This window comes from Azospirillum sp. TSO5 (assembly GCF_003116065.1).
In the GTDB taxonomy this organism is placed as follows: Bacteria; Pseudomonadota; Alphaproteobacteria; order Azospirillales; family Azospirillaceae; genus Azospirillum.
The window spans coordinates 1-56,020 of record NZ_LGQY01000128.1 but is presented as its reverse complement, the minus strand read 5'-3'; the positions used below and the strand labels follow the sequence as shown (position 1 = coordinate 56,020).

Here is a 56,020-nt window from a genome sequence, read left to right as displayed (position 1 = left end):
GGCCTTGCTCTGGACCTTACAGAGCCAGCTCGGCGATCTGCACCGCGTTCAGAGCGGCGCCCTTCAGCAGCTGGTCGCCGCAGACGAACAGGTCGAGGCCATGATCGCCGAACACCAGGTTGGTGCGGATGCGGCCGACTTCGACGTCATACTGGCCGGTGGCGTTCAGCGGCATCGGGTAGGCACCGTTGGCCGGATCGTCCACCACCTTCACGCCGGCGGCATCGGCCAGGACGGCGCGGGCGGCGTCGGGCGTGACCGGCTGGATCGTCTCCAGCGTAATGGCCTCGGAATGGGCGCGGTAGGTCGGGATGCGGACGGCGGTGCAGCTGACCAGCAGGTCCGGGACCTCCATGATCTTCCGCGTCTCCCACGTAACCTTCATCTCCTCCTTCGTATAGCCGTTCTCCTGGAAGGCATCGATCTGGGGGATCAGGTTGAAGGGGATCGGGTGGCGGAACACGCTGTTGGTGACCGGCTTGCCGTCCAACTGGTTGCGCGTCTGCTCCTCCAGCTCGGCCATGCCTTCGGCACCGGCGCCGCTAGTGGCCTGATAGGTGGAGACGATGGCGCGCTTGATGCCGAAGGCCTTGTGCAGCGGCCCGAGGGCCACGACGGCGATGGCCGTGGTGCAGTTCGGGTTGGCGATCAGGCGCGAGCCGGCGGCATACGCCTCGCGGAAGACGTGGGCGTTGATTTCCGGAACGATCAGCGGGATGTCGGCGTCGTAGCGGAAGGCCGAGCTGTTGTCGATCACCAGCGCGCCGGCCGATGCCAGATCCTTGGCGTGCGCCTTGGCAAAGTCGCCCGAGACCGCCAGCAGGACAACGTCATAGCCCTTCACCACCGCGGCGTCGAAGGCCTGCAGGGTCAGGGCGCCATAGGGGGTCTCCTGCACCTTGCCGGCGGAACGCTCGGAGGCGAACAGGCCAAGTTCGGCGACCGGGAAGTTGCGGTCGTGCAGGACCTTGACCATCTCGCGGCCGACGGCGCCGGTGGCGCCGACCACGGCGACGCGGAGGGACTTGGAAGAAGCGGAGGCGTTGTTGCTGCTCATGGCGGGGTTCCGTCCTGTCTATCGCACTGTTGATCGGACCGGCCTATCGGTCGTTCGGACAGCGGACCCCGGATACGACGAGGCCCCGTCCGTTGTCCGGCGGGGCCTGCCTCGTGGAAGAAACGCTGGTCGATCCGATCAGCACACACCACGCCGCTGCCCGCCGAAGCGAGTCGCTTTTTTGGTCGTAGTGGTGGTGATGGCCGTGCGGTTCATGGGGCCTTCTTATCCGAATGCGCAGGCATTGTAAAGCGCCTGCGCATTCGCCCTTTCGGAAATTACCGGAACCCCTCGCCGTCATGGCTCGGGTGTACCGGGTGTACGTCCCAGATCTCCTGGGCGTACTCGTTGACCGTACGGTCGGACGAGAACCATCCCATGTTGGCAGTGTTCAGGATCGCCTTGCGGGTCCATTCCTCCGGATCGCGGTACAGCTCCATCGCCGCGTCCTGCGCCCGGCAATAGTCGGCGAAGTCCGCCGTCACCAGGAAATGGTCGCCGCCGTCGGTCAGCGCCTGGACGATCGGGTGGTAGCGGTTGCGGTCGTCCGGCGAGAAGGCACCGGTGGAGATCATGTCGAGCGCCCGCTTCAGGCTGGGGTTCGACGCGATCACATCGCGCGGGTTGAAGCCGCCGCTGGCGCGCAGGTCGTTCACCTCCTCCGCGGTCATGCCGAAGATGAAGATGTTGTCCGGCCCGACATGCTCGCGGATCTCGACGTTGGCGCCGTCCAGCGTGCCGATGGTCAGGGCGCCGTTCAGCGCCAGCTTCATATTGCCGGTGCCCGACGCCTCCATGCCGGCGGTTGAGATCTGCTCCGACAGGTCGGCGGCCGGGATGATGATCTCCGCCGCGGTGACGTTGTAGTTCGGCAGCAGCACGATCTTCAGGTTGTCGTGCACCGACGGGTCGTGGTTCACCACCTTGGCGACGTCGTTGATCAGTTTGATGATCAGCTTGGCCATGTGGTAGGACGGCGCCGCCTTGCCGGCGAACACCTTGGTCACCGGGACCCAGCTGACCGTCGGGTTGTCGCGCATCTCGTTGTAGAGCGCGATGGTGTGCAGCACGTTCAGAAGCTGGCGCTTGTACTCGTGCATGCGCTTGACCTGCACGTCGAAGATGCTGTCGACCAGCACCTCCTCGCCGGTCTGGCGGGCGATGTAGGCGGCCAGACGCTTCTTGTTCTTGCGCTTGGCCCGGCGGAATTCCTCGCGGAACACCACATCGTCGGCCTTCTCGCGCAGGGCCGCGATCTGCGACAGGTCGGAGACCCAGCCCTCGCCGATGCGGGTGGTGATCAGCTCCGACAGGGCCGGGTTGGCCTGCTTCAACCAGCGGCGCGGGGTGATGCCGTTGGTCTTGTTGTTGATGCGGTCCGGGAATTCCTCGTGGAAGTCGGCGAACACCGTCTGCTTCATCAACTCGGTGTGCAGCGCCGACACGCCGTTGACCTTGTGCGAGCCGAGAAAGGCGAGATTGCCCATGCGGACCCGGCGTTCGCCGCGCTCGTCGATCAGCGACAGGCGCGACAGCCTGGCGTTGTCGCCGTCTGCCTTGGCCTTGGTCCGGTTCAGGAACTTGGCGTTGATCTCGTAGATGATCTGCATGTGGCGCGGCAGCACCCGCTCGATCATCCGCACCGGCCAGGCTTCCAGCGCCTCGGGCAGCAGGGTGTGGTTGGTATAGGCGAAGGTGGCGCGGGTGATTTCCCACGCATCGTCCCAGCGCAGGGCGTGCTGATCGACCAGCAGGCGCATCAGTTCGGCGATGCCGATGGCCGGGTGGGTATCGTTCAGCTGGATCGCCGCCTTGTTGGGCAGATTGTCGAAGGTGGAGTGATGCTGCAGATAGCGGCGCAGGATGTCCTGCAGCGAGGCCGACGTGAAGAAATACTCCTGCTTCAGCCGCAGTTCCTTGCCGGTCTCCGTCGCGTCGTTGGGATATAGGACGCGGCTGAGGTTCTCCGACAGGATCTTCTGCTCGACCGCCTTCATATAGGCGCCGTCGTTGAAGTGGCCGAAGTTGAAGTCGCGGGTGGCGCGGGCCGACCACAGGCGCAGCGTGTTGATCGTCTCCCCGCCGAAGCCGACGACCGGCGTGTCATAGGCCATCGCCAGCACGCGGTCGGCATCGACCCAGCGATAGGCGCGCTCGCCGACGCTGTCGCGGAACTCCTCGACGCGGCCATAGAACTGGACCGGGTACAGCACCTCCGGACGGGCGAACTCCCACGGGTTGCCGAATTGCAGCCACTGCTCGGGATATTCGACCTGCCAGCCATTCTCGAAGCGCTGCTCGAACAGGCCGAACTCGTAGCGGATGCCGTAGCCGTAGCCGGGCAGCCCCTGCGAGGCCATGCTGTCGAGGAAGCAGGCGGCGAGACGGCCGAGGCCGCCGTTGCCCAGCGCCGCGTCGGGCTCGGCATCGACCACGTCGTCCATCGACAGGCCGAGGCGGTCGAGCGCCTGACGGCATTCGTCCATGATGCCCAGGTTCGACAGGCTGTTGGTCAGCAGCCGCCCGATCAGAAATTCCAGGGACAGGTAGTAAACGCGCTTGGCGTCTTCCTGGTAATAGCTGCGGGTCGTGTCCATCCAGCGGTCGACGACGCGGTCGCGAACTGCCAGCGCCACGGTGTGGAACCAGTCGCGGCGCGTGGCGGCGCGTGCATCCTTGCCGACCGAATAGACCAGCCATTCCAGGAACGACCGTTTGAGGCCATCGACATCAAGGCTGCGGCGTTCGATGTCGCGAGATTTAAACCGAGCGTCCATGTCCTGACTTTCTGCGTGAAAGGCCTATAGGAGCGGGCGGCTGGAAATACGGCGCTCCAATCATGGCGGAAGTGTCTGCCCTGTTGGTTAAGCAAAGCTTTCCCCAGATGGAACGCACCGTCGTTTCGCTGTGGTAAAAGGGAGTAGGCTGTCGTCCCCTCCCCTTTTTCCCGTCAACGATGCTTCACGAATCCGATCCTGTCCACTGCGATGCAGCATGCATCCGCATCCGCCACGCCGAATTGGCCGACATAGCCGCGCTGCTGGCGATCGAGGAGCGAAGCTTCCCGACCGACCGGATGACGCAGCGCAACTTCCGTTATGCGATCCGGAAGGCAAAAGGTGTGGTGCTGGTGGCATACCGCCAAGTGCCGAATATGGAGGGGCCGCCACTTGCCTATGGGGTGGTCGGCTTCCATGCCGGCACGCGCTTCGCCCGCCTGACCTCCTTCGCGGTGGCGCCGGGCAACCGGGGCCAGGGGATCGGCCGCCGCCTGCTGGCGGCGCTGGAAGAAGCCGCGGCCGCCCATGGCTGCGTCGGCATCAGGCTGGAGGTGCGGGCGGACAATGCCGCCGCCATCGCGCTCTATATCGCGGCCGGCTATCGGCGCTTCGCGGAATATCCCGATTACTACGAGGATGGAATGGCGGCGCTTCGCCTAGAAAAGCCTCTGTTTTCCAACGACTGAGTGTTGCAGCGGCGCACCGGCGGGCGCGTTCGATGGTGGTAAGCCCGGCAAGCGGAGACGGGACCGGAATCTCCGCGATCTGCCACCGATGTCACTCTTTCCGGATCCTGCGGTGGAACATCCGCGGCGGACGGCGCGTTTAGCTCCCGACACGATCAACGACGGGCAACAACGGGACCGCCTCAATGACGCCACCGCCGACCGGATCGTTCCGCAACACCCCCCAGGGACCGCCGACCCGCACCGGATGACGGGCCGGGCCGGAAGCGCTCTGGAGACGACCGCCAGGGCACACTGAGCGCTCAAGACCGCAAAGACACTGTCAGCCCTTCGAACCGGTGGCGCCGCCATTGCGCGCCGGAAAGCCCAATGCCGTCCCCGCCCTGCGCCCCGCCCATACCGCGAAGGGCGCTGCCGGTCACCCGGCCGGCGGGAGACGTACACAGACCGTGGAGGAAGGAAAGACCATGGCGTACTCGTTCGAAAACGAACTGATCCGCTGCATGCCGAACCTGCAGCGCTATGCCTGCAAGCTGACCCGTGACGCCAACGCCGCAGAGGACCTGCTGCAGGATTGCCTGGCCCGCGCCCTATCGCGCCAGCATCGTTTCGAACCCGGCACGAATATGCAGGCGTGGCTGACCACCATGCTGAAGAACCTGCATTTCAACAACCTGCAGCGTGACCGCCATGTGACGAAGGTGGAGCTGTGGGACGGCGCCATGTCGGTCGACGCGGCGCAGATGTCGCGTCTGGTCTTCCGCGATGTTGACCGCGCCTTTTCCTCCCTCACCCCCAGCCAGCGCAAGGTCGTGAAGCTGGTCGCCATCGAGGGGCGTCCCTATCAGGAAGCGGCCGAGACGTTGAACGTGTCGATCGGCACCATCCGTTCCCGCCTGTGCCGTGCGCGGGAGCGGCTGAACAACCTGATGACCGCCTGATTCGACTCCTTTCCTGATGGCCCGCCGGCCAGCTTCGAACACTCCACGAATGAAAAGCCCCCGTGCACTCTGCACGGGGGCTTTTCGCATGGGTCCGACCTTGTGCGGGCTGCCCTTCCGGTCAGCCAGTCCGCTCAGCCGTTCACCACCGTGCCGCCGTTCGGGTGCAGCACCTGCCCCGACATATAAGAAGAGTCATCGGATGCCAGGAACACATAGGACGGCGCCACCTCGTCCGGCTGGCCGGCCCGCTTCATCGGCACATTGCCGCCGAAGTTCTCGACCTTCTTCTCGTCGAAAGTGGAGGGGATCAGCGGGGTCCAGATCGGACCGGGAGCCACCGCGTTGACGCGGATGCCGCGGTCGCTCAGGGCCATCGACAGCGACCGGGTGAAGGCGACGATGGCGCCCTTGGTCGCCGAATAGTCCAGCAGTTCCGGACTGCCCTTGTAGGCGGTGACTGAGGTGGTGTTGATGATGCTGGCACCCTCGTGCATGTGCGGCAGGGCGGCCTTCACCATATAGAATTGTCCGAAGATGTTGGTGCGGAAAGTCCGCTCCAGCTGCTCGGCGGTGATGTCCTCAATCGACTTCTGCGGATGCTGTTCGGCTGCGTTGTTGATCAGGATGTCGAGGCGGCCATGCTCGCCGACGATGCGCTCCACCGCCTTTCTGCAGGTTTCCTCACTGCCGACGTCGCCGCTCAGGATGGTGCAGGGCTGGCCCTCGGCTTCCACCAGCCGGCGGGTCTCGCGGGCATCGTCGTCCTCGTTCAGGTACAGGATGCCGACCTTGGCGCCTTCGCGCGCGTACAGCACGGCGATGGCCCGGCCGATGCCGCTGTCGCCGCCGGTGATCAACGCCACCTTGTCGCGCAGCTTGCCGCTGCCGCGGTAGGAGGGACGCGTTTCCGACGGCTGCGGAGTCATGGGTGCCTGACGGCCCGGCTGCGTGTCCTGGTGCTGCGGCGGCTGCCTGCTCTCCTGTTGCGCCATAGGCATTCTCCTTCTTCGGCAACCCTGTCGGAACACTGTGGGGGTGAGTTGCACAATCACAACAGTCCCCATTGCGCGGCGTTCCGCACCAACGGAAACCGGAACAATCGGCTGCACCGCCCTGTTACTTGGCCGGGCGACGCGAAAGAGGATGGCAGTGCCGGTTTGCTCGCCTCGAAAGTGAGCAGTGATCGCGCCGTTTGTCGGACTGGTATGGCTGAGGATCATGCCCATAAGATGGGGTAGGCGTCCTTTAGGCCAAGCTTTCCGGGAACGGCGGGGCCACCGGACGTGTCACGGTTGATCGTGTCCCAGGGGAGAACCCCGGCGACCCATCCGGGAACGACAGAGATGAAGCGTGTGACGATGACCGATATCAACGCCTATCTGGACGGCGCCCTGGACGAGCGGGAGCGCGCAGAATTCGAAAGCGTGGTCGAGAGCGATCCCGACGCAAAGGCGCTGCTCGCCCAGCATCGCCAGCATGTGGAGGAGCTTCATCGCCTGTACGACCCGGTCCTGAACGAACAGGTGCCGCCCCGAATGCTGGAGCTGTTGCGCAAGCGGAACGGCTGACCGTACGTCTCGGAGCGCGATATTTTTTCGCCGTCCGGCGTCCCCTTGCGCTATTGCATGCGGCAGGCCCATCTTTGGGGGAAGGGCCGGTTCGGACGGATGAAGCATGGCGCCGAGACGAGCGGAACCGAGCATCCTGCTTGGTCCCATCCTGTATTTCCGTGGTGAGCAGCGCGACCGTTGGTGGCTGTCGGCGCTGTTCGTTCTGGATGGGGAGGTTGAGCCCGACGATCTGCGGGTGGACGGCGTCACCCTGCCCGTCCCGCCGCGCCACCTGACGCACTGGCGCCACCGCCAGCTCTGGCGATTCGATTTCGCCGTCCCCCGCGGCATGCGCGACACCGACGTCACCTACGGCTTTCCCGACGGCCCCCGCTGGACCGTAGTTGTTCCGGGTCGTCATTCACTCCCACGTATAGCCATTCTTCACGGAAGCGGAATGACCGGCGGTGGCGATCCGGAGGCCGAAGGCCCGACCGGCGCGTCACCGGCCCTCTGGTCCGATCTGCTGTCCCGGCAGTCCGCCGATCGCTATCACCTGATGGTCCAGGCCGGCGGGCAGATCGACGGCGATGCCGTGACGGCCGCCGCTCCCCAGGCGAATGGCCTGCTATCCGATGTCTCCCGCCGGCTTGGCCCCCCACTGCCCGGCGTGGCGGAAGAGCTGATGGCCGCCGGCTTCGACCGCATGCTGCGGACCTGGAGCGGTGCCGCCGTGGCCTCGGCGCTGGCGTCGATCCCCTCGGTGATGGTGTGGGACGGCAGCGATCTCGGCCGGCTGCTGGCCGGCGCCTGGGGCAGCCGAGAGGAGGGCGACGCCGCCTCGCGCAGCCTGCGCCCGCTGTTCGCGGCGACCCGCCGGCAGGTCCAGCTTTTCCAGACCGGTTCCGTCGCCGACAGCCCGCCCGACTGCCTGTGGGGATCGGCGTGCGGAACACTGGCCCAAGGCTTCACCATGGGCGAAGTCGGATTGCTGACGCTCGACAACTGGAGCGACCGCAACGGCCGGCGCATGCTGTCGGAACGGGGCTGGAGCATGCTGCCGGACTGGCTCGACCGCTTTGCCGCCTGTCGTCACCTGATCCTGGTCAGCGGCGGGCCGCTGCTGACCCCGGCCGCCGCTTTGCTCGACCGGCTGGGCGGCGTGCTCCCTTCCCGGCTGCGCGGCCGGTTCGGCGATCACTGGGCGGCACCCGGACGCCATGCCGAATGGGAGCGGATGGTCCGGACGTTGGCCGATTTCTCCCGGCGCAGCGGCTGCCGCATCACAGTCGCCTCGCGGGGAATCGCCGGTGGAGCGGCGGCGCGGGGCGTGCTGCGCGGTGGCGGACTGGAGATGTGGCAGCTTTACGCGCCGCACTTCACCAAGTCCGCCTCCCCGGCGGCGGGATGGAAGTCGCGGCTGGCGGAGCCGCTGGCGACCCGCCCTGACCATCCCCTGCCCGCCCACCGGTTCGAGATGCCGCCCTTCGCAGAGGGCGGGCGACGCCTGCTGTATGGTTCCGGCTGGATTGCCTGCAGCTTCGACACCAAGGGGCAACTGCATGCACGCTGGTGCCTGCCCGGTGATACCGGCCGCTATACGCAGGCGATCTGACCCGCAACCGGATCGCTACCACGCCGTCCGTTCCACCACGAACAGGAGGCCTGGCACGGGGATACCCTTTTCCCGTCGCGGGCTGCAGGGTTCCATCAGGCGGATGAGGAAGCCGGCCGCTTCCGCCGTCATGCGCACATAATGTTCGGCATGGGCATAACGGCGGGTCGCGCCGAGCACGAAAGACTCGCCCGTAAGCGAGGCAGCTTCGCCCGGCAGGCGTTCCACGGTGGCGGCGAAACGGCCTCCCGGCGGAAGGGCGCGGGCTGCCGCCGCGAAGACGGGGGCGAGGTCGCCGATATAGACCAGCACGTCGGCGGCGACCAGCAGGTCCCAGCCGCCAGGCGCCCGCTCCATCGCCTCAACGACGTCTCCGACGGTCAGTTCGTCATAAAGTCGGCGTTGCCGCGCCTTCTCGACCATCCGCGGCGATAGATCGACTCCGGCGAGCCGGGAGGCCAGCGGCTTGAAGGCGACACCCGCCAGTCCGGTGCCACAACCGAGATCGAGGATGCGCAACCCCGCAGCGCCGGGCGCGACGCGGTCCACCGCCGACCGCAGCAGTTCGGGTGCCGCGTAGCCGAGCTTGCCCACCAGATCCTGGTCGAAGCGATCGGCATAGCGGTCGAACAGGGCACGGACATAGGAGGCGGACAGGTCGGCACCTTCCCCGGCCTCCAGCGCCGCGATCAGGCGTTCGACAGCTGCCGCCTCGTCCCCTTCGGCGATTCCTGCAGCGTGGCGCAGCGCGGTCAGCGCCTTGGCCGGTTCGCGCAGGGCAAGCCAGCTGCGGCCCAGCGCGTGATGGACGGACGCATCATCCTCAAGCCGTCGAGCCAGCGGCTGAAGCAGTTCAACCGCCGCCAGCGCATCCCCCGACAAAGCCAGCGCATCCGCCAGCGCGAGGACGGCGTCGCGGTCGTTGGGGCGCAGCGCCACCGCCTCCCGGTACTCCTCCAGCGCCTCCTCTTGGCGGCCGGCCGCACCGAGGCAGCGGGCTAGTCCGAGTCGTGCCTGTGCCGAATCGCTCCGTTCCGCCGCAAGGGACTGGAACAACGCGTGTGCAGCATCGGTATCACCGCACTGCCGCAGGGCATCGGCCAACATCAGCCGCCAGCCCCAATTGCCCGGTTCCAAAGTGACTGCGCGCCGGAAACAAGCCGCCGCCTGCCCTGCAGCATCGGTCCCGCCGCCGGCTTCCGCCAGTGCGGACCATGCCTCCGCATGGGTGGGGTCGACTGCGACACCGGCGCGAAATGCGCGGGCGGCTCCGGCATTATCCCCCGCGTAGAGCCGGTCGTAACCGAACCGGAACATTTGATCGAGATTGTAGATTTGCGGCTCGTCGCCGATGGAGGGATCCGCGGACACGGATGGAGTTCCTCTGATCGCGGGCTTCGACCAGGGGAATGCCGCCGGCCCGGATAGCCCGCCTCCGCTCGCCATCGGGCCGTCCCGGGCGTCGCTGCGGCACCGACTTGGCCCAGGGAACCGAGTCCAGGGAAACAGGGCGGCGGAGTTTACTGCCCCAACATGCTGCGCCGCGCAAGGGGGGCGTGAAAATCCTTCCGAAGTGTGATTCGGGCGACACGCGGTCGCAGTAGCCCTTTTTTTGTCCCCCATCCGAAGGGTCAAGATAGGCAGCGGTACCACCCCAATCGATTTTGCCAGCAAATGTGGCGATTCAATGGCTTATGAACCTAACCGAAGCGCCTAAGCCGTCCGTTCGGCGAGCCTGAGTGACATCTGACGGACGAAAGCTGTGGTATTACCAGGGCGCAAGCGGGTTGACGATGGATCAAATTTTTGGAAGTGTTGCCGCGGCGCCCAATCGGGAGGCGCTGAACATCTGGGTAGGAGGCGGTCGCCGTAAGCGACTCGGTGACCGGAACAACGGCCCCGCGCGGGGGGTCAAACAGCCGCCGTACAAGACGGGGCGACAGCAGAAGGAGATTTGGGATGCGGAAACGAAATCAGCGCGTAGGCGCCACAACGTGTGGACGCTTCGCACTGGCTGCGGGACTGCTGACGGCTCCCCTGGTGGCGCTCTCCGTTTCCGGAACCGCCCAGGCCCAGACCGTTTCGAAGGAAAGCTGCGTCACCCACGCCGTGGAGGCCGAACAGAAGCTCGGCATTCCCTCCGGCATGCTGGTGGCCATAGCTCTGGTCGAAAGCGGCCAGGACGGCACTCCCCACCCCTTCGCCATGAGCGTGCAGGGCCGTCCCTACTACGCCCGCAACGTCAGTGACGCCGCCCGCCACCTGCGCGATCACCGTGGCCAGCTTCGCTCCAACACCTATGTCGGCTGCATGCAGCTGTCGGTCGCTACCCACCGTGGCGAGTTCCAGCCGCTGGAGAAGATCGTCGAGCCGCGCGACAACGTGTTCTACGCCGGCCAGCTTCTCGTCCGCTTCCATGGCGAGGAAGGCAACTGGAAGACCGCGCTGGCCCGCTACAACGGCAGCTCCGGCCGTCGCGCTCAGGCCTATGTCTGCAAGATCTGGCAGAGCCTGGGCGAACTGGACACGCAGAGCGCCAAGCTGCTGGCCTCTTCCCGCTGCGAGGACACCGATCCCGTCAGCGTCGCCCCGCGCACTCGCCGCAGCTTCCACAACGCGCAGCAGGTCGCGGCGATCAACTGATCCGTCCGCCGACCGGCCTCGCCGGCAAGAGCGCTGGCGCCGCGTTGCGTGATCGGGTAAACCCCGACGCATGAACTACCGCCACATCTTCCACGCCGGCAACCCGGCCGACGTGATGAAGCACGCCGTGCTGGCGCTGATCCTGGATCATCTGCGCGCCAAACCGACGCCTTTCTGCGTGCTGGACACCCATGCCGGCATCGGCCGTTACGACCTGACCTCCGAGGCGGCCCGCAAGACCGGTGAGAGCGACGAGGGCATCGGCCGGCTGTTCGGCCATCCCCTGCCGCATCCGGCGCTGGCCCCCTATCTGGATGCCGTCCAGGCGCTGAACCCCGACGGCGCCCTGCGCTGGTATCCCGGTTCGCCGCGAATAGCCCGCGCCGCGCTGCGCCCGCAGGATCGCATGGTGCTGGTCGAACTGCACCCCGACGACGCCGTCAGCCTGAAGGCGGAGTTCGCCGGCGACCGCTCCGTCGCCGTCCACCAGTCCGATGCCTATACCGCGCTGAAGGCCCATCTGCCGCCCAAGGAGAAGCGTGGGCTGGTCCTGATCGATCCGCCCTTCGAGCAGCCCGACGAGTTCGCCCGCATGGCGGAGGGGCTGGCGCAGGCGCACCGCCGCTGGTCCACCGGCATCTTCGCCCTGTGGTATCCGATCAAGGAGCGCGCGGCGGTCTGGCGGTTCCAGGATGCGGTGGAGAAGACCGGCATCCCGAAGGTGCTGATCGCCGAACTGACCTGGCATCCCGAAGACACCCATCTCCGGCTGAACGGCTCCGGCCTGCTGATCGTCAATCCGCCCTGGAAGCTCGACGAGACGCTGAAGGAGATGCTGCCGGCCCTGCACGACGCCCTGCCCTCCACCGGCGGCGGGGCCGCGGTGAGCTGGCTCACGCCTGAAGCGCCATAGCCGGCGGGCTGGCGGCGTATATCCGGCGCAGAAAAAACCCCGGTCCTTGCGGGCCGGGGTTCAGTCAGGATGGAGATCGTTCGTTATCGATGGCGTGCCGGTGCAGTCGGCCAGGTCTTCAGAAGCGGCGCTCCGTCTGCTGCGCCGCACCTTCCAGACGGGCGTTCAGCTTGCCCATCGCCGTGTTCGCGGTGTTCGCCGACATCTCCGAGATCTTGACACTGCGGCTGAGGACCATCTGCATGCTTTCCTTCAGCATGCGGCTCTGCGCCGCGTAGAAATCGGGGATGGTCCGGCTGCGCATCAGCGCGTTCATTCCCTCGGCATTGCGTGAGGCGACGTCCTGCGCCAGCCCCATCCATTCGCGCCAGGCATTCTGCCAGCCGTCGGCCAGAACGCTGCCGCACTGGACCATGACGTCCATGGTTTCGCGGGTTTGGCTGGCGACCGCGCCCTGCGCTTCCTTCGACAGGCCCAGCGCGCGCTGGAGCTGCTCGGTCGTGCGGCCGGCGACATCGGAGGCCTTGTTCATCATGGTGCCGGCGGTCTCAGCGCTGCGGCGGGTCATGTCGGCACCCGCCCCCATTGCCTTCTGACCAGCGTTCAGGCTGGCATCGGCGGCCTCCCGGCCGGTCTCTGCCACGTTCTCACCCATCGAGCGGGCGGCATCGGCGGCGCGGCGGGTGGTGGCCTCACCGGCGCGCGTCATGTCCTCCACCGTGCCTTTTGCCCGGTCAGCGGTTTCACGCGCGCTGGTCGTGGTATCCTTGTCCATAGCCATGCGGGATGCTCCTCGAATACGTTCGTCCGGGTGGACGCCTCTTCCCAAAGCTCGCGTCGGTCATTTTGCTGCACCGCCGCATGCGTTGAGACCTATAACACCCAGAAAGCAAAACGTTCCAGGACGCAAAATAATAACCGCACACCCGTTCTTTCGGGGTATGCGGTATTTTGCAACCTTAGTGTCTTATGAACGAAACCATCCTTAAAATGTTTGCTGTTTTTCTGTGCAGTGACTTAACTATTCTGGCTGTGCTTTCCAAAACGCGCCGCGATTTCCCCGGCTATTCCCCGACGGAACACCAGCACGCAGGCGACGAAGATGCAGCCGATCACGACCGGCACCGGCAGGCTGGTCGCCGCCAGATAATTCTCCAGCGTTACCACCAGAGCGGCACCGATGACCGGGCCGCTCAGCGTGCCCATTCCGCCCAGCAGCGTCATCAGCACGACTTCGCCCGACATCTGCCACGTCACGTCGGTCAGCGTCGCCAACTGGAAGACAATGGCCTTGGTGCCGCCAGCCAGCCCGGCCAGCGACGCCGACAGCACGAAGGCCAGCAGCTTGTAGCGGTCGGTGCGGTAGCCCAGCGAAATAGCGCGTGCCTCGTTCTCACGAATCGCTTTCAGCACCTGCCCGAACGGCGAATGCACCGTTCGCCAGATGATGGCGAATCCGATCAGGAAAACGCCCAGCACCGTGTAGTACATCGCCAGCGGGTTGTGCAGGTCGAAGACGCCGAACAGGACGCCGCGCGGCACCGCCTGGATGCCGTCCTCGCCATGGGTGAAGGGCAGCTGCAGGGCCAGAAAATAGACCATCTGGCTCAACGCCAGCGTGATCATGGCGAAATAGATGCCCTGCCGGCGGATGGCGATCAGGCCGAAGACCAGCCCCAGGACGACCGCGGCCAGGGTGCCCAGCAGAATCCCCAGTTCAGGCGACCATCCCCACTCCTTCACCGCATGGGCGGTGACATAGGCGGCACTGCCGAAGAACGCCGCATGACCGAAGCTGAGCAGCCCGCCGAAGCCGATCAGCAGATTGAAGGCGCAAGCGAACAGCGCGAAGCACAACACCTTCATCAAAAAGACCGGATAGAGCAGGAACGGCACCGCCAGAAGAGCGGCCAGCACCACAAGCGCGCCAACTCTCGCCAGGGTCAGGCCCGTCGTCGCCGGTGCGCCGGCAGCCTGTGCGGACGCCCGGCCGCTGCTCTGCGAATGAAGGCTCATGCGCTTACCTCTCCCGTCCGAACAGACCGGCGGGCTTTACCATCAGCACCACCGCCATGATGACGAAGACCACGATGTTCGAGGCCTCCGGGTAGAAGACCTTGGTCAATCCTTCCAACAGGCCCAGCCCGTAGCCGGTCAGCACGGCGCCGATGATGGAGCCCATTCCGCCGATCACCACCACCGCGAACACGACGATGATGAGGTGCGAGCCCATCAGCGGCGATACCTGATAGATAGGTGCCGCCAGCACGCCGGCGAGACCGGCCAACGCCACACCGAAGGCGTAGGTCAGCGTGACCATCCGCGGCACATTGATGCCGAAGGCCTGGACCAGCACCGGATTCTCGGTCGCCGCGCGCAGATAGGCGCCCAGCTTCGTCTTCTCGATGGCGATCCAGGTGCTGATGCAGACGATCAGCGACGCCACCACCACCCAGCCGCGGTAATTGGGCAGGAACATGAAGCCCAGATTCCGACCGCCGCTGAGTTCGGCGGGAATGGGGTAAGGCTGGCCGGACACGCCATACTGGTGGCGGAAAGCCCCCTCGACGATCAAAGCCAGCCCGAAGGTCAGCAGCAACCCATAGAGATGATCGAGCTTGTAGAGCCGCGACAGCAGCGTCTTTTCCAGCACGACCCCGAACGCGCCGACGATCAGCGGCGCCAGCAGCAGCGCCCACCAATAGCCGATGCCGAGCTGGTTCAGCAGCAGCCACGCCACGAAGGCGCCCATCATGTAGAGCGCGCCATGGGCGAAGTTGATGACGTTCAACATGCCGAAGATCACCGCCAGCCCAAGGCTGAGCAGCGCGTAAAACGATCCGTTGATCAGCCCCAGCAGAAGCTGGCCGAACAGCGCCTGGGGCGGAATGCCGAAAATCGTTCCCATCATGAGCGTCGCTCTCCTCAGCGGCATCCCCACCGCGGCATTGGTCCGAAGACCGCCGCCCTGGCGGGGATGCCGCTCCGTCACGTCACGGCTTTTGCCCTGTCGTCCTGTTTACCGACACGATCACTTCGGCAGCTTGCAGCCGCTCTCCTCGAAGGTGGCGAAGGCGTCCTTGCCGGGGATGGTGCGCAGGATCTGGTAATAATCCCAGGCGCCCTTGGACTCGGACGGCTTCTTCACGCGGGCCAGATACATGTCATGGACCATGCGGCCGTTCGGCAGGATCGTGCCGTTCTTGGCGAACATGTCGTTGACCGGCATCTCCTTCATCTTGGCGGCGACCGTCGGGCCGTCGTCGGTCCCGGCCGCTTCAATCGCCTTCAGATAGTGGCGGACGGCGGAATAGCTGCCGGCCTGCACCATCGTCGGCATCTTGCCGTAGCGGTCGAAGAACTTCTTGGACCAGGCACGGGTCTCGTCGTCACGGTCCCAGTAGAAGCCGGTGGTCAGCACCAGATCCTGGGCGACCTGCAGTCCAAGCGCATGCACGTCCGACAGGAAGATCAGCAGGCCCGCCAGCTTCTGCTGACCGCCTTGCGTCAGGCCGAATTCGGCGGCCTGCTTGATCGAGGTGATGGTGTCGCCGCCGGCATTGGCGAGCCCGACGACCTTTGCGCCCGAGGCCTGGGCCTGCAGCAGGAAGGAGGAGAAGTCGGCGGTGTTCAGCGGCGCCTTCACCGAACCGAGAATCTTGCCGCCGGCCTTTTTCACTTCGACGGAGGTGTCGGCCTCCAACTGATGGCCGAAGGCATAGTCGGCGGTGATGAAGAACCAGCTGTCGCCGCCCTCTTTAACCATGGCCTGTCCCGTACCGACGGCCAGCGCATGAGTGTCGTAGGGCCAGTGGAAACCGGTGGGGGAGCAGGCGTCGCCGGTCAGCCGCGAGGTCGCCGGACCTTCCATCAGGAAGATCTTCTTCTTCTCCTTCGTCACCTCCTGCACGGCGAGCGCGACGCCGGAATTCGGCACGTCGACGATCACGTCGACACCGTCCTGGTCGATCCACTGGCGGGCAAGGTTGGCGCCGATATCGGGCTTGTTCTGGTGGTCGGCCGAGATGAATTCGATAGGCTTGCCGAGAATCTTGTTGCCGAACTCCTCGGCCGCCATCTTGGCGGCGATCACCGACCCTTCGCCGCCGAGATCGGCATAGAGGCCCGAGCGGTCATTCAGCACACCGATCTTGACCATATCGCCGGAAAGCTTGCCCTGCTGGGCCATGGCAGGCCCGGTGGACAGAACACCGATCGTCAGGGCAGCAAGGGCGGCACCGGCCAGAAGACGTGCGATCATACGTGAATTCCTCCCCATCAGCGTTGCGTTGCGCAGATTGCGGATGACCGTCCGGATCGGTTCTTCCGGCGGTTCCCGGGTGGTCGTGTCGGCCTGCCCATTTGGTTTCATTCGAAACCGTCAGGTCGTCCACGCCGCCCCTTCCCGACCACTATGCAGGCGCATCACCTTGTACGGAAAGCGGAAATTCAGCTTCACCAACAATTTTCATCAAGAGTCGGCCGAAACGCGCGCTTTTTCCATTCGGCGGTGTATGGAGGGTGGCGGTTGCGCCACCGCCGCCTGCCGGCGCCGGTCGATCCGCCGCATGACCGGCGTCACACTGATGCCATGGACGAGAATCGAGAGAAGCACGATCAGGCCGGTGACCGCCCACAGGGCGTTGGGCACGTCGAACTCCGCAGCGTTCAGCGCATAGGCGACGTAATAGATGCTGCCCATGCCGCGGATGCCGAAGAAGCCGATGGCCAGCTTCTCGCCAACCGGCATCGGCACGCCGGCCAGCCCCGCCACTCCGGCGACCGGACGCACCAGAAGCAGGATGACGGCCGCGGCGCCGACGGCACTCCAGGACAAGGCGTCGATCAATCCATGGGCCAGCGTGCCGCCGAAAAGCACCAGCATCAGCATCATCATCAGCCGCTCGGTCTGCTCGACGAAATCATGCAGGCGTTCATGATACTCGCTGTTCCGTTCCGCATCGCGCAATGCGAGTGCTGCGACGAACACCGCGAGAAAACCGTACCCGCCGACCAGTTCCGTCAGGCCGTAGGCAATCAGCGTGATGCCGAGCGACACGAAGCCGTCACCGGTCCGTGACAGATTCGCCCGATTCGGCACCCGGAAGGTGACATAGCCGAGGAACCGTCCGACCAGCCAGCCGACTCCGACGCCGGCCCCCAGCTTCCACACCACATCCAGCAGTACCCAATGCTGCAGCATGTCCCAGGGCGGGTTGCCGTTCAACAGGGCGACCCCAATGGCAAGATGGACGAAGGGAAAGGCCAAGCCGTCATTCAGTCCGGCTTCGGAGGTCAGGCTGAAGCGGATCTCATCCTCCTCGCCGGACTTGGGCGGACCGACCTGGACGTCGGAGGCGAGGACCGGATCGGTGGGCGCCAGCGCGGCCCCCAGCAGGATCGACGCCGGTAACGGGAAATCGAGCCAGTACCAGCCGATCAGGGCGATCATCAGGATCGACAGAGGCATGGTGATGCCCAGCAGCCGCCAGGTGATGATCCAGCGGCGCCAGCCGATGCGGCGATCCAGTTTCAGCCCCGCGCCCATCAGCGAGACGATGACGATCAGTTCGGTCAGCCGCTCGGTGGCCTGGGGAAAGGCCAGCGGTTCCGGGTTCTCCAGCCGCAGGGTGCTGAACACCGCGAAGCCCAGCCCGACGCAGATGATCGGCAGGGAAAGCGGCAGTTCCCTCAACACCATCGGCAGCCAGGCCACCAACAGGATCAGGATCCCAAGCCCCACCATCATGACGATATAAGACATAAGCCGCCCGTTGCCGTGACGCCCTCGGCACGGCTCGGCGGCCGGAAATCGTCCGGCCGGACCAACTGCGGCCGCGCAAAGGCCAATCCCCGTCAACACGCGAAGGCGCCGATGGGTTCAGGGCGGATGCAGGAACGATGCGGAATGGATGGCGGAGGTGCCGGCTCGTTCGGCGTCGCTTCCCTGCCGACCACGATACTGTGGAAGCCGATGGGAAGCGTGGACCCGATGCCGCCCGCGGGAGCCGGAACCGCGGGGGCCTCGCAAATACCGGCCGGTCAGGCCGCGGAGGTCATCGGAAAGCCGCTGTAGTCGAGCGACGCCGACCAGAAGCGTTCCAGCTTGCGCAGGGTCTCGTTGGCCTTGGTCAGTTCCTCGTCGCTGAAGCCGGCCTTTTCCAGGGCGGTCAGATGACGTTCGAACATGACGCTGATCTTTTCGCGCAGGTCCAGGCCCTTCTCCGACAGGCGGACACGGACCGACCGGCGATCGTGCGGGGAGCGTTCCTGGCCGAGATAGCCGTTCTCGACCATCTTCTTGACGTTGTAGGAGACGTTGGAACCCAGATAGTAACCGCGCGCGGTCAGTTCGCCGACCGTCATCTCATCTTCGCCGATGTTGTACAGGATCAGGCTCTGGACGTTGTTGATGTCCTGGATCCCGAGCCGGTCCAACTCAGTCTTGAGCACTTCAAGAAAGTGGCGGTGAAGCCGCTCGATCAACAGAATGCTCTCGTAATAGGGTTTGCGCACCGCGGTCTCCTTTGGCTCTAACCGGCCGTTCCCCGCGCAAGGACGATACCGGGACCTTAAAGCGAGATTAACCGATCATTCGTCGGCAATCATCCTAATAATTCCAGAAAAAGTCTGGCACAACCCGTCTGTACAGGCGCCTTTCGCCGGGTGTCCCCACACGAAGGTTTTCGGCCGGGCGGCATCACCGGCATAAGCGGAAAGGAATGGTCCCGCGACCGCCTGCGCGACCATTCCTCCGGGATCTTTCCTCGACGGCGGTTGCTCAGTCGCGGAACACCAGATCGCCGCCCGCCGGTTCGGCGAAGTGCCGCTCGACATCGGACGGGCCGACATCGGCGAGTTCCGCCGGTTTCCATTTCGGGTTCTTGTCCTTGTCGACCAGCACCGCGCGAATGCCTTCGTAGAAATCATCCCCGGCAAGGCAGGCGAGGCTGAGGCGCAGTTCCTGCACCATGCAGCCTTCGAAATCCAGCTTCGCCCCGCGACGGAGTGCGGCCAGCGTCACCTTCAGGCTGGTCGGCGAAACCCGGCGCAGGGTGGCGAGTTGCCCGGCCGCCCAGTCGGTCCCCTCGGCCTCCAGCGCCTTGACGATGGCCTCCACGCTGTCGAAGGCATAGCAGCGGTCGACCGCGGCCCGGATGGCGCTCACCGCCGCCTCGCCGGCTTCGCCGCGATGGGCCGCGATCGCTTCGTCGGCCGGGACGCCGGCGGCGAGATCGTCGATCAGCGCCTCGATCCCGGCGCTCGGCACAAAGGCGTCGGCGGCGCCGATGGCCAGCAGGTCGGCTGCCTTCAGCCGGTCGCCGGTCAGCCCCAGCCAGATGCCGACCTGCCCCGGCAACCGCGGCAGGAAATAGGTGCCGCCGACATCGGGGTAGAGGCCGATGCCGGTTTCCGGCATGGCGAACATCGTGCGCTCGGTGACGACGCGGTGGGTGCCGTGGACCGACAGGCCGACGCCGCCCCCCATGGAGATGCCGTCGATCAGCGCGACATAGGGCTTGGACAGGCGCTTGATCCGCCGGTTCAGCACATATTCCTCGCTGAAGAAGGCGCGGATCGGCCCGGTATCGCCGCGTCCCTCCTTCACCGCCTTGCCGGCCTCGTACAGGCTGACCACGTCGCCGCCGGCGCAGAAGGCCTTTTCGCCGGCACCGCGAATCACGACGGCCTTGACCTCCGGATCGGCATCCCACGCCCGGAGCTGCGGATCGAACAGCCTGATCATGCCCAGCGTCAGCGCGTTCAGCGCCTTGGGGCGGTTGAGCGTGACGAGGCCGATCGCGCCCCGACGTTCGAACAGAATCTCAGCAGCGTCGCTCATCGTCTTGTATTTTCTCGGTTATCGTTGCGAATCGGGCGGTGGCGAACAGTCTGTTCCAGCCCCGCGATGCTCCAGGGCGTGGAGACCGGCCCACCACGATGATACGGGAGCCGGCGGCGCTGTCAAACCTACCATACGGATCCGGATGTTCGCCGATCCGCTGATTAGGAACAACACCCCTCTTGGACCGTTGCGGTCACGCTCTCATCTGAGAACGGCTCCTCCTCTGAAGCATTACGGAAGGTCAGATGCCGATGCCGCTCCACATCCTGCCGGGTGACGCATGAAGGTTGGAATCATTCTCAACCGGCAGGCGGGCTCGCTGGTCGACCGCCCCATCGACGGCGCCGAAGCGGCGATCCGCAACGCCTTTCAACGGCACGGCGCCACGGTGGACCTGCACACGGTCGACGGCGCGCAATGCGCCGACACGATCCGGCGGGTGCTGGACTCCGATGCCGAGACGGTGGTTGTCGGCGGCGGTGACGGCACGTTGCACAGCGCGGTGAAGCTGGCGCTGCCGACCGGCAAGACGCTGGGCGTCATTCCCTTGGGTACTCTCAATCTGTTGGCCCGCGATCTTCGCATTCCACTTGAACTGGAGGGGGCGGCGGAGGCCCTGGCCGCCGGTCGGATCCGGGTCATCGACATCGCCGAGGTGAATGGGGAGCCCTACACCAACAGTTCCGTCCTCGGCTTCTATCCGCAGGTGGTCCAGGAGCGCGAGCGCCAGCGCAAGCAGCACCGGCTGCTGAAATGGCCGGGAGCCGCGGTGGCCATGGCGAAAACGCTCTACCGGCTGCCGCTGCTGGATGTCCGCCTGGACTGGGGCGAGGGCCCCCGCCGCATGCGCACGCCCATCCTGGTCGTTTCCAACAACGTCTATGACGACGGGTTCGGCCTCGTCCTGTCCCGCCAGTCGCTCGACGCGGGAAAGCTCGGGGTCTATGTGGCCCGCGAACGGAACGCATTCGCGATGCTGCGGTTGATGGGAAGGCTGGTTGCCGGTTCCTGGAAACAGGACGAAGGGCTGGAAACCTATGCGGTGACCAGCCTGACGGTCCACAGCCGCCGCCACCGCCTGAAGATGGTCAACGATGGCGAGATCCGGAAGCTGCACGCGCCGCTTCACTACCGGATTCTCCCGGGGGCTCTGAAGGTTCTGGCACCAGGCTGAGAAAAAGGATGAGGATGGCGTGAAACGGCTCGCTCACATCTCCGACCTGCATTTCGGACGGATCGACCAGCGTGTAGTAGACGGGCTGCTGGCCGACCTGACCGCGCAGGCCCCCGACCTGATCGTCATCTCCGGCGACTTCGTGCAGCGGGCCAAAGAGCGCCATTTCCAGGAAGCTCGCGCCTTTCTGGAGAAATTACCCTTTCCTTACATGGCGGTACCTGGAAATCATGACATCCCGGTTTACAACGTGTTCAAGCGCTTCACCGACCCGTTCGGCCATTATCGCCGCTACATCACCAGCGACTTCAGCCCGCTGCATGTCGATGACGAGATCGCGGTGCTCGGAATCAACACCGCCCGTCCGGTCATCATGGATTTTTCCGAAGGGCGGATGAACCGGCGCCAGATCGCGCGGGTGCGTGAGGTGTTCTGCGGCATGCCCGACACCGTGTTCAAGGTACTGTTCACCCACCATCCCTTCCTGCCGCCGCCCGATCTGCCCAAGACGCAACTGGTCGGCCGCCACAAGCTGGCCCTGCCGGCGCTGGAAAGCTGCGGCGTCGACCTGTTGCTGGCCGGTCATCTGCACAAGGCCTATTCCGGCGACATCATGAGCTTCCACACCCAGATCGCCCGCTCCATCCTGGTCGCCCAGGCCTCCACCGCCACCTCCACGCGGTTGCGGAACGAAACCAACGCCTACAATCTCATCACCGTCGACCACCCTTCGGTGACGTTCGAGGTGCGATCGTGGGAGGGAGCGGCCTTCACCGGCGGGCTGGTGTCCAGCTATCGCAAGCAGGGGCACCGCTGGACTCTGCAGGGACAGGACACCGGCTTCCGGCCCGTTGACGGCGGGGCGGCCACCGGCGATCCCGTGGCCGCCCATTGGGACAAGGTCGCCCGGCATGCAAGCGGGCAGGCCCACGGCGGGGCATGAGACCTGCGCAAGGCAGACGGCCCGGTCCCAAAGGACTGGAGCCGCCGCCGCGGCTTGAGTTCACTATGCGGGAAGGCGTAGGATCGCCGCACTCGTTCTAAGTGCATGGTCTCCCCGATGCCGATCACCCTGCCCGCCGCCTTCCCGCGCACCCGTCTGCGCCGCAACCGCGCCGACGCCTGGACCCGTCGTCTGGTCGCCGAGAACACGCTGACCGTCGACGACCTGATCTGGCCGGTCTTCGTGATCGAAGGCGAGAACCGGCGGGAGCCGGTCGCCTCCATGCCCGGCGTGGAGCGCCTGACCATCGACCTGCTGTGCGAGGCAGTGGTGGAGGCCGGCTCGCTGGGCATTCCCTGCATCGCGCTGTTCCCCGTCGTCGGCTCGGATGCGAAGTCGGAAGACGCGGCGGAAGCCTACAATCCCGACAACCTGATGAACCGCGCCATCCGCGCGGTGAAGGCCGCGGCGCCGGATGTCGGCATCCTGGGCGACGTGGCGCTCGACCCCTACACCACCCACGGCCATGACGGCATCCTGCGCGATGGCTACATCCAGAACGACGAGACCGTCGAGGTTCTGATTCGTCAGGCCCTGTCGCAAGCCGAGGCCGGCGTCGACATCGTCGCGCCGTCCGACATGATGGACGGCCGCATCGGGTCCATCCGCGACGCGCTCGACAAGGACGGCTACCAGCTGACCCGCGTCTGCTCCTACGCCGCCAAATACGCCTCCGCCTTCTACGGTCCGTTCCGCGATGCGGTGAATTCCGGCGGCTTCCTGAAGGGCGACAAGACCACCTACCAGATGAACCCGGCCAACACCGACGAAGCCCTGCGCGAGGTCGCCTGCGACCTGCAGGAGGGGGCGGACATGGTGATGGTGAAGCCGGGCCTGCCCTATCTCGACATCATCCGCCGGGTGAAGGACCAGTTCGCGGTGCCGACCTTCGCCTATCATGTGTCGGGCGAGTACGCGATGCTGCGCGCCGCCTCCGCCAACGGTTGGCTGAACTACGACAAGGCATTGCTGGAGACGCTGATGGGCTTCAAGCGCGCCGGCTGCGACGCCATCCTGACCTATGGCGCGGTGGACGCGGCGAAGCTGCTCAAGCAGGGCTGAGCAGTTCCGGACCATCTTTGAGCCGTTCAGGGCCGCGGGGAAACCCGCGGCCCTTTATCGTCAGGGCATCCCAATCGACGGAGACGCCCCGATGAGCCCGAAAATCACTTTCCGCCCGGCGTTGTTCGCCGCCGTGCTGCTGGCCGCCTCCCCCGCTGCCGCGTTCGAGCTGCACAGCCCCGACTTCACCGACAAAGCGCCGATCCCGGAACGGAATGTGCTTGCCGGATTCGGCTGCGCCGGCGCCAACCGATCGCCGGCCCTCAGCTGGACGGAGCCGCCGGCCGGCACCCGCAGCCTCGCCGTCACCATCTACGATCCCGATGCGCCGACCGGCAGCGGATGGTGGCATTGGGTGGTGTTCAACCTGCCGGCCGCCACCCGCGGCCTGCCCGCCGGCGCCGGTGATCCGGCCAAGAACGGCCTGCCCGCCGGTGCCGTGCAGAGCCGCACCGATTTCGGCACCTCCGGCTATGGCGGTCCCTGCCCGCCGCAGGGCGACAAGCCGCACCGCTATGTCGTCACCGTCCACGCGCTGAAGGTGGAGAGCCTGCCGCTGCCGGCCGATGCGTCCGGCGCCATGGTCGGCTTCAACCTGAACGCCGCCAGCTTGGGCAAGGCGACGCTCACCGCCCGCTACGGCCGTTGATCGGTCGCGCCGGCCGGTCCTAGGATGCGCGAAGGCCAGAGGATGAACGCCATGGGTCCGGATCTGCTCGCCCGCCTGTCCCGTTTCGCCGCCCGCGACCAGCGCCCCGGCGGCGGCGACCGCCCGCATCGGCCGGAGCTGTGGGCCTTCGTTGCCCATGACCGCGAACGGCTGGCTGAGGTGCGGATCGAGCGCACCGCCCTGATCGCCGTTCTGGAGGGCACCAAGGAGCTGACCGACCCATCCGGCACCACCCGCCAATTCCCAGCCGGCAGCGCCATGCTGCTGCCTCCGGGCTGGTGCGGATCGGTGGTGAATGATCCCGGCTCCGCTGGCCGTTACCGCGCCCTGGTGCTGGAGTTCCCGGCGGAGATGGTCCGGCGGCTGCTGCGCGCCCATGGCAGCGATGGGCTGACGCCGCGTGCCCGGCCGGGCGACTGGCATGTCACCCTGACGCCGTCCCTGACCGACGCCATCCAGCACGCCGCCACCGGCTTGATCGCCGACCCGACGCTGCCGGCCAAGCTGGCGGAGCATCGCTGCATGGAGGTGCTGCTGGCTTTGCTGGAAGACGGCGTCTGGTGGCTGGGTCCGGTGGCGCCGACGGGAATCGCCGATGCGGTGCGTCAGCTTCTGCGCACCCAGCCCGACATACCCTGGACCGCCGAACGTGTGGCCGGCGCGCTCAACCTCAGCACCGGCACTCTGCGCCGCCGCCTGACCGAAGAGGGCTGCTCGGTCCGTAGCATCCTGACGGAGGAGCGGGTCGCCCACGCCCGCGATCTATTGCAGGGCGAGGGACTGAGCGTTCAGCAGGCGGCGGAGGCCTGCGGCTATGCCAACCGGTCCCATTTCGCCCGCCGCATCCGGACGGCGGTGGGCGTCAACCCTTCGGGCCTGCGGGGGCGCTGACCGGCTCGGTGCCATAGGCGCGTAGCAGCGCCGCGACCGAATCGGCGATCACCCGCTCCGGATCGGCGGTGACCGGCAGCCCCAGCATGGTCGGCCAGAACAGCACCTCCTTCATGCCGCCGAGCAGTTGAGTCGCCACCACATGCGGGTCCGGCGCGTTCAGGCGACCGCGCGCATGCTGGGCGGCAAGATAGTCGTCCAGCAGCGCATAAGCCTGGCTCTTCCCGCCCTCCAGATAGTCCTGCGACAGTTCGGGGAAGCGCTGGTGCTCGGCGATCACCAGGCGGAGCAGGCCGCGCACCTCCGGTCGCCCTGTATGGACCAGCAGGGAGCGCAGGAAGACCGGCAGGGCCTTCTCAGGCGGCTGGTCGTGGGAGAGCAGGCTCTGGCCATCGGCGCTGCGGAACCCCTCATACAGGCCGGACACCACGGCCTGGAACAGCTCGCGCTTGCCGGGGAAGTGATTGTAGACGGTGCGCTTCGACACATTCGCATCGGCGGCGATGGCATCCATCGACGACGCCTCGTACCCGTGGGTGAGGAAGGCGCGGGTTGCCGCCTCCACCACCGCATTCCGCTTCGCCGACCCGCGCGCGCCACCTCCCGTCAGAGACGTTGACATTCCCCATCCTCTAAGTACACTGCACAGTGTAGTGTAGTTGTTGCCGCAGGCTCCCAGGGTAATCCGCCCGGCCGCGGCACGGGAGGGGTAAAGCGATGAAACAGCGCAATATCGGTGGCATTCTCGCGGTTTCCGAAATCGGGCTCGGCTGCATGGGCATGTCGGAGTTCTACGGCCCGACCGACGACGCCCAATCGCTCGCCACGCTGGAACGGGCGTTGGAGCTTGGTGTCACCCATTACGACACCGCCGACATGTACGGCAGCGGCCACAACGAATCGCTGCTCGCCCGCTTCCTGACCGGCAAGCGTGACCGGGTTACGATCGCGACCAAGTTCGGCATCGTCCGCCAGCCCGGGGAGTATGCCCGTCGGGTCGACACCAGCCCCGCCTATGTCGCCCAAGCCTGCGACGCCTCGCTGAAGCGGCTGGGGGTGGAGACCATCGATCTCTACTACGCGCACCGCGTGAACCCGGAGATTCCGGTGGAGGAGACGGTCGGCGCCATGGCCGAACTGGTGAAGGCCGGGAAGGTCCGGGCACTCGGCCTGTCGGAGGTGTCAGCCGCCACCCTGCGCCGTGCCCATGCCGTTCACCCCATCGCCGCGGTACAGAGCGAATATTCGCTGTGGACCCGCGACGTGGAGGCGGCGGTGCTGCCGACCTGCCGCGAGTTGGGCATCTCGCTGGTCGCCTACGCACCACTCGGCCGCGGCATGCTGACCGGTGCCGTCAGCAGCCCCGACCAGTTCGCCGAGAACGACTTCCGCCGCATCGCGCCGCGTTTCGCCGGGGACAATTTCGACCGCAATCTGGCTCTGGTGGAGCAGGTGAAGGCGCTGGCGGCACAGAAGGGCTGCACCGCAGGACAGGTGGCGCTGGCTTGGCTGCTGGCCCAGGGGCCGGAGATCCTGCCGATTCCGGGGACCAAGCGGATCAAGTATCTGGAGGAGAATGTCGGCGCCGCCGCGGTGACGCTGACCGATGCGGAGGTGAAGGCGCTGAGCGACGCGCTGCCGCCGGGCGTGGCGGCGGGGGATCGCTATACGGCGGAGGGGATGCGGGGGGTGAATGTGTGATCTTTTAAAAGGGGAAAGTTAGACCCCCACCTAACCTCCCCCGCCCAGCGGGGGAGGTTAGGTGGGGGCATTCGAAGCCGAAACGTCCACGCCGCCCCCTACTTCGGCGTCCCCGACCAGACCTGGAACTGCGTGGTCTCCATCAGCATGTCGCTGTGCCCGAAGGCGGTCTTGAACAGCTTGCCGACACCGGCCGTCCGCTGGGTCACCGCCACCAGCGTACCGCGCAGCTTCAGGTACTGCTTGGTCCCCGCGACCAGCGCGTCGAGCATGCCGAAATCCTCGTCCTTGCCGCGGTGGAGCGGCGGGTTGGACAGGATCAGGCCGAAACGCTCGCGAGTGCCGAGCCCAACCAAACCGTCGCTCAGCACCAGTTCGGCGTCCGGCACATTCTGGCGGGCGGCGTGCAAAGCCACCGCGTCGATGTCCAGCAACGTCAACGGAGCGTCCGGCTGACGTTCGCGCACGGCCCGCGCGATTACTCCAGCGCCGCAGCCGAAATCCAGCACGCGGGTGCCGGCGGCCACCTCCGGCAGCACCTTCAGCAGGCATTCGGTGCCGGCATCGAGATGGCCGTGGGCGAACAGGCCGGGGTAGGACACCAGTTCCAGCGTCCGGTCGGGCAGAGTCAGGGTGACGGTCTGCCGCCAGTCCTCCAGTTCCCCCTTGGCCGGCGCATCGGTGCGGCGGGTCAACAGCAGCCGGGCGCGGCGCTTGATGATGAGCGTTTCCGGCTCCTCGGCCAGCCCGTCGAGATGCTTGGGCGCGCTGGTCACGCCTTCGTCGTTGCCGCCGGCAATCCACAGCGGGGCACCGGGGGCAAGGCGGGAGGCCAGCGCATGCAAGGCCATTTCGAACCCGGCCCAGCCGCGCGGCAGGCGCAGCACGGCACCGTCGAACGGTCCTTCGGCCGGCCAGGGCGTGGCCGCCTGCCCGCCAACAGCGAGTCGGTTCCACACCACCACCTCCGCCCCGCCGTCGCGCAGAGCCTCGGCGATGGCGCCATCACTGTCGAAGGCGACGAGGATCCGGCCCTGCGGCCGGATTTCGGACAGGGCTTCGGCGGCCACGGCGGCGACGGTTGAATCGCGGTCCGTGGCCCGATTGTCGAGACGTGCCACCAAATTAACCCTTGTCGCGCATCAGCCGCGCCTTGTCGCGCTGCCAGCTGCGTTCCTTCTCGCTCTCGCGCTTGTCGTGCTTCTTCTTGCCGGTGGCAAGGCCGATCTCGACCTTGGCATAGCCGCGGTCGTTGAAATAGACCGACATCGGCACGAGCGTGACGCCCTTCTGCTTGATGCCGGCCGCGAGCTTGTCCAACTCGCGGCGGCGGACCAGCAGCTTGCGCGGACGCTTCGGCTCGTGCTGATCGATGCGGCCGGCCTGGAGATATTCGGGGATGTACGCGTTGAACAGGTACAGCTCCCCGCCCTTCAGGCCGGCATAGGCCTCGTTCACACTGGCGCGGCCGCCACGCAGCGACTTCACCTCCGACCCGGTCAGCATGATCCCGGCTTCGAGGACATCATCGATGAAGAAGTCGAACCGCGCGCGGCGGTTCTGCGCCGCATATTTTTTTGCTTCCTCGCGCGTCGCCAAGTCTCTCTCCTATACGGCCTGTTCCGTCACTCAGGACAACAGGCCGGCTTTGGTCATGGCTCCACGCACGGCGGCCCGGGCGGTTTCCGTCGCCGGAACCAGCGGCAGGCGTACCTCGTCGGTGCCCAGGCCCAGCAGGCTGGCGGCGAACTTCACCGGGGCCGGGCTGGTCTCCACGAACATCGAGTCGTGCAGCGGCGACAGCACGTCACGCAGGCGGAACGCCTCCTTCAGGTCGCCCTTGGCCCAGGCGGTCTGCATGGCGGAGCAAAGCGCCGGCGCCACGTTGGCGGTGACGGAGATGCAGCCCACGCCGCCCTGCGCGTTGAAGGCCAGCGCCGTGGCGTCCTCGCCCGACAGCTGGATGAAGTCGGGGCCGACCTCCTGCAGCAGGCGGGACGGGCGCGACAGATCGGCGGTGGCGTCCTTCACGCCGACGATGTTGGGCAGCTTTGCAAGCCGCGCCATCGTCGCCACAGACATATCCACGACACTGCGGCCGGGAATGTTGTAAATGAAGATCGGCAAATCCGCCGCGTCATGGATCGCCTTGAAATGCTGGTACAGACCCTCTTGAGACGGCTTGTTGTAGTAGGGCGTGACCACGAGCGCCGCCTGCGCGCCTGCCTGCTTGGCATGGCGGGTCAGGGCGATCGCCTCGTCGGTCGAGTTGGAACCGGTGCCGGCCATCACCGGCACCTTGCCGCCGGCCGCCTCGATGCACAGTTCCACGACGCGGTTGTGTTCTTCGTGGGACAGGGTCGGCGACTCGCCGGTCGTGCCGCAGGGCACCAGACCGTGGGTGCCCTGGGCGACCTGCCACTCCACAAAGGACTGGAAGGCCTTCTCGTCCACTTTCCCGCCCTTGAACGGAGTCAGAAGGGCGACGATGGAACCGTGGAACATGGCTGCCTCCTCAGTCGGCTTAGCTGGAAAAAAGAGTTGCGCACATTATCCCTCCCCGCCGCCCTCGGCAAGAGCGCCCGGACCTCTGTTTTCGCGGGTCTCCTCACCCTTTTCGCGGCGCTTCCCGGCGCCCTTCCCGCCGCGGCGCTGAGCCCGCAGGACATCGCCATCTATCGCGAGGCTTTCAAGCTCGCCGATGACGAAAGGCTGGCCGAGGCATTGGCCTCGGCATCCCGCGCGCAGGATCCGTTACCGGCGAAGGTTCTGCGCTGGATCGCGCTGGCCAATCCGGGCGGCGGCAGCTTCAGCGACATCGCCGCCTTCATTCGGGACAATCCGGATTGGCCGAACATGGCGGCGCTGCGCCGTCAGGCGGAAATGGCGATGCCCGACATCCCGCCGGCCGATGTCGTGGAATGGTTCCGCCAGAACCCGCCGCTGACCAACGACGGCTTCGTCCGCTATGCCGACGCGCTGATCGCCACCGGCAGCGTGGAGCGCGCGACCACCCTGATCCGCAAACAGTGGGCCGACGGCACCTTCACCGCCGACGAGGAGGCGACCTTCCTCGCCCACTACACCCCCTATCTGCGCCAGCAGGATCACAAGGCACGCATCGACCGGCTGCTGTGGGCACGGCAGGAGGCGCCGGTGCGCCGGATGCTGCCCTTCTTCGACGAAGCCTATGACACGCTGATCGAGGCGCGTATCGCGCTGGACGGCGACCGTGCGGGGGCCGACGCGGCCTTGGCGCGCGTGCCGCCCGGCCTGCTGACCGATCCGGGGCTGATGTTCGACCGCGCCCGTTACCTGCGGCGCAAGGGCGACGATGCCGGCGCGCTGGAGATCATCGCCCAGGCCGGCGCCGACATGGGCCGCCCGCAGTCCTGGTGGTCGGAGCGCCATCTGCTGGCCCGCCGGGCGATGGAGCGCGGCGATTACAACCTCGCCTACCGACTGGTCAGCGCCAACGGCATGAGCGATGGCAGCGCCTTCGCCGATGCGGAGTTCCTGTCGGGATTCCTGGCCCTGCGCTTCCTCGACAAGCCGTCGGAAGCCTTCGCCCATTTCCACAAGCTGTACCGGTCGGTCAGCGCGCCGATCAGCAAGGCGCGCGGTGCCTATTGGTGCGGACGCGCGGCCGAGGCGCTGGGTCAGACCGGCCCGGCGCGGGAGTGGTATGCCAAGGCCGCGACCTACCCCACCACCTTCTATGGTCAGCTGGCCTTCCGCCATGTTTCCGGCGGCGCCGTCACCCTGCCCACCCCGCCGTCGGTCTCCAGCGCCGAGACGGCGGCCTTCAACAAGCGGGAGGTGGTGCGCGTCGCCCGGCTGCTGTCGGAAATCGGCGGGAATGCCGCCGATCAGGTGACCGGCTTCGTCCGCCGCATCAGCCTGGATGCCAAGACCCCGGCCGACTATGTGCTGGCCGCGAGGCTGGCGAGCGACATCGGCCGCCGCGACCTCGCCGTCGCCGCCGCGAAGGACGCCGCCCAGAACGACGTGTTTCTGGTCGAGGCCGGCTACCCGATGATCGACGCCCGTCCATCGGCGCCGGAACTGGCGCTGGTCCACGGAATCATCCGGCAGGAAAGCACCTTCAACCCGACCATCGTGTCGTCCGCCGGCGCGCGCGGGCTGATGCAGCTGATGCCGACGACGGCGCAGTTGGTGGCGGGAAAGCTGGGGCTGAAGCACACGAACGCGCGGCTGACGTCGGACCCCGGCTACAACGTCACGCTGGGCTCCGCCTATCTGGCCGAGCTGATCGACCGCTTCAACGGTTCCTGGGTGCTGGCAATCGCCGGCTACAACGCCGGTCCCAACCGTGTGCGTCAGTGGCTGCAGACCTATGGCGATCCGCGCACGGAATCCATCGACGTGGTCGATTGGATCGAGCTGATTCCGATCTCCGAGACCCGCAACTATGTCCAGCGCGTGCTGGAGGCCGTCCAGGTCTATCGCGCCCGCCTGAACGGCGACCGGGCGGAACCGAACCTCGACAAGGATCTTCGGCGCTAGGAAGGATGCGAGAGATCGGCCTCGCCGATCTCTCGCGTTCCCCTCAGCCGATCAAGCCGTCGTCGGATTCGGCATGCCCGGCATCGGCTCGTCGGCCGGCGGGGGGACTTCCGGCAGGATGCCGGGGTTGTCGGGCACCGGATAGGGATCGGGAGTCGTCGGGCGGCCGGGCTGAGGCGGATTTGGATTGGACGGGGCTGGGATCTCGCCGGGGGTGGACGGCTTCTGCGGATCGCTCATGCGGCAACTCCTGACTGGGTGGGTCCCTCGGATAACGCTTTACTCGGCCGTCCGTTCAATCGCCCGGCCGCCGGACTGGAGGTCCTGCCCGGCCCCCTCGACCGTGTTGCAGCCGGTCAGCATGGCGGCGAGCGCCATCAGGAAGGTCAGGATCACCACCTCGCGCGCGGGGAACGGGATGGCGCGGACGGTGGCGCGCTGCCGGCGGTTCGTGGCGTGCTGCATGGTGTCTCTCCGGTCTGGGGTGAGGGGACGGGGGTGGCGGGGATGAGCGATGGCCTGGGTGTCGTTCGTCTCTGCTTTTGACAACGGGGCTGCGGCGGCTTGGTTCCGCAGCCGACCCCGCCGCCATGCAGAGAATGCAACGGTCCTTTCGGGGCTCCCGAAATCCTTGACGCGGTACGCCCACCGGGCAAGATGACCGGCTTTTGCGCAGTCTGCCCGCTTTCCGGCGAAGCCTTACGGTCCGGCGGCGCGGCACGGTCCGCCGTCATCCCTCCGTCGCCACAGGTCCAGTCATGAGCACCGCCACCCTGCCCGCCCCCGAGCCGTTGCGCGCGCGTCTCGCCGCCCACATCGGCGAGTTGCTGCGGCTGGCGGCGCCGGTCATCGTCTCCCGCGCCGGGCTGATGGTGATGATGGCGGTCGATACGGCGATCGTCGGCCGTTTCTCGGCGCAGGAACTGGCCTATTACGGGCTGGCGCACCTGCCGGGCAACATCATGGTCGGCACCGGCGTCGGGCTGCTGATGGGGACGGTGATGATCACCGCCCACGCCTTCGGCGCCGGCAGCGACGTGGAGTGCGGCCGGGCATGGCGGCGGTCGGTCCCCTATGCCTTGCTGCTGGGCGTGCTGTTCGCACTGATTTCGCTGTTGGGCGATCCGCTGTTCCAGGCCGGCGGCCAGACGCCGGAGATGGCGGCGGGCGGCGCCCATGTGCTGGCGGTGCTGGGGCTGGGCGCGCCCGGCATGATGCTCTACATCACCACCGGCTTCTTCCTGGAGGGCATCAAGCGCCCGCTGCCGGGCATGATCGCCATGGTGATCGGCAATCTCGTCAATGCCGCGCTCGCCTGGGCGCTGGTGTGGGGCCATATCGGGCTGGAGCCCTTGGGCGCGGTCGGGTCCGCCTGGGCGACCAGCATCGTGCGCTGGTCCATGGGGCTGGGGCTGGTCGCCTATGTCTGGTGGATGCACGATCATGACCGCTGGCAGGTCCGCCTGCCGGTGTCCGGCTGGTGGAGCGGCGCGGCGCGCCAGCGCCACCTCGGCTATGCCGCCGGACTCAGCATCGGGGTGGAGAGCGGCGCCTTCGCGGCGCTCGGCCTGTTCGCCGGCATGATCTCGCCGCTGGCGCTGGGCGCCTATACGGTGGGTCTGAACCTGACCGCCCTGCCCTTCATGGCGGCGGTGGGGCTGGCGTCGGCCACTGCCGTGCGGGTTGGCGTGGCCTATGGCCGCGGCGACCGCAGCGACATGGCGCTGGCGGGCTGGACCGGCCTCGGGGTCACCAGCGCCATCCTGGCCTGCGTCGGCGTGCTCTATCGCAGCCTGCCCGATGCGCTGGGCGCCATCTACACCAACAACCCGGAACTGCTGGAGGCGGTGGCGCCGCTGATCGCCTTCGCCGCCTGGATCCTGATCGCCGACGGCGGCCAGACGGTGATGGCGAACGCGCTGCGCGGCCGGCATGACGCCTGGATCCCCACCGCGCTGCACTTCTTCTCCTACGCGGTGGTGATGATTCCGGTGTCTGCCTTCCTGGTTTTCGGTCTCGGCCACGGCGCCCACGGCCTGTTCGAGGGAATTCTCATCGCCAGTCTGGTGTCCGTCACCATCCTGTCCCTGCGCTTCGCACATCTCAGCAGGCGTTGAACCGGCATCGGAAGGGGCATCGGCAGGGGTTTCCAGCCCCGAATCATTGTGTGCAATTGCGAGAGTTGCTATATTTCCTTGGCAAACTTTCGGCCCGCAAGGCCAGTGACTGCCGCGGAACCGCAAGCGGCGGCACCTTCGAAAAATGAGTGTCCGCTTGAGCAATACGCCCCTTCCTCCCGCCTCCGACATCGCGCCGATCAACATCGAAGACGAGATGCGGAAATCGTATCTCGACTACGCGATGAGCGTGATCGTGAGCCGTGCCCTGCCCGACGTCCGCGACGGGCTGAAGCCGGTGCACCGGCGCATCCTCTACGCGATGAAGGAGGGCGGGTACGACTCGACCAAGCCCTATAAGAAGTCGGCGCGCATCGTCGGCGACGTGATGGGTAAATACCACCCGCACGGCGACAGCGCGATCTACGATGCCATGGTCCGCATGGCGCAGGACTTCTCCATGCGCCTGCCGCTGATCGACGGCCAGGGCAATTTCGGCTCGATGGACGGCGATCCGCCGGCGGCGATGCGCTACACCGAAGCGCGTCTGGCCAAGGCGGCGGAAGCGCTGCTGGACGACATCGACAAGGACACCATCGACTTCCAGGCCAGCTACGACGATTCGGGGCGCGAGCCCACCGTCGTCCCGGCGCGCTTCCCCAATCTGCTGGTGAACGGCGCCGGCGGCATCGCCGTCGGCATGGCGACCAACATCCCGACCCACAATCTGGGCGAGGTGATCGACGCCTGCTGCGCCTACATCGACAATCCCGACGTCACGCTCGACGAGCTGATGGAGCATGTGCCCGGCCCCGATTTCCCGACGGGCGGCCTGATCCTCGGCCGGTCGGGCAGCCGGGCGGCGCTGCAGACCGGGCGCGGCTCGGTCATCCTGCGCGCCAAGACCCATTTCGAGGAGGTGCGCAAGGACCGCACCGCCATCGTCGCGACCGAGATTCCCTATCAGGTCAACAAGGCCAAGCTGATGGAACGCATCGGCGAGGTCGTGAACGACAAGATCATCGAGGGCATCGCCGACCTGCGCGACGAATCCGACCGCGACGGCGTGCGCGTGGTGATCGAGCTGAAGCGCGACGCGGTTCCCGACGTGGTGCTGGCCCAGCTGTTCCGCCACACCCAGCTCCAGACCTCCTTCGGCGTCAACATGCTGGCGCTGAACGGCGGCCGTCCGGAGCTGATGAATCTGCTGCAGATCATCACCGCCTTCATCCGCTTCCGCGAGCAGGTCATCACCCGCCGGACCGAGTTCCTGCTCGGCAAGGCACGCGAGCGGGCGCACACCTTGGTCGGTCTGGCGGTCGCCGTCGCCAACCTTGATGCGATGATCCAGCTGATCCGCAGCGCGCCCGACCCCGTCTGGGCGCGCGAGGAGATCATGAACCGCGAATGGCCGGTTCACGACGTCGGCCCGCTGATCGAGCTGATCGACGAACCCGGCCGCGGCGTCAGCGAACAGGGCACCTACCGCCTGTCGGAGGTCCAGGCCCGCGCCATCCTCGACCTGCGTCTGCACCGCCTGACCGGGCTGGAGCGCGACAAGATCGGCGCCGAACTGACCGACGTCACCGACAAGATCGCCGACTTCCTCGCCACGCTCGCCAATCGGCCGAAGCTGATGGGGATTTTGCGCGACGAGCTGGTGGAGATGAAGGAGCGGTTCGGCAACCCGCGCCGCACCGAAATCCAGGATCTGGAGTTCGAGGCCGACATCGAGGACCTGATCCAGCGCGAGGACATGGTCGTCACCGTCAGCCAGTCCGGCTATGTGAAGCGCGTGCCGCTGTCGACCTACCGCGCGCAGAAGCGCGGCGGCAAGGGCCGCTCCGGCATGTCGATGAAGGCGGAGGACGCGGTCAGCGACCTGTTCGTCGCCAACACCCACACGCCGCTGCTGCTCTTCTCGAACCGCGGCATGGTCTACAAGCTGAAGGTCTACCGCCTGCCGCTGGGCAACCCGCAGGCGCGCGGCAAGGCCTTCGTCAACCTGCTGCCGCTGATCGACGGGGAGACCATCACCACCGTCCTGCCGTTGCCGGAGGACGAGGCCGCCTGGTCCGACTTGCACGTCGTCTTCGCCACGTCGAAGGGCAACGTGCGCCGCAACCGCATGTCCGACTTCGCCAACATCCGCTCCAATGGCCTGATCGCCATGAAGCTGGAGGAGGAAGGCGAGCGTCTGATCGGCGTCCACACCTGCTCCGAGACCCACGACGTCCTGCTGGCGACCCGCGGCGGCAAGTGCATCCGCTTCCCCGTGGACGACGTGCGCGTCTTCGCCGGCCGCACCTCGACCGGCGTGCGCGGAATCAGGCTGGCCGATGGCGACGAGGTGGTGTCGCTGTCGATCCTGACCCATGTCGACGCCACGCCCGAGGAGCGCGCCGCCTTCTTCAAGATGAAGCGCGACGAAGGCCTGGAGATGGAGGGCGAGGCCGCGCCGGAAGCCGACGAGGTGCCGACGGACAGCGTCACCCTGTCGCAGGAGCGATACGAAGAACTGAAACAGAAGGAACAGTATATTCTGACCGTCTCCGACCGCGGCTATGGCAAGCGCAGCTCGTCCTACGAGTATCGCACCGCCGGACGCGGGGGCCAGGGCATCTGGAACATGGAGATGGGCGAGCGCAACGGCTCCATCGTTGCCGCCTTCCCGGTCGAATCGAACCATCAGGTGATGATGGTCACCAACGGCGGCCAGGTGATCCGCATGCCGCTGCACGACGTGCGGGTGGCTGGCCGCAAGACGCTGGGCGTCACGCTGTTCCGCGTGGGGGCGGACGAGCGCGTGGTGTCCGTCGCCACCATCGCCGAGGAAGAAGGCGAGAACGGCGTGGATACGGGCGTTGAGACTGGCGATGACGCCAACGGTTCGGTCGAGCCCACCGGTGATGCCGGCAGCTCCGCCGCGCCGAACGAATAACGGAAGGGCGTAAAGGGGAACCCATGGCGACCAGCCAGACCGAGACCAGCGAGGGTCGTCGAATCGGTGTCTATCCCGGCACCTTCGATCCGATCACCAACGGTCACATGGACATCATCCAGCGCGCCGCCCGTCAGGTCGACCACCTGATCATCGGCGTCGCCCGGAATGCCGGCAAAGGGCCGCTCTACTCCACGGACGAGCGGGTCGCCATGGTTCGCGAGGATGTGGCCGGGCTGAACGCCGCCGGCGCCAGCATCGAGGTGCGGGCGTTCGACAATCTGCTGATGCATTTCGCCATGGAGGTGAATGCCAGGGTGATCATCCGCGGCCTGCGCGCCGTCTCGGACTTCGAATACGAGTTCCAGATGGCGGGCATGAACGCGCGGCTGAACCCGAAGGTCGAGACGATCTTCCTGATGTCGTCGGAGAAGCACCAGTTCATCTCCTCCCGCTTCGTGAAGGAGATCGGGCGGCTCGGCGGCGACATCCGCCATTTCGTCTCGCCCCGCGTCGCGGAACGGCTGGCCGAACGCTTCGCCCTTGAAGCCGGCAACGGCATAGTGCCGACGACCAGCCAGACCTGATCCCGGAATCATGGGCTGATGGGGGCTTGATGGGCGGGCTTGATGGCAAAATCCTGCATTTCCCATCAAGCCCATGGTTGACCTTTCGGGCGCGTCTTTCTATGGTGCGCCCACTTCCGGCGGGGGTCAGTTTCCCACCGCCGCGAGAGGATGATCCGGTAGCTCAGTCGGTAGAGCACGTGACTTTTAATCATGTGGCCGTGGGTTCGAATCCCACCCGGATCACCATTCTCCAATTCTCTGAAAGTCGAAGCCTATCGGAAATGCCGCACATGGCATAAATGAGCGTATGCTTTGCTGTGAAATGCGGAGCCGCCATTCCAGATGAGATGTTACTGTAGTTCCGACCAGCCGTCCGGAATTTGGTAATATTTGTACGCAGTTAGGGTCAGCCCCTATTTCGTCCAGCCTCCAACTTGTGAAGACTCTCATTTAGTAGAAACTGAGGGCGTCACTATGGGCTGGATGATGAACGCGTCTGTTCGCGCGAAGGTTACTGCGGCTTTCACGGTGCTGTTGATCGGCACTGCGCTATTGGGCCTCTTTGCGATCAATCGCATCTCCTCCGTCAACGGTGAGGCGGCCGAGATTCGCGACAATTGGTTGCCCTCGGTCGCGGCCATCGGTGAAGTCTATTCGACCTTCTATTCTTATCGGAGTGGCGAAGGCGCGCTGATCGCCGTTCAGGACGAGACAAGGATTCGCAATGAGGAGGAAAGTCTTGACCGGATTATTAAGACGATCCAAGAAAAATGCGCGAACTATGAGAAGCTTCTGACACCGGGTTGGGAGACCGAAACCTACAGGAAGTTCGTCGTCGCTCTTAACAACTACATCGCCCTCAGCAAGGACAAGCTGCGCCCGCTTGCGCGCAACAACCAGACTGCAGAGCTATCCGAACTGTTTGTCGGCATCTCACGGACGGATTTTCGCAAGGCTAAGAGCCTGCTGGAAGAACTGGCGCAGTTCAATCGGACCGAAGGTGTGAAGGCCGCAGATCATGGTGCCGAAATCTATGTCGTCTCCCGCAATTGGATAGCCGGCGCAATCCTGGTGGTGATCGCTGTAGGGACCGTTGCAATCCTGCTGATCCTGACCGCCGTGGTGCGGCCGGTTCAGACTCTGACCGCCACCATGGGCCGCTTGGCGAATCGCGAACTATCGGCGGCCGTCGATGGAACGGAGCGCAAGGACGAGTTGGGCGCCATGTCCCGTGCGGTCCAGGTGTTCAAGGACGGGCTGATCGAGGCCGATCGGCTCGCCGCAGTCGAAGCCGCCGAACAGCAGTCCAAAGCGCGCCGGGCTCAGGCCATCGAACGGCTGCTGACGGGTTTTGAGACCTCGTCGGGCGCTGCCCTGCGCACCGTCGCCACCGCGGCGTCGGAACTGGACGCGACTGCGCATGCCATGTCTGCGATGGCCCAGCAGACCAGTACCCAGGCCACCGTGGTGGCGTCCGCCGCCGAACAGACCAGCGCCAACGTCCAGACGGTCGCCACCGCGACTGAGGAGATGGCCAGTTCCATCCGCGAGATCGGCAGCCAGATCGCCCGTTCCGCCGACATCGCCGGCAAGGCGGTGGGCGAGGCGACGCAGACCAGCGACGCGGTGCGCAGCCTCGCCGATGCCGCCCAGAAGATCGGCGAGGTGGTCGGCCTGATCACCGACATCGCCAGCCAGACCAATTTGCTTGCCCTGAACGCGACCATCGAAGCGGCGCGGGCGGGAGAGGCCGGCAAGGGATTTGCAGTCGTCGCCAGCGAGGTGAAGAACTTGGCCGGCCAGACCGCGAAGGCGACGGAGGAAATCGCCAGCCAGATCGGTGCCATTCAGCAGACCACGCAGGGGGTAGTGACGGCGATCACCGGGATCGGCGGCACCATCGGCAGCATCAACGACATCACCACCGCCATCGCCGCCGCGATCGAGGAGCAGGGTGCGGCGACCAACGAGATCTCCCGCAACGTCCAGCAAGCCGCCACCGGCACACAGGAGGTGACGGGCAGCATCGTCCAGGTGACACAGGCCGCGGGCGAAGCCGGCAACGCCGCCGTTCAGGTGCTGTCGGCCGCCGGTGAGTTGTCCAGGCAGGCCGAGATGATGCGTCGCGACGTGGAAGCCTTCCTCGGCGACATCAAAGCAGCCTAACCGCCGACGCGCCGTCCCCATCCGCTCACAAAGGAAAAAGCCCCGCCGAAGCGGGGCTTTTCTTTTGTCTTGCAACGGTCTGCCGAGATGGCGACCCCAGCTGGATTCGAACCAGCGACCTGCCGCTTAGAAGGCGGCTGCTCTATCCAACTGAGCTATGGGGCCTTGTCCCGGATTTGCGATCAGAAGCGCGGGCGATCGGTGCGGAAGTTGTCGGCGTAGTTGCGCGGACGGACGCGGCGGACCGGCGCTTCCTGCACGGTGTAGTTCCAGCCCTCGCGCTCCGCGAACGCGATGGCCTCTTCCTTCGTTTCGAAGGACAGGCGCACCTGATTCAGCGTGTCGCCGGAGCTGGTCCAGCCCATCAGCGGTTCCGGACGGCGCGGCGTCTCGATCTCGTAATCCAGCATCCAACGGTGAGTCTTGGCCCGGCCGGATTGCATGGCCGTCTTGCTCGGCTGATAGATCCGGACGTTCATGGCTCGCTCGTCTCCCCAAATGCCTGCGATGGCGTCCCCGGCGCTGATGGCCTGAACGCGGAGTTGTACCCTGGCGATGGTCGGGGCGCCCGGATTCGAACCGGGGGCCTCCAGTACCCAAAACTGGCGCGCTGACCAGACTGCGCTACGCCCCGTCGCCGCGTTGTGAGATACACGAACGCCACGCCCACGGCAAGCGGACGGCGCACCGCTTTTGCGGACTTTTCCATCCAGCCTGCCGCCTTGGGCATTTGGTGCGGCGTTCGGTCGCTCAACAGCCTGTCTCCAACACCGTTCCGGATCCGTTTCGTTGCCATCGCTCACCCCCGCCCCGCTTGCCGTCGCCCTGTTTCTGCCCGACCTCAAGGACCGGCCGGACCGCCGCTCGGCGGTCGATCTCGCCCATCGATTGCTGCGCGCCGACGTTGCGGTGGATGTGGTGGCACCGATGGGCGGGGGACCGTTGCGCGCGGCGCTGAACCCCGCCGTCGGGCAGATCGACCTCGCCAAACGCCATGCCGCGACCTCGGCCCTGGCCCTGGCCCGTGTGATGGCGGAACGGCAGCCGTCGCTGCTCGCCATACCGCGCGAGGTGGCGTGGGTCGGGCGGCTGGCGCTGTGGCTGGCCCGCAGCGATGCGCGGCTTGTCGTGCTGGAGGGCGATGCGGAGGCGGATTTCGCCGCTATTCGTGCCGCAGTGCCTCGATGGGATTGAGGCCGGCGGCGCGCCGCGCCGGGTAAAGGCCGAAGAAGACGCCGACCAGCCCGCTGACCACCACCGCAAGCACGATCGAGTCGATCCGGATCAGCGTCGGCCAGCCGGCCAGCGCCGCGACCGCCACGGCAGTGCCGACGCCCAGCGCCACGCCGACCGCGGCCCCGATCAGCGACAGGGTGATCGATTCGATCAGGAACTGCACCAGAATGTCGCGCCGCCGCGCCCCGATGGCGAGCCGCAGTCCGATCTCGCGCGTGCGCTCGGTCACCGACACCAGCATGATGTTCATGATGCCGATGCCGCCGACCAGCAGCGAGACCGCAGCCACGGCGGCCAGAAGGAACGACAGGGCGCGGGAGGACTCGTCGCGGGTCGCCGATACCTCCGACAGGTCACGCATCCAGAAATCGTCGTCCTGGCCGGGGATCAGCCGATGGCGCTGGCGCAGCAGGTCGCGGATCTGCGCCTGCGCCTCCGCCATGTCGGCACCGTCGCGCATCTTCACCGCCATGCTGTGGATGAAGCGCGGGTTGCTCTTCGCCATGCCCGGGATGTTGCGCTTGGCGGTGGACAGCGGCACGAAGATGACGTCGTCCTGGTCCTGGCCCTGCGTGTTCTGCCCCTTCTCCGCCAGCACCCCGACGACGGTCAGCGGGGTGGAGAACAGCCGCACCGGCTCTCCGATGGGATCGCCGCCGCCGAACAGGTTGCGCACCACCGTCTGACCGAGGACCACGACCTTGTTCGCCTGCGCAACATCCTCGTCCGACAGGTCGCGTCCCAGCGCGATGGTCCAGTCGCGGGCGTCCATGTAATCCGGCGTGATGCCGAACAGAATGGTGCCCCAATTCTGGTTGCCGGCGACGATCTGCAGGCCCCAGCGCACCGACGGCGCGGTCACCACCACGCCGGGGATCTCCGACAGCACCGCCAGCGCATCGTCCTCCGTCAAAGAGGATGCGGTGCCGGCCCCCAGCTTCACGCCGCTGCGGACGATGCTGCCCTGCCCCACCAGGATCAGGTTGGTGCCCAGGCTGGCGATCTGGCGCAGCACCTGATCGCGGGCGCCGGCTCCCACCGCGACCATGGCGATCACCGCCGCCACGCCGATGACGATACCCAGCATGGTCAGCGCGCTACGCAGCGGGTTCGCCCGCAGGGACTCGAGCGCCGCGCGCAAGGCGTCCCAAGCGGTCATGCCGCGGTCTCCGGCTTCTGATGCAGATCGTCGACCAGGCGGCCATCGCGGAACTGCAGGACGCGGGCCGCAAATCGCGCCACCTCCGGCTCGTGCGTCACCAGCACGATGGTGATGCCGCGCCGGTTCAGCCGCTGGAAAAGGCCGATGATCTCCAGGCTGGTGGCAGTGTCGAGCGCGCCGGTGGGTTCGTCGGCAAGCAGCAGCAGCGGATCGTTGACCAGGGCGCGGGCGATGGCGACCCGCTGCTGCTGCCCGCCGGAAAGCTGGGTCGGCCGGTGCCTTGCCCGTTCCCGCAGCCCCACCGAATCGAGCGCCGCCAGCGCCCGCTCCACCCGCTGGGCATGGCCGACGCCGGCATAGACCATCGGCAGCATAACGTTGTCGAGCGCGGTCTGGCGCGGCAGCAGGTTGAAGGACTGGAAGACGAATCCGATGCTGCGGTTCCGCACCGCCGCCAGCGCGTCGGAGGACAGGCCGGCGACCTCCTGCCCATCCAGCCGGTACCGTCCGGCATCGGGACGATCCAGACAGCCCAGCAGGTTCATGAAGGTGGATTTGCCCGACCCCGACGGTCCCATCACCGCCACGAACTCGCCCCGGCGGATGGTGACGGTCACGTCGTCCAGCGCGTGGACGGTCTGCGGCCCCATGCGATAGCGGCGGCTGAGGCGTTCGACAGCGATGAGGGGTTCGGGTGCCGTAGGATCAGAAGCCAAGGCGCGGTCCCCGGCGGCCGTCGCGGTCGGGGGCCAGGATACCGGTGATGACCTCCTGCCCGGCCCGCAGGTCGCCCGACACCACCTCCGTATAGCTGCCGTCGCCGATACCGAGCCGCACTGCTATGCCGACCGCGCTGCCATTGCCGGGGCCGGGCACCCAGACCGTCCGCACCGCCTCCACCGCGCGCCCGGGGACCACCAGAGCCTCGAAGCGGTCGCGCTGTTCCGGGTCGAGCAGCCCGGCGATTCGCTCCAGGGTCGCGGTGCGGATGGCGTTCGCCTCCACCCGGCGGCGTTCGGGGTCGCCGCCCTCGGCGTCCAGAGCGGCGAAGCGGTCGCGCGCCTCCGCCACTAGGGTGGTGATGTCGCGGCGCCTCGTCTCGTCCAACTTCAGCCCGTCAATCACCCGCTTGGCCGCCGCCTCCAGCGCTGCGGCGCCACGCCCGCCATTGGGGCCGCCGGTGGTCGGCGTCGGCGCATCGGTCGAGGCTTCGGCTCCCGGCGGGCGGAAGCGCAGGGCTGCGTTGGGCAGCTTCAGCGCGGACGGCCGTTCGTCCACCGTGATGCGCAAATTGGCGGTCATGCCCGGCAGCAGCCGCAGCTCCGGATTCTCCACCGTGATGACGACGATGTAGGTGACGACCGTCATGTCCTCCTTCGGCGCCAGCCGCACCTGAGCCACGCGGCCGGTGAAGCTGTCGCCAGGGAAGGCGTTGACGGTGAAGCGCACCGGCATGCCTTCGCGCACCCTGCCGATGTCGGCCTCGTCGATGTTGGCGAGAACCTCCATCTGACGCAAATCCTGGGCGATGGTGAACAGGGTGGGCGCCGACAGGCTGGCCGCCACCGTCTGGCCGGTGCTGACCGCCCGGTTCACCACACCCCGTCGATGGGCGAGCGGATGACGGAGCGGTTGAGGTCGACGCGCACCAACTGCAGGGCCGCCTCGCGCTGGGCGACCTGGGCGCGGGCGACCTCGACCTGGGCGGCGGCGACCGCCAGCGAGGCATCGGCCGATGCTTCCGCCGCTTCGGCCTGCCGCTTCTGCGCACGGGCAGCGATCAATTGGGCCTGGGCGCTGTGGGCGGCGGTTTCCGCCTTCTCCAGATCGGCGGCGGCGACGACGCCGCGTCCCTGCAGGTCGCGTCGGCGGCGCAGGTCGCGCTCCGCATCACGCTGGACGAGGTCGGCACGGACGATCTGGGCGTCGGCATTGGCGACGCTGGCCCTGGCGCTGGCGAGATCGGCCCGCGCCTTGTCGTGCAGCGCCTGCTGCTGGATGAGTGCCGCCTTGGCGGAATCGACATCGGCGCCGGCCTGGGCCAGCCGGGCGGCCAGTTGGTCGCCGTTCAGCCGGGCGAGGATCTGGCCGCTGGTGACCCGGCTGTTGAAATCGGCATACAGCTCCGCGATCTGGCCGGAGAGTTGGGAACTGACCTCCACCGTCACAAGCGCGCTCATGGTGCCGGTGGCGGTGATGGCGCTGACCAGCGGGCCTTGTTCGACCCGCGCGAGGCGATAGGCCGGCCCCGGTTCCGCCCGTGCCAGCACGACATAGGCGGACAGGCCGGCCGCGGCGCTGAGCGCCAGTCCGAGAAAGATCGCCGCCCGGCCGCTTGCTCCCTTGGCCATCCCAGCCCTCCGCGCCGCTCAAGCCCCGCGCGATTGATCTGGGCGAGTTTACGCGAAAGTCATGGGCGGCGGATCATCTATCGGCGCGAGGGCTTTCCGTTCAGGGCTTGGCGATGTCGGGAGACACCACGCGGTCGCCGGGGCGGATGCCCAGCCGCGAGGCCATGCCGCCGTTCAACTCCAGGATCGCCTTCACCGGCCCGTCGGAATTGACCGAGTCCAGCGATTCCGGCACCGCGCGCTCGTGGATGTTCACGATGCGGCCGTCGGCGGCGATGAACAGCATGTCGAGCGGGATCAGCGTGTTCTTCATCCAGAAGCTGGCCGGCTGCACCCGGTCGTAAACGAACAACATCCCGGCATCGGCCGGCATCGACTGGCGGAACATCAAGCCCTGGGCCTGCTGGCCGGGCGTCAGCGCCAGTTCGACGTCGAAGCGGAACTTGCCGCCGCCCGACGTTTCGACGGTCAGCTTGGATTTCTGAAAGCTCTCCAGCGCCAGCGCCGGGAAGGCGACCACCAGCAGCAGGAGCGCCACGACCGCACCCCGAAAACTCCGACCGACTATCATGACTGTCCCCGAAGGCTGAACCGGCCCGTTCCAAGTTACACGTTTTTAGGACTTCGCCAGACGGTCGAAGGCCTGGAGCTTCGCCAGCAGGGCCGGCATGTCCTTCAGCGCGACCATGTTCGGGCCATCGCTGGGGGCGCAATCGGGGTTCTCGTGCGTCTCCATGAAGACGGCGGCGACGCCGACCGCGATGGCGGCACGGGCCAGAACCGGGACGAACTCGCGCTGCCCCCCCGACGTGGTGCCCTGCCCGCCCGGCTGCTGGACGGAATGGGTGGCGTCGAACACCACCGGGAAGCCGGTCTCCGCCATGATCGGCAGGGACCGCATGTCCGACACCAGCGTGTTGTAGCCGAAGCTGGCGCCGCGCTCGCACAGCAGGACGCGCTCATTGCCGGAGGCGACCAGCTTGGCGGCGACGTTCTTCATGTCCCACGGCGCCAGGAACTGGCCCTTCTTGACATTCACCGCGCGTCCGGTTTCGGCGGCGGCGATCAGCAGGTCGGTCTGGCGGCAGAGGAAGGCCGGGATCTGCAGCACATCCACCGCCTCGGCAACGGGAGCGCACTGGGTCGATTCATGCACGTCGGTGATGACCGGGCAGCCGAAGCGCTCGCGGATTTCCGCGAAGATCGGCAGCGCCTTGTCCATACCCAGGCCGCGCGCGGTGGTGATGGAGGTGCGGTTGGCCTTGTCGAAGCTCGACTTGTAGATCAGCCCCATGCCCAGCGCCTTGGTCATCTCCACCAGCGCGGACGCGGTCTCCATCGCATGGTCGCGGCTTTCCATCTGGCAGGGGCCGGCGATCAGGACGAAGGGACGGTCGTTGGCAACGGTCAGGTCGCCGATCTGGATAGGGCGCGGCGTGGTCATCGGAGTGCTCCAAAACGAAAACGGGCGAGAGGGCGCCCGTGGGCCTTTGCATCCCATTAAATGGGGGGATGGTCAATGGCGGGCGGCGGTGCGCGCTGCAAGCCACTTAGGCGCCTACTGAATGCCCCCTCCCCGACCCTCCCCCGCTTCGCGGGAGAGGGAACTGAGCGCATGAGCAGCGGAGTTCCCTCTCCCGCAAAGCGGGGGAGGGTTAGGGAGGGGGCAAAAGCACCTAAGAAATCGACTACCCTCACCCCAGATGCGTGCGGAAGAACTCCACCGTCAGCCGGTTGGCCTCGTCGGCCGCGTCCTGGTCGTAGTGCTCGCCGCCCGGCCGGGCGAAGGCGTGGTCCATGCCAGGATAGACCTTGGCGGTCACCCACCTGTTGTCCTTCACCCCGGCCACCACCGCGTCGCGCTTGTCGGGGCTGGAGAACTTATCGTTCTCCGCGATGTGCAGAAGCAGCGGCTTGCCGATGTTGCCCGCCTCGCCCAGCAGCCCCTCCAGCCCGACGCCGTAATAGCCGACATTGGCGTCGGCGTCCGACCGCGTCGCCATCATGAAAGCCAGCCGGCCTCCCAGGCAGTAGCCGACGCTGCCGGCCTTGCCGGTGCATCCATCCTGTCCGCGCACCCAGGCCAGCGCCGCCTTCAGGTCCTCCACCGCCTTGTCCTGATCCATGCCGTTCATCAGGGCGAAGGCCTTGTTCCACTCCTCCTGCGTCTTGTCGGTCAGCTGCACGCCCGGCTGCTGGCGCCAGAACAGGTCGGGGCACACGGCCAGGAATCCTTGCGAGGCATACCAGTCGCATTGCTCCCGCATCACCGCGTTGACGCCGAAGATTTCCTGGATCACCACCAGACCGCCGGCGGGCGTCACCTTGGGCTTGGCGACATAAGCCGAAAAGTGGCCACCATCGGCGGCATCGATCATCACCTCGGACATGGTTTTGTTTTCCTCCCGTTGGCAAATCCGCCCCTGATATGGAGCGGACTTGCCCCCGGTCACCCCGCCTTTCGTCAGAAACCGACGCTGACGCCGACAAAGCCGCCGTAATCACGGCGGTTCTCCTCACCCAACCGGGCATTCAGGCCGAGCGTGCCGGTGACCGACTCCGCCAGCTTGAAGGAGGCGCCGGCCGTCAGATCGACATAGCTGCGGTCGGGCTTCGCCACCGCCACGTCGTAGGCGAGCGTGGAGATGCTGCGGCTTTCCACCGTGATGCTGCGCTGGTCGTCCTTGAACTCCCGGTTCAGCGTCACCTTGGCGTAGGGCAGGACGCTGCCGAAATCATAGGCCGCCTGATAGCCGACGCTACCGACCAGCGAATTACGGGTCTGCGAGCGGTAGGTGAAGCCGAACAGGCTACTGTCCTCGCTGAAGCCCTCGACCTCGACATGCTGATAGCGCAGGCCCAGCACCGGGCCATGGGTCAGCCCGCCGGTCATGAACTCATAGCCGCCTTCGGCGCCGATGGAGGCGTTGATGCCCTCGGTGCTGCCGCCGGTGGAATGGTCGGTGCCATTGATGGTCACGCCGCGCCGCAGGTCGTAATCGGCGAAGCCGATGGAACCGACGCCGTTCACAAAGGCGCCGCCCATGCGGTAGATGCCGTAGCCGCTCAGCACATACTCCCGCTGCTTGTAATCGCCGCCGGTGGAGAAGCTGCCGCGGTAATGCGACGCCGTGCCGGCCACGCCGAGCAGCAGGTTCTCGGTGAAGCGCTTGTCGATGCCGACGCTGATCGACAGCGGTGTGCCGCGCACCTCGGCCTGTCCGCCGATGCCGGGATCGCCGGTGCGGTCGCTGGTCAGCCGGCCGACTCCACCGCTGATCCAGGCGCCGGTCGTGCCCGGCTTGCGGCTCCACAGGCTCGTTGCCGCCTGGGCGAGGATTGTGGCGGTCAGCCGGTCGCGGGTGTGGATCGGCGATTCGGCAAGCTGCGCGACGTTGCCGGGGGCGGTCAGCGCGTTCAGCACGAAGTCCGAAACTGCGCGATGGCCGGCCGTGGTCGGGTGGACGCCGTCGGCGAACAGGTAGCTCTCCGCGGCGTTCGGCGCCACCAGCGAGGCGGAGGTACAGAGCAGAGAACTGCTGGTGGTGCAGGCGGTGCCGGTCGCATTGGCGAAGCCGAAGGAGGCCGGATTCGCCACCGCCGCCCGCAGCAGGGAATAGGTGTCGATCGGAATGACCGAAACGCCTGCATTCGCCAGACCCAGCGTGACCAACTGGTTATAGCCGCTGACCAGCTGCGTGATCTGCGCCGCCGCCGTCGCGCCCTGCGCCTGCCCGAACGGGGTCGATCCGATGTCCGGCACCGTCGGCACCAGGATGGTGCGCGCACCGGCGGCGCGCAGCCGCGCCACCTGCGTCACCAGATCGCCGGCCGCCTGCGTCACAGTGGCCTGCGCGGTCGCCGGGTTGTTGAGCGCGGCGAAGATGTCGTTGGCGCCGCCCCAGACTGTGTAAAGCGCGTTCGGATCGGCCCGTCCGCCGGTGGAGGCGAGATAGCCGGAGACCTGCGTCGCCACGCTGGGTGCCAGGGCCGTCGGGCCTGTCGCCGGGACGCCGACCGACGTGTTCACCCGCGCGCCACCGACCGCATAGTCGGTACCGCCCCACGCCGCCGTGGTGGCGGAGGTACCGAGCGCGCCGGCAAGGTTCTCCGCCCACACCGGCCCCGGATTGGTGGTGAACTTGCCGCCGAACGGCAGCAGCGACTGGAACGCCCCACTGTCGGTCAGGCTGTCGCCAAAGAAGATGGTGGAGGAATAGTCCGCCGCGACGGCCGGGACCGCGGCGAGCGCGGTCAGGCAGGTGGCGAGCGCAGCGATCCTGACGCGATTCATGGTCACTCCCCGATCCGATTGTTTGGCTATGCGATTTTCCGCAAATCGTCGCACAAGGTTTTCGGGTGCGCAAGGAAGCTGACGTATAGGGAAAGTGCCGGACATGAAAACGCCCCGCTTTTGGGGGGCGGGGCGTTTTCAGTGCATAAGCTCGTGCGCTGGTTGCCCCCTCCCCATCCCTCCCCCGCTTCGCGGGAGAGGGGGTAGGAGCTTTGCGGAAGTACGGCGGAGTTCCCTCTCCCGCGGAACGCGGGGGAGGGTTAGGGAGGGGGCAAAGGCGCCGGTCAGACCAGCCGGCTCTGATCGATGGCCGCCTTGATGAAGGCGGTGAACAGCGGGTGCGGCTCGAACGGCTTGGACTTCAGTTCCGGGTGGAACTGCACGCCGATGAACCAGGGATGGTCGGGGATCTCGACGATCTCCGGCAGTTCCCCGTCCGGCGACAGACCGCTGAACTTCATGCCGCAGCGCTCCAGACGCTCCTTGTAGTACACGTTCACCTCATAGCGGTGACGGTGCCGTTCGGAGATGTCGGTGGTGCCATAGACCTCGGCGACCTTGCTGCCCTCCAGCAGCTTGGCGGGATAGGCGCCGAGCCGCATGGTGCCGCCCAGATCGCCGACCTCGGCACGACGCTCCAGCGTGTTGCCGCGCATCCACTCCGTCATCAGACCGACGACCGGGTTGCCCGGCTTGCCCAGCTCGGTGGAGCCGGCATCCTCGATCTTCGCCATGTTGCGGGCGGCTTCGATCACCGCCATCTGCATGCCGAAGCAGATGCCGAAGTACGGCACCTTGCGCTCACGCGCGAATTGGGCCGCCCGGATCTTGCCTTCCGTCCCGCGCGAACCGAAGCCGCCCGGCACCAGGATGCCGTGGACATTCTCCAGCCGCTTCACCGCCGCGTCGTCATCCTCGAAGATCTCCGAATCGATCCAGTCGAGGTTGACCTTGACGTTGTTGGCGATGCCGCCGTGGGTCAGCGCCTCGGCCAGCGACTTGTAGCTGTCAAGCAGGCTGATGTACTTGCCGACCACCGCGATGGTGACCTCGCCCTGCGGCTTGCGCACCCGCTCAATGATGCGGGTCCAGCGCGACAGGTCCGGCTCCTTGTCGACCGGCAGGCCGAAATAGCTCAGGACCTGGGTGTCGAAGCCTTCCTCGTGGTAGCTGATCGGCACCTGATAGATCGAATCGACGTCCAGCGCCGCGATCACCCGCTCCGGACGGATGTTGCAGAACAGCGCGATCTTCTTGCGCTCGTTCTCCGGAATCGGACGGTCGGCGCGGCACAGCAGGATGTTGGCCTGGATGCCGACGCTCAGCAGCTCCTTCACCGAATGCTGGGTCGGCTTCGTCTTCAGCTCGCCGGCGGTCGGGATGTAGGGCAGCAGGGTCAGGTGGATGTAGAGGACATTCTCCTGCCCGACCTCGTTGCCGAACTGGCGGATCGCCTCCAGGAAGGGCAGCGACTCGATATCGCCCACCGTGCCGCCGATCTCGATCAGGATGAAGTCCTCATCGGTGGCGTCGGCGCGGATGAACTCCTTGATCTCGTCGGTGATGTGCGGAATGACCTGGACGGTGCCGCCCAGGTAATCGCCGCGACGCTCCTTCGCGATCACGGTGGAGTAGATGCGGCCGGTGGTGATGTTGTCGCCCTTGCGGGCCGACACGCCGGTGAAGCGCTCGTAATGGCCGAGATCCAGGTCCGTCTCAGCCCCGTCGTCGGTCACGAAGACCTCGCCGTGCTGATAGGGGCTCATCGTGCCGGGATCGACGTTCAGGTACGGATCCAGCTTGCGCAACCGCACCTTGTAGCCGCGCGCCTGGAGAAGCGCCCCAAGCGCCGCCGATGCCAGACCTTTGCCCAGCGAAGAAACGACGCCACCGGTGATGAAGATGTAGCGAGTCATGTCCGTCCGAAGAGCTTGAGAGCTGTTCCGTGTCCCCATAGGGGGCGGATATTTCATGTCCCCGAGGGGTCGGCGCCGAAACTCACGTCGCGGTCGTCGGCCCTCAAAAGAAAGAGGCGGCTTCGGGGAGGCCGCCTCGCTGTCCGCTTCGTACCCGTGCGCTGGATGGTCCCTTTACTGGGACACCGGCGGCGCGGGTTGGGCCGGAGCGGCCGGGGTCGCCGGCTGGGCCGGGGCCGTCGGAGAGGCCGGCAGCGTGTCGATGATCGACGCCGGACGCGAATGGCCGCCGGCCAGGATCGCCAGCACGATGCTGGTGGCGAAGAAGCAGCCCGCCAGAATGCCGGTGGTCCGCGTCAGCAGGTTGGCCGTGCCACGGGTGCTCATCATGCCGCCCATGGTACCGCCGCCGATGCCGAGTCCGCCGCCTTCCGACCGCTGGATCAGGATCACGCCGACCAGCCCGACGGCGATCAGCAGGTGAATAACCAGAATCACCGATTCCATGCGATGCTCACCCCACGCCCATCCCAAAAATCGAATAGCGCGCCACAGGCCGTCTTAAGGGCCCGTGGCGCGCGCCCATTGTTTGTACCGCGCCGCCGCGGGATATGCCAGCGCCAAAATACCCAGGCCATATCCATTGGCGGCATGGCTGACACCAGCGTGGCGGATCAGCGGCAGGCGGTGGCGATGGCCCAGAAATCGTCGGCCTTCAGGGCCGCGCCGCCGACCAGCGCGCCGTCGACATTCTCCACCGCCATCAGCTCCGTTGCGTTGTTCGGCTTGACCGAACCGCCATAGAGGATGCGGACCTTGGCGGACTCGGCGATCTTGCCGTCCAGCTCGGCGCGGATGTGGGCGTGCATCGCCTTCACGTCGTCCGGAGTCGCGGTCTTGCCGGTGCCGATGGCCCAAACCGGCTCATAGGCGATGACGGTGTTCTCGGCCGTCGCGCCCGCGGGGATGGAGCCGGCGAGCTGGCCCGACACCACGGCATTCGCCTGACCGGCGTCGCGCTGCGCCTCGGTCTCGCCGACGCAGATGATGGCGACGAGGCCTTCCTTGTGGGCGGCGACCGCCTTGGCGTTCACCACCGAATCGCTCTCGCCATGGTCGGCGCGGCGCTCCGAATGGCCGAGGATGACGAAACGGCAGCCGGCATCCTTCAGCATGGTCGGCGCCACGTCGCCGGTATGGGCGCCGGAGGTCTTGGGCGCGCAATCCTGGCCGCCCAGCGCCAGCGGGCTGTCGGCGATTGCTTCGCCCACCGGGAACAGCAGCGGGAAGGGCGGGCAGACCAGCATGTCGAAAACGACCGGACCGGCGCCCTTCAGCCGACCGGCGAGGTCGGAGGCGAGATCCAGCCCGTCGGCCTTCAACCCGTTCATCTTCCAGTTTCCGGCGATCAGCTTCCGGTTGGCGGTCATGGTCGTTTCCTTCTTGTCTCGGCTTTATATGGGAACTTGTGGAACGTTCTTGGCCTCTCGTGATCCAAGCCCATAGCAAGCCCGCCGCGGAAATTCCACTCACCCGACCGGCACATCGGCCGTCGGCAGCCATAAGAGACATCTTGTAGCAGTCTGCCGGCGAAGGCCCATCAGACCCACGGCGGAGCCGGACCAGACGAAGTGCCATGTTGCAGATGCCCTTTTACGGAATAGCATCATTCGCAACGCACCATCCAGACGCGGCGAAGGCCTGACCCCCATGAAGAACTTCTCGGACCTGACGGAAAAGGAGCTGCTGGCGCTCGCCATCGCGCTGGAGGAGGAGGACAGCCGCATCTACGACGAGTTCGCCCACGCCCTCTCCGACAATTACCCGGACACGGCCAAGCTGTTCAGCGCCATGGCGTCGGAGGAGAGCGGGCACCGGCACCGGCTGCTGGAGCTGTTCCGCGCGCGATTCGGCGACCACATCCCGCTGATCCGCCGCCAGGACGTGAAGGGCTTCGTGGAGCGCAAGCCGGTCTGGCTCTCCCGCCCGCTGGGCCTTGAGACCGTGCGCCGGCAGGCCGAGCTGATGGAGGCGGAGACCAAGCGCTTCTACACCCGCGCCGCCCAGCGGTCGCAGGACGCCGCAGTCCGCCAGTTGCTGGGCGATCTGGCCGAGGAGGAGCGCCGGCACGAGGCCAAGGCCGAACGGCTGGAGGCGAAATACGTCTCACCGGAGGTTCGGGAGCAGGAACACGAATCGGAACGCCGGCTGTTCCTGCTGCAGGTCGTGCAGCCGGGTCTGGCCGGGCTGATGGACGGGTCGGTGTCTACCCTGGCCCCACTGTTCGCCGCCGCCTTCGCCACCCAGGACAGTCACGAGACCTTTCTGGTCGGTCTGGCCGCCTCCATCGGCGCCGGCATCTCGATGGGCTTCGCCGAGGCTCTGTCCGACAACGGGTCGCTGACCGGGCGCGGCAGCCCGTGGCTGCGCGGGCTGGTCTGCGGCGCGATGACCACGCTGGGCGGGCTGGGCCACGCCCTGCCCTATCTGATCCCGCATTTCTGGACGGCGACCGCCATCGCCGTTGGCGTGGTGGTGATCGAGCTGGCCATCATCGCCTGGATCCGCAACCGCTATATGGACACGCCGCTGCTGTCCGCCGCCTTCCAGGTGGTGGTCGGCGGGCTGCTGGTTTTCGCCACCGGCATCCTGATCGGCAGCGCCTGAGCGGCGGCGGGAAAAGCCGTTTGCGGGAATGAGCTTGTTCTTGTAACCGGGCGCACGATTGTTTATGTCTGAGTTGCTGTCCTAATTAGAACAAATTGAACCAACCGCGTCGCCATGGCCGATCTGAAAGCAGGCGTTAACCAGCTCTTCCTCCGCGAGGAGGAACTCCGTACCGGGATGGAGCTGCTTTTCTACGCCTATCGCGAATTCACTGCCGAACCGGACGAAATTCTGGCGGAAATCGGCTTCGGCCGCGCGCATCACCGCGTGATCTACTTCGTCGGCCGCTATCCCAAGATCACTGTGTCGGAACTGCTGGCGATCCTGAAGATCACCAAGCAGAGCCTGTCGCGCGTGCTGGGCGAGCTAGTGCGCCAGGGCTTCATCGATCAGCAGACCGGCGCCCGCGACCGGCGGCAACGGCTGCTGGAGCTGACGGAAAAGGGTGTCGAGCTGGAACGCCAGCTGTCGGAAACCCAACGTCAGCGCATCGCCCGCGCCTATCGCATGGCGGGGGCCGAGGCGGTGGAGGGATTCCGCAAGGTGATGATGGGCATGCTGGACGAGGAGGACCGGGCGAAATTCGCTCCGCCCGTTCCCCCTGCCCGTCTTGCCGTGAAACGCTAAATCAGGAAACGCTCGACCGGATCAGCCGGCCTTCGATTCGGTAGTCTCCACCGGCGCTGCGGATTGGGTTTCCGCCGGCTTGTCTTCGGCTGCGCCCTGGGTTGCACCGTCAGCCGGCTTTTCGGCGGCCGCCTTTGCCTCATTGGGATTGCGGCGGCGGAAGCCGCCCTTGCGGTAAACCACGTTTTCGGAGGCGCCCGGCGGGCATTGGACGATGTTCCCTCCCTTCGCGAGGAAGGCACGGGTCATGTCGGCGAGGTCTTGGGCGTCCAGGTCCCTGGGGTCGTTGGACCTGTGGTGGTCGGCCATCGTGATCGCTCCTCGTGTCTCTCGGCCCTCGTAGAGGACATATGGAGGATAACACGGTTCGAGGTCGAAACGGCCAAACGCTTACACGCCTGCCCGCCATGCATACCCAAGGTATGTCCCGCATGGCGCCCCTATGTCGATTGCGGGGAGCCGCGTTATAGTCCCGTCATGACCGAAGATCAGCCCCACATCCTGGTCGTCGACGACGACACCCGCCTGCGCGAACTTCTGCGCAAGTATCTCGCCGGAAACGGCTTTCTTGTCAGCACGGCCCGCGACGCCGCCGACGCGCGGGCGCAGCTGGGCGGGCTCGCCTTCGACCTGCTGGTGCTCGACATCATGATGCCGGGCGAGTCGGGGCTGTCGCTGACCGAATCGCTGCGGCGCGAGCGCGACCTGCCGATCCTGCTGCTGACCGCCCGCGACGAGCCGGACGACCGCATCGCCGGATTGGAGGCCGGGGCCGATGATTATCTCGCGAAGCCCTTCAATCCGCGCGAACTGCTGTTGCGCATCAACTCCATCCTGCGCCGGCAGGCGACGCGCCCGCCGGAACCGGCAGCCCCGCCCGCGGCGCCGGTGCGGCTCGGCCGCCTCATCTACCTGCCCGACCGCGACGAGCTGCGCCACGGCGACGAGGTGATCCGCCTGACCACAGCGGAGGCCAGCCTGCTGCGCATCCTCGCCGCCTCCCCCGGCGTGACCTTCACGCGCGATGAGCTGACGGAGCGCAGCAAGGTCGCCGGCAACGCCCGTACCGTCGATGTCCAGGTGACCCGCCTGCGCCGGAAGATCGAGGCCGACCCGCGCGAGCCGCGCTATCTCCACACCGTCCGTGGCGAGGGCTATGTGCTGAGGCCCGATCCGTGACGGCGGCCGGCAGCGGACGGGCCGACAGCGGAGGGGCCGACGCCGACGGCGCGGCGGCCGGCCGGGCGGCGGCGCGGCGCGCCGAACGACGGCGTCGCACGCCGTTCCTGAAACGCTTCCTGCCGCGCACCCTTTTCGGCAGGTCGCTGCTGATCATCGTCACGCCGGTGATCCTGGCCCAGGCGGTGGCGACCTGGATCTTCTACGACCGCCATTGGGACACGGTGACCAACCGGCTGGCCTATGCGGTCGCCGGCGATATCGCCACCGTCATCGCCATGCTGGAGCGCGACCCGTCGCAGGACGGCCGCGATTGGACGCTGGCCACCGCCGCCCGCACGACGGACCTGATCGTCACGGTGGAGCCGGACCAGATCCTGCCAAACAAGCGCCGGGAGCTGAGCGGCCTGCTGGAACGCACGCTGGGCAAGGCGCTGGACGAGCGGGTCGGCCGCCCCTTCACCATCAACACCCGCGTCGCCCACGAATGGTACGAGATCCGGGTGCAGATGGCCGACGGCGTGCTGTCGGTGATGTCGCCGGAACGCCGGCTGTTCACGCCGACCAGCTATATCTTCATCCTGTGGATGGTCGGATCGGCCATCGTGCTGTTCGCCGTCGCCATCCTGTTCATGCGCAACCAGATCCGGCCGATCAAGCGGCTGGCCATCGCCGCCGACGCGCTCGGCAAGGGCCGCGACGTCTCCAACTTCAAGATGGAGGGCGCGACGGAGGTGCGGCAGGCGGCCTCCGCCTTCCTGTTGATGCGCGAACGCATCCAGCGCCAGATCAACCAGCGCACCGAGATGCTGGCCGGCGTCAGCCACGATCTGCGCACGCCGCTGACCCGGATGAAGCTGGCGCTCGACATGATCGAGGATCCCGATCTGGATCCGGAGGTGGAGGAGTTGAAGGCCGACGTCGCCGAGATGGAAACCATGATCGAAGGCTATCTCGCTTTCGCCCGCGGCGAGGGGACGGAGGCGGTACAGCCGACCGACCTGACCCGCCTGCTGAACGAGGTCGCCGCCGGCGCGCGGCGCGACGGGACCGAAGTGACGCTGACCGCGCCGGACGGGCTGATCCTGCCGCTGCGCCCGAATGCGGTCCGCCGCTGCATCGCCAACCTGCTGGTCAATGCCGGCCGCCATGCCGGCACCGCCTGGGTCAAGGCCGAACCGAAGGGCGGCATCATCGAGATCACGGTGGACGACGACGGGCCCGGCATCCCCGCCTATCTGCGCGACGATGTGTTCAAGCCCTTCTTCCGCGTCGACAGCAGCCGCAATCTCGACACCGGCGGGTCCGGCCTGGGGCTGACCATCGCGCGGGACGTGGCGCGCAGCCACGGCGGCGACATCACGCTGGACGACAGCCCCTATGGCGGCCTGCGCGCGGTGATCCGGCTGCCGGTTTGATCCCCGGTTATTCCGATCCAATGATGTAATCGCATGAAAAAGCCCGCCTTCATTCAGGCGGGCAATTCATGTCATGCAATGACGGCCACATCCCACCTTCCCTTCGGACAGGCAAGGTGGGGATGGGGGCAATGGACGGGTGTGTCGTTACTGGTTCGCCGCCGCGGCGACCACGTTGGCGCCGGCCAACTCGCCGCCGATGCCGTTGTTCAGCGCCCAGATGGCGGCCTGGGTACGGTTGGAGGCGTTGATCTTGCGCAGCAGGCTCTTCAGGTGAACCTTCACGGTGGCTTCCGTGATGTTCAGGTGGTTGGC

Annotated in this window: 53 protein-coding genes and 3 tRNA genes; 23 read left to right on the top strand and 33 right to left on the bottom strand. The window is 66.6% G+C overall.

The window, feature by feature from the left end:
• Positions 1–16: 16 nt before the first annotated feature.
• Both TSO5_RS27415 and TSO5_RS27410 read right to left on the bottom strand, forming a co-directional pair.
• Positions 17–1,057: an aspartate-semialdehyde dehydrogenase gene (locus tag TSO5_RS27415; RefSeq protein WP_109075713.1), complete on the bottom strand. Its 1,041-nt coding sequence runs from the start codon at positions 1,055–1,057 to the stop codon at positions 17–19.
• A gap of 278 nt (positions 1,058–1,335) precedes the next feature.
• Positions 1,336–3,834: a glycogen/starch/alpha-glucan phosphorylase gene (locus TSO5_RS27410; RefSeq protein ID WP_109154579.1), complete on the bottom strand. Its 2,499-nt coding sequence runs from the start codon at positions 3,832–3,834 to the stop codon at positions 1,336–1,338.
• Between the two features lie 179 nt (positions 3,835–4,013).
• On the opposite strand from TSO5_RS27410, the gene TSO5_RS27405 reads away from it, so the two are divergent.
• Together TSO5_RS27405 and TSO5_RS27400 are read left to right on the top strand one after the other, a co-directional pair.
• Positions 4,014–4,523 carry an N-acetyltransferase gene (locus TSO5_RS27405; protein ID WP_109154578.1) on the top strand — a complete coding sequence of 170 codons (510 nt, stop codon included), beginning with the start codon at positions 4,014–4,016 and terminating at the stop codon, positions 4,521–4,523.
• 467 nt (positions 4,524–4,990) lie between these two features.
• Positions 4,991–5,464: a sigma-70 family RNA polymerase sigma factor gene (locus tag TSO5_RS27400; protein WP_085089358.1), complete on the top strand. Its 474-nt coding sequence runs from the start codon at positions 4,991–4,993 to the stop codon at positions 5,462–5,464.
• A 134-nt stretch (positions 5,465–5,598) separates the two neighbouring features.
• On the opposite strand, the gene TSO5_RS27395 is transcribed toward TSO5_RS27400, so the two are convergent.
• Positions 5,599–6,459, bottom strand: a complete 861-nt coding sequence (locus TSO5_RS27395; RefSeq protein WP_109154577.1) for an SDR family oxidoreductase — start codon at positions 6,457–6,459, stop codon at positions 5,599–5,601.
• A gap of 351 nt (positions 6,460–6,810) precedes the next feature.
• On the opposite strand from TSO5_RS27395, the gene TSO5_RS27390 reads away from it, so the two are divergent.
• Positions 6,811–7,035: a zf-HC2 domain-containing protein gene (locus TSO5_RS27390; protein ID WP_109154576.1), complete on the top strand. Its 225-nt coding sequence runs from the start codon at positions 6,811–6,813 to the stop codon at positions 7,033–7,035.
• Between the two features lie 106 nt (positions 7,036–7,141).
• Entirely contained in the window at positions 7,142–8,632 is a 1,491-nt protein-coding gene (locus TSO5_RS27385) for a hypothetical protein (RefSeq protein ID WP_109154575.1), read from the top strand.
• Between the two features lie 15 nt (positions 8,633–8,647).
• Here the strand turns inward: TSO5_RS27385 and TSO5_RS27380 are convergent, their stop codons facing one another.
• Positions 8,648–10,003 carry a tetratricopeptide repeat protein gene (locus tag TSO5_RS27380; RefSeq protein WP_109154574.1) on the bottom strand — a complete coding sequence of 452 codons (1,356 nt, stop codon included), beginning with the start codon at positions 10,001–10,003 and terminating at the stop codon, positions 8,648–8,650.
• 588 nt (positions 10,004–10,591) lie between these two features.
• Between TSO5_RS27380 and TSO5_RS27375 the strand changes: the two genes are divergently transcribed.
• Together TSO5_RS27375 and rlmJ are read left to right on the top strand one after the other, a co-directional pair.
• Entirely contained in the window at positions 10,592–11,275 is a 684-nt protein-coding gene (locus TSO5_RS27375; RefSeq protein ID WP_109154573.1) for a transglycosylase SLT domain-containing protein, read from the top strand.
• A gap of 70 nt (positions 11,276–11,345) precedes the next feature.
• On the top strand, positions 11,346–12,188 hold the full coding sequence (rlmJ, locus tag TSO5_RS27370; RefSeq protein WP_109154572.1) for a 23S rRNA (adenine(2030)-N(6))-methyltransferase RlmJ: 843 nt from the start codon (positions 11,346–11,348) through the stop codon (positions 12,186–12,188).
• Between the two features lie 118 nt (positions 12,189–12,306).
• On the opposite strand, the gene TSO5_RS27365 is transcribed toward rlmJ, so the two are convergent.
• From TSO5_RS27365 to TSO5_RS27335, 7 genes are all read right to left on the bottom strand, one after another.
• A complete protein-coding gene (locus tag TSO5_RS27365) occupies positions 12,307–12,969 on the bottom strand; it encodes a phasin family protein (RefSeq protein ID WP_109154571.1) in 663 nt (220 codons plus the stop codon).
• A gap of 236 nt (positions 12,970–13,205) precedes the next feature.
• Positions 13,206–14,204: a branched-chain amino acid ABC transporter permease gene (locus TSO5_RS27360; protein ID WP_109154570.1), complete on the bottom strand. Its 999-nt coding sequence runs from the start codon at positions 14,202–14,204 to the stop codon at positions 13,206–13,208.
• 4 nt (positions 14,205–14,208) lie between these two features.
• Positions 14,209–15,096, bottom strand: coding sequence for a branched-chain amino acid ABC transporter permease (locus TSO5_RS27355; RefSeq protein ID WP_109074807.1), 888 nt, complete (start codon positions 15,094–15,096; stop codon positions 14,209–14,211).
• 123 nt (positions 15,097–15,219) lie between these two features.
• Positions 15,220–16,449 (bottom strand): ABC transporter substrate-binding protein, encoded by a 1,230-nt coding sequence (locus TSO5_RS27350; protein WP_109154645.1) that lies wholly within the window; start codon positions 16,447–16,449, stop codon positions 15,220–15,222.
• A 210-nt stretch (positions 16,450–16,659) separates the two neighbouring features.
• Positions 16,660–17,952: a sodium:proton antiporter gene (locus tag TSO5_RS27345; RefSeq protein ID WP_109154569.1), complete on the bottom strand. Its 1,293-nt coding sequence runs from the start codon at positions 17,950–17,952 to the stop codon at positions 16,660–16,662.
• A gap of 278 nt (positions 17,953–18,230) precedes the next feature.
• Positions 18,231–18,704: a MarR family winged helix-turn-helix transcriptional regulator gene (locus TSO5_RS27340; protein WP_045580172.1), complete on the bottom strand. Its 474-nt coding sequence runs from the start codon at positions 18,702–18,704 to the stop codon at positions 18,231–18,233.
• A 265-nt stretch (positions 18,705–18,969) separates the two neighbouring features.
• On the bottom strand, positions 18,970–20,031 hold the full coding sequence (locus TSO5_RS27335; protein ID WP_109154568.1) for an enoyl-CoA hydratase/isomerase family protein: 1,062 nt from the start codon (positions 20,029–20,031) through the stop codon (positions 18,970–18,972).
• A gap of 283 nt (positions 20,032–20,314) precedes the next feature.
• On the opposite strand from TSO5_RS27335, the gene TSO5_RS27330 reads away from it, so the two are divergent.
• The 5 genes from TSO5_RS27330 (at position 20,315) to TSO5_RS27310 (ending at position 24,834) form a co-directional block, all read left to right on the top strand.
• Entirely contained in the window at positions 20,315–21,208 is an 894-nt protein-coding gene (locus TSO5_RS27330) for a diacylglycerol kinase family protein (protein ID WP_109154567.1), read from the top strand.
• Positions 21,209–21,227: 19 nt separating this feature from the next.
• A complete protein-coding gene (locus TSO5_RS27325; protein WP_109154566.1) occupies positions 21,228–22,151 on the top strand; it encodes a metallophosphoesterase in 924 nt (307 codons plus the stop codon).
• A 117-nt stretch (positions 22,152–22,268) separates the two neighbouring features.
• Entirely contained in the window at positions 22,269–23,273 is a 1,005-nt protein-coding gene (hemB, locus tag TSO5_RS27320) for a porphobilinogen synthase (protein WP_109154644.1), read from the top strand.
• 91 nt (positions 23,274–23,364) lie between these two features.
• Complete coding sequence (locus tag TSO5_RS27315) at positions 23,365–23,922, top strand: YbhB/YbcL family Raf kinase inhibitor-like protein (RefSeq protein ID WP_109154565.1); 558 nt, start codon at positions 23,365–23,367, stop codon at positions 23,920–23,922.
• A gap of 51 nt (positions 23,923–23,973) precedes the next feature.
• On the top strand, positions 23,974–24,834 hold the full coding sequence (locus tag TSO5_RS27310; protein ID WP_109154643.1) for a helix-turn-helix transcriptional regulator: 861 nt from the start codon (positions 23,974–23,976) through the stop codon (positions 24,832–24,834).
• On the opposite strand, the gene TSO5_RS27305 is transcribed toward TSO5_RS27310, so the two are convergent.
• Positions 24,806–25,456 (bottom strand): TetR/AcrR family transcriptional regulator, encoded by a 651-nt coding sequence (locus tag TSO5_RS27305; RefSeq protein ID WP_109154564.1) that lies wholly within the window; start codon positions 25,454–25,456, stop codon positions 24,806–24,808. The two genes, TSO5_RS27310 and TSO5_RS27305, sit on opposite strands and share 29 nt — an antisense overlap.
• Positions 25,457–25,551: 95 nt before the next feature.
• On the opposite strand from TSO5_RS27305, the gene TSO5_RS27300 reads away from it, so the two are divergent.
• Complete coding sequence (locus tag TSO5_RS27300) at positions 25,552–26,535, top strand: aldo/keto reductase (protein ID WP_109154563.1); 984 nt, start codon at positions 25,552–25,554, stop codon at positions 26,533–26,535.
• Positions 26,536–26,633: 98 nt separating this feature from the next.
• Here the strand turns inward: TSO5_RS27300 and TSO5_RS27295 are convergent, their stop codons facing one another.
• From TSO5_RS27295 to dapA, 3 genes are read right to left on the bottom strand one after another with little or no spacing between them, the layout of a single operon-like run.
• Positions 26,634–27,656: a methyltransferase gene (locus tag TSO5_RS27295; protein ID WP_109154642.1), complete on the bottom strand. Its 1,023-nt coding sequence runs from the start codon at positions 27,654–27,656 to the stop codon at positions 26,634–26,636.
• A gap of 4 nt (positions 27,657–27,660) precedes the next feature.
• Positions 27,661–28,134: an SsrA-binding protein SmpB gene (gene smpB, locus TSO5_RS27290; protein ID WP_042704640.1), complete on the bottom strand. Its 474-nt coding sequence runs from the start codon at positions 28,132–28,134 to the stop codon at positions 27,661–27,663.
• A 30-nt stretch (positions 28,135–28,164) separates the two neighbouring features.
• Positions 28,165–29,040 carry a 4-hydroxy-tetrahydrodipicolinate synthase gene (dapA, locus tag TSO5_RS27285; protein WP_109154562.1) on the bottom strand — a complete coding sequence of 292 codons (876 nt, stop codon included), beginning with the start codon at positions 29,038–29,040 and terminating at the stop codon, positions 28,165–28,167.
• Positions 29,041–29,076: 36 nt separating this feature from the next.
• On the opposite strand from dapA, the gene TSO5_RS27280 reads away from it, so the two are divergent.
• The gene (locus TSO5_RS27280) at positions 29,077–31,062 is read left to right on the top strand and encodes a lytic transglycosylase domain-containing protein (protein WP_247870991.1); all 1,986 of its coding nucleotides are present in this window, start codon (positions 29,077–29,079) and stop codon (positions 31,060–31,062) included.
• Between the two features lie 51 nt (positions 31,063–31,113).
• On the opposite strand, the gene TSO5_RS27275 is transcribed toward TSO5_RS27280, so the two are convergent.
• Together TSO5_RS27275 and TSO5_RS33075 are read right to left on the bottom strand one after the other, a co-directional pair.
• A complete protein-coding gene (locus TSO5_RS27275; RefSeq protein WP_109074782.1) occupies positions 31,114–31,302 on the bottom strand; it encodes a hypothetical protein in 189 nt (62 codons plus the stop codon).
• 39 nt (positions 31,303–31,341) lie between these two features.
• Positions 31,342–31,527: an entericidin A/B family lipoprotein gene (locus TSO5_RS33075; RefSeq protein ID WP_199231036.1), complete on the bottom strand. Its 186-nt coding sequence runs from the start codon at positions 31,525–31,527 to the stop codon at positions 31,342–31,344.
• Between the two features lie 293 nt (positions 31,528–31,820).
• On the opposite strand from TSO5_RS33075, the gene TSO5_RS27265 reads away from it, so the two are divergent.
• The 5 genes from TSO5_RS27265 (at position 31,821) to TSO5_RS27245 (ending at position 38,855) form a co-directional block, all read left to right on the top strand.
• Positions 31,821–33,179 (top strand): MATE family efflux transporter, encoded by a 1,359-nt coding sequence (locus TSO5_RS27265; protein ID WP_109154560.1) that lies wholly within the window; start codon positions 31,821–31,823, stop codon positions 33,177–33,179.
• A gap of 145 nt (positions 33,180–33,324) precedes the next feature.
• Positions 33,325–36,120 (top strand): DNA gyrase subunit A, encoded by a 2,796-nt coding sequence (gene gyrA / locus TSO5_RS27260; RefSeq protein ID WP_199231035.1) that lies wholly within the window; start codon positions 33,325–33,327, stop codon positions 36,118–36,120.
• Positions 36,121–36,143: 23 nt separating this feature from the next.
• On the top strand, positions 36,144–36,707 hold the full coding sequence (gene coaD / locus TSO5_RS27255; RefSeq protein WP_109154559.1) for a pantetheine-phosphate adenylyltransferase: 564 nt from the start codon (positions 36,144–36,146) through the stop codon (positions 36,705–36,707).
• Positions 36,708–36,859: 152 nt separating this feature from the next.
• Positions 36,860–36,935: transfer RNA gene (locus TSO5_RS27250), tRNA-Lys, on the top strand.
• Positions 36,936–37,163: 228 nt separating this feature from the next.
• Positions 37,164–38,855: a methyl-accepting chemotaxis protein gene (locus tag TSO5_RS27245; RefSeq protein WP_109154558.1), complete on the top strand. Its 1,692-nt coding sequence runs from the start codon at positions 37,164–37,166 to the stop codon at positions 38,853–38,855.
• Between the two features lie 88 nt (positions 38,856–38,943).
• On the opposite strand, the gene TSO5_RS27240 is transcribed toward TSO5_RS27245, so the two are convergent.
• The 3 genes from TSO5_RS27240 to TSO5_RS27230 form a co-directional block, all read right to left on the bottom strand.
• Positions 38,944–39,020: transfer RNA gene (locus TSO5_RS27240), tRNA-Arg, on the bottom strand.
• 17 nt (positions 39,021–39,037) lie between these two features.
• Positions 39,038–39,334 carry an ETC complex I subunit gene (locus tag TSO5_RS27235; protein WP_014247573.1) on the bottom strand — a complete coding sequence of 99 codons (297 nt, stop codon included), beginning with the start codon at positions 39,332–39,334 and terminating at the stop codon, positions 39,038–39,040.
• A gap of 77 nt (positions 39,335–39,411) precedes the next feature.
• Positions 39,412–39,489: transfer RNA gene (locus TSO5_RS27230), tRNA-Pro, on the bottom strand.
• A gap of 155 nt (positions 39,490–39,644) precedes the next feature.
• On the opposite strand from TSO5_RS27230, the gene TSO5_RS27225 reads away from it, so the two are divergent.
• Positions 39,645–40,049: a hypothetical protein gene (locus TSO5_RS27225; RefSeq protein WP_109154557.1), complete on the top strand. Its 405-nt coding sequence runs from the start codon at positions 39,645–39,647 to the stop codon at positions 40,047–40,049.
• Here TSO5_RS27225 and TSO5_RS27220 read toward each other — a convergent pair.
• The 11 genes from TSO5_RS27220 to tpiA form a co-directional block, all read right to left on the bottom strand.
• Positions 40,018–41,250 (bottom strand): ABC transporter permease, encoded by a 1,233-nt coding sequence (locus tag TSO5_RS27220; protein WP_109154556.1) that lies wholly within the window; start codon positions 41,248–41,250, stop codon positions 40,018–40,020. The genes TSO5_RS27225 and TSO5_RS27220 overlap by 32 nt on opposite strands.
• On the bottom strand, positions 41,247–41,969 hold the full coding sequence (locus tag TSO5_RS27215; RefSeq protein ID WP_282183537.1) for an ABC transporter ATP-binding protein: 723 nt from the start codon (positions 41,967–41,969) through the stop codon (positions 41,247–41,249). Before TSO5_RS27215 ends, TSO5_RS27220 begins: the two co-directional genes overlap by 4 nt.
• Positions 41,959–42,849: an efflux RND transporter periplasmic adaptor subunit gene (locus TSO5_RS33520; protein ID WP_247870990.1), complete on the bottom strand. Its 891-nt coding sequence runs from the start codon at positions 42,847–42,849 to the stop codon at positions 41,959–41,961. The genes TSO5_RS27215 and TSO5_RS33520 overlap by 11 nt, the downstream gene beginning before the upstream one ends.
• Positions 42,846–43,604 carry a biotin/lipoyl-binding protein gene (locus TSO5_RS33515; protein WP_247870989.1) on the bottom strand — a complete coding sequence of 253 codons (759 nt, stop codon included), beginning with the start codon at positions 43,602–43,604 and terminating at the stop codon, positions 42,846–42,848. The genes TSO5_RS33520 and TSO5_RS33515 overlap by 4 nt, the downstream gene beginning before the upstream one ends.
• A 100-nt stretch (positions 43,605–43,704) precedes the next feature.
• The gene (locus TSO5_RS27205; protein WP_247870988.1) at positions 43,705–44,142 is read right to left on the bottom strand and encodes a DUF192 domain-containing protein; all 438 of its coding nucleotides are present in this window, start codon (positions 44,140–44,142) and stop codon (positions 43,705–43,707) included.
• Between the two features lie 78 nt (positions 44,143–44,220).
• Entirely contained in the window at positions 44,221–45,048 is an 828-nt protein-coding gene (kdsA, locus tag TSO5_RS27200) for a 3-deoxy-8-phosphooctulonate synthase (protein WP_109154554.1), read from the bottom strand.
• Between the two features lie 250 nt (positions 45,049–45,298).
• The gene (locus TSO5_RS27195) at positions 45,299–45,994 is read right to left on the bottom strand and encodes a dienelactone hydrolase family protein (RefSeq protein ID WP_109154553.1); all 696 of its coding nucleotides are present in this window, start codon (positions 45,992–45,994) and stop codon (positions 45,299–45,301) included.
• A 74-nt stretch (positions 45,995–46,068) separates the two neighbouring features.
• A complete protein-coding gene (locus TSO5_RS27190) occupies positions 46,069–47,898 on the bottom strand; it encodes an autotransporter domain-containing protein (RefSeq protein ID WP_158282494.1) in 1,830 nt (609 codons plus the stop codon).
• 284 nt (positions 47,899–48,182) lie between these two features.
• Positions 48,183–49,814, bottom strand: coding sequence for a CTP synthase (locus tag TSO5_RS27185; RefSeq protein WP_109154551.1), 1,632 nt, complete (start codon positions 49,812–49,814; stop codon positions 48,183–48,185).
• A gap of 174 nt (positions 49,815–49,988) precedes the next feature.
• On the bottom strand, positions 49,989–50,321 hold the full coding sequence (gene secG / locus TSO5_RS27180) for a preprotein translocase subunit SecG (RefSeq protein WP_109154550.1): 333 nt from the start codon (positions 50,319–50,321) through the stop codon (positions 49,989–49,991).
• A 167-nt stretch (positions 50,322–50,488) separates the two neighbouring features.
• Positions 50,489–51,244 (bottom strand): triose-phosphate isomerase, encoded by a 756-nt coding sequence (tpiA, locus tag TSO5_RS27175; protein WP_109154549.1) that lies wholly within the window; start codon positions 51,242–51,244, stop codon positions 50,489–50,491.
• Between the two features lie 280 nt (positions 51,245–51,524).
• Here tpiA and mbfA point away from each other — a divergent pair, with 280 nt between their 5' ends.
• Together mbfA and TSO5_RS27165 are read left to right on the top strand one after the other, a co-directional pair.
• On the top strand, positions 51,525–52,481 hold the full coding sequence (mbfA, locus tag TSO5_RS27170; RefSeq protein WP_109154548.1) for an iron exporter MbfA: 957 nt from the start codon (positions 51,525–51,527) through the stop codon (positions 52,479–52,481).
• Between the two features lie 114 nt (positions 52,482–52,595).
• Entirely contained in the window at positions 52,596–53,108 is a 513-nt protein-coding gene (locus TSO5_RS27165) for a MarR family transcriptional regulator (RefSeq protein ID WP_098739700.1), read from the top strand.
• Positions 53,109–53,129: 21 nt separating this feature from the next.
• On the opposite strand, the gene TSO5_RS27160 is transcribed toward TSO5_RS27165, so the two are convergent.
• Positions 53,130–53,417 (bottom strand): hypothetical protein, encoded by a 288-nt coding sequence (locus TSO5_RS27160; RefSeq protein ID WP_247870987.1) that lies wholly within the window; start codon positions 53,415–53,417, stop codon positions 53,130–53,132.
• Positions 53,418–53,585: 168 nt separating this feature from the next.
• Here TSO5_RS27160 and TSO5_RS27155 point away from each other — a divergent pair, with 168 nt between their 5' ends.
• Both TSO5_RS27155 and TSO5_RS27150 read left to right on the top strand, forming a co-directional pair.
• The gene (locus TSO5_RS27155; protein ID WP_109154547.1) at positions 53,586–54,287 is read left to right on the top strand and encodes a response regulator; all 702 of its coding nucleotides are present in this window, start codon (positions 53,586–53,588) and stop codon (positions 54,285–54,287) included.
• Positions 54,284–55,705 carry an ATP-binding protein gene (locus TSO5_RS27150; RefSeq protein WP_109154546.1) on the top strand — a complete coding sequence of 474 codons (1,422 nt, stop codon included), beginning with the start codon at positions 54,284–54,286 and terminating at the stop codon, positions 55,703–55,705. The genes TSO5_RS27155 and TSO5_RS27150 overlap by 4 nt, the downstream gene beginning before the upstream one ends.
• 147 nt (positions 55,706–55,852) lie before the next feature.
• On the opposite strand, the gene TSO5_RS27145 is transcribed toward TSO5_RS27150, so the two are convergent.
• On the bottom strand, positions 55,853–56,020 hold a 168-nt coding region (locus tag TSO5_RS27145; RefSeq protein WP_146203847.1), incomplete at its 5' end, for a LuxR C-terminal-related transcriptional regulator.

What these genes read in the sequence shown, in the direction of transcription:
- TSO5_RS27415 (WP_109075713.1), bottom strand. Translation starts at nt 1,057, where the DNA reads ATGAGCAGCAACAACGCCTCCGCTTCTTCCAAGTCCCTCCGCGTCGCC.
- TSO5_RS27410 (WP_109154579.1), bottom strand. Translation starts at nt 3,834, where the DNA reads ATGGACGCTCGGTTTAAATCTCGCGACATCGAACGCCGCAGCCTTGAT.
- TSO5_RS27405 (WP_109154578.1), top strand. Translation starts at nt 4,014, where the DNA reads ATGCTTCACGAATCCGATCCTGTCCACTGCGATGCAGCATGCATCCGC.
- TSO5_RS27400 (WP_085089358.1), top strand. Translation starts at nt 4,991, where the DNA reads ATGGCGTACTCGTTCGAAAACGAACTGATCCGCTGCATGCCGAACCTG.
- TSO5_RS27395 (WP_109154577.1), bottom strand. Translation starts at nt 6,459, where the DNA reads ATGGCGCAACAGGAGAGCAGGCAGCCGCCGCAGCACCAGGACACGCAG.
- TSO5_RS27390 (WP_109154576.1), top strand. Translation starts at nt 6,811, where the DNA reads ATGAAGCGTGTGACGATGACCGATATCAACGCCTATCTGGACGGCGCC.
- TSO5_RS27385 (WP_109154575.1), top strand. Translation starts at nt 7,142, where the DNA reads ATGGCGCCGAGACGAGCGGAACCGAGCATCCTGCTTGGTCCCATCCTG.
- TSO5_RS27375 (WP_109154573.1), top strand. Translation starts at nt 10,592, where the DNA reads ATGCGGAAACGAAATCAGCGCGTAGGCGCCACAACGTGTGGACGCTTC.
- rlmJ (WP_109154572.1), top strand. Translation starts at nt 11,346, where the DNA reads ATGAACTACCGCCACATCTTCCACGCCGGCAACCCGGCCGACGTGATG.
- TSO5_RS27365 (WP_109154571.1), bottom strand. Translation starts at nt 12,969, where the DNA reads ATGGCTATGGACAAGGATACCACGACCAGCGCGCGTGAAACCGCTGAC.
- TSO5_RS27360 (WP_109154570.1), bottom strand. Translation starts at nt 14,204, where the DNA reads ATGAGCCTTCATTCGCAGAGCAGCGGCCGGGCGTCCGCACAGGCTGCC.
- TSO5_RS27355 (WP_109074807.1), bottom strand. Translation starts at nt 15,096, where the DNA reads ATGGGAACGATTTTCGGCATTCCGCCCCAGGCGCTGTTCGGCCAGCTT.
- TSO5_RS27350 (WP_109154645.1), bottom strand. Translation starts at nt 16,449, where the DNA reads ATGATCGCACGTCTTCTGGCCGGTGCCGCCCTTGCTGCCCTGACGATC.
- TSO5_RS27345 (WP_109154569.1), bottom strand. Translation starts at nt 17,952, where the DNA reads ATGTCTTATATCGTCATGATGGTGGGGCTTGGGATCCTGATCCTGTTG.
- TSO5_RS27335 (WP_109154568.1), bottom strand. Translation starts at nt 20,031, where the DNA reads ATGAGCGACGCTGCTGAGATTCTGTTCGAACGTCGGGGCGCGATCGGC.
- TSO5_RS27330 (WP_109154567.1), top strand. Translation starts at nt 20,315, where the DNA reads ATGAAGGTTGGAATCATTCTCAACCGGCAGGCGGGCTCGCTGGTCGAC.
- hemB (WP_109154644.1), top strand. Translation starts at nt 22,269, where the DNA reads ATGCCGATCACCCTGCCCGCCGCCTTCCCGCGCACCCGTCTGCGCCGC.
- TSO5_RS27315 (WP_109154565.1), top strand. Translation starts at nt 23,365, where the DNA reads ATGAGCCCGAAAATCACTTTCCGCCCGGCGTTGTTCGCCGCCGTGCTG.
- TSO5_RS27310 (WP_109154643.1), top strand. Translation starts at nt 23,974, where the DNA reads ATGGGTCCGGATCTGCTCGCCCGCCTGTCCCGTTTCGCCGCCCGCGAC.
- TSO5_RS27305 (WP_109154564.1), bottom strand. Translation starts at nt 25,456, where the DNA reads ATGTCAACGTCTCTGACGGGAGGTGGCGCGCGCGGGTCGGCGAAGCGG.
- TSO5_RS27300 (WP_109154563.1), top strand. Translation starts at nt 25,552, where the DNA reads ATGAAACAGCGCAATATCGGTGGCATTCTCGCGGTTTCCGAAATCGGG.
- dapA (WP_109154562.1), bottom strand. Translation starts at nt 29,040, where the DNA reads ATGTTCCACGGTTCCATCGTCGCCCTTCTGACTCCGTTCAAGGGCGGG.
- TSO5_RS27275 (WP_109074782.1), bottom strand. Translation starts at nt 31,302, where the DNA reads ATGAGCGATCCGCAGAAGCCGTCCACCCCCGGCGAGATCCCAGCCCCG.
- TSO5_RS33075 (WP_199231036.1), bottom strand. Translation starts at nt 31,527, where the DNA reads ATGCAGCACGCCACGAACCGCCGGCAGCGCGCCACCGTCCGCGCCATC.
- TSO5_RS27265 (WP_109154560.1), top strand. Translation starts at nt 31,821, where the DNA reads ATGAGCACCGCCACCCTGCCCGCCCCCGAGCCGTTGCGCGCGCGTCTC.
- gyrA (WP_199231035.1), top strand. Translation starts at nt 33,325, where the DNA reads ATGAGTGTCCGCTTGAGCAATACGCCCCTTCCTCCCGCCTCCGACATC.
- coaD (WP_109154559.1), top strand. Translation starts at nt 36,144, where the DNA reads ATGGCGACCAGCCAGACCGAGACCAGCGAGGGTCGTCGAATCGGTGTC.
- TSO5_RS27245 (WP_109154558.1), top strand. Translation starts at nt 37,164, where the DNA reads ATGGGCTGGATGATGAACGCGTCTGTTCGCGCGAAGGTTACTGCGGCT.
- TSO5_RS27235 (WP_014247573.1), bottom strand. Translation starts at nt 39,334, where the DNA reads ATGAACGTCCGGATCTATCAGCCGAGCAAGACGGCCATGCAATCCGGC.
- TSO5_RS27220 (WP_109154556.1), bottom strand. Translation starts at nt 41,250, where the DNA reads ATGACCGCTTGGGACGCCTTGCGCGCGGCGCTCGAGTCCCTGCGGGCG.
- TSO5_RS33515 (WP_247870989.1), bottom strand. Translation starts at nt 43,604, where the DNA reads ATGGCCAAGGGAGCAAGCGGCCGGGCGGCGATCTTTCTCGGACTGGCG.
- kdsA (WP_109154554.1), bottom strand. Translation starts at nt 45,048, where the DNA reads ATGACCACGCCGCGCCCTATCCAGATCGGCGACCTGACCGTTGCCAAC.
- TSO5_RS27195 (WP_109154553.1), bottom strand. Translation starts at nt 45,994, where the DNA reads ATGTCCGAGGTGATGATCGATGCCGCCGATGGTGGCCACTTTTCGGCT.
- TSO5_RS27190 (WP_158282494.1), bottom strand. Translation starts at nt 47,898, where the DNA reads ATGAATCGCGTCAGGATCGCTGCGCTCGCCACCTGCCTGACCGCGCTC.
- TSO5_RS27185 (WP_109154551.1), bottom strand. Translation starts at nt 49,814, where the DNA reads ATGACTCGCTACATCTTCATCACCGGTGGCGTCGTTTCTTCGCTGGGC.
- secG (WP_109154550.1), bottom strand. Translation starts at nt 50,321, where the DNA reads ATGGAATCGGTGATTCTGGTTATTCACCTGCTGATCGCCGTCGGGCTG.
- tpiA (WP_109154549.1), bottom strand. Translation starts at nt 51,244, where the DNA reads ATGACCGCCAACCGGAAGCTGATCGCCGGAAACTGGAAGATGAACGGG.
- mbfA (WP_109154548.1), top strand. Translation starts at nt 51,525, where the DNA reads ATGAAGAACTTCTCGGACCTGACGGAAAAGGAGCTGCTGGCGCTCGCC.
- TSO5_RS27165 (WP_098739700.1), top strand. Translation starts at nt 52,596, where the DNA reads ATGGCCGATCTGAAAGCAGGCGTTAACCAGCTCTTCCTCCGCGAGGAG.
- TSO5_RS27160 (WP_247870987.1), bottom strand. Translation starts at nt 53,417, where the DNA reads ATGGCCGACCACCACAGGTCCAACGACCCCAGGGACCTGGACGCCCAA.
- TSO5_RS27155 (WP_109154547.1), top strand. Translation starts at nt 53,586, where the DNA reads ATGACCGAAGATCAGCCCCACATCCTGGTCGTCGACGACGACACCCGC.